The organism is Morganella sp. BCCO 40_0007 (assembly GCF_032989665.1).
Classification (GTDB): Bacteria; Pseudomonadota; Gammaproteobacteria; order Enterobacterales; family Enterobacteriaceae; genus Morganella; species Morganella sibonii.
Map to the genome: position 1 here is coordinate 1 of NZ_JAVBIN010000006.1, position 57,671 is coordinate 57,671.

General features: G+C 50.4%; 49 protein-coding genes (1 of these 49 running past the window's edge). 24 read left to right on the forward strand and 25 right to left on the reverse strand.

Features of this window, described 5'->3' with window-relative positions; genetic code table 11:
• On the reverse strand, positions 1 to 180 hold a 180-nt coding region (locus R5268_RS08285; RefSeq protein ID WP_317419160.1), incomplete at its 3' end, for a hypothetical protein.
• Positions 181 to 225: 45 nt separating this feature from the next.
• On the opposite strand from R5268_RS08285, the gene R5268_RS19435 reads away from it, so the two are divergent.
• Genes R5268_RS19435 through R5268_RS08300 form a run of 4 tightly spaced genes read left to right on the forward strand, consistent with a single transcriptional unit; the run spans position 226 to position 2,655 of the window.
• Positions 226 to 486 (forward strand): PAAR domain-containing protein, encoded by a 261-nt coding sequence (locus tag R5268_RS19435; RefSeq protein WP_107680657.1) that lies wholly within the window; start codon positions 226 to 228, stop codon positions 484 to 486.
• 2 nt (positions 487 to 488) lie between these two features.
• Positions 489 to 1,322: a TagK domain-containing protein gene (locus tag R5268_RS08290; protein ID WP_107680656.1), complete on the forward strand. Its 834-nt coding sequence runs from the start codon at positions 489 to 491 to the stop codon at positions 1,320 to 1,322.
• Between the two features lie 18 nt (positions 1,323 to 1,340).
• Positions 1,341 to 2,171 (forward strand): type VI secretion system accessory protein TagJ, encoded by an 831-nt coding sequence (locus R5268_RS08295; RefSeq protein WP_218454490.1) that lies wholly within the window; start codon positions 1,341 to 1,343, stop codon positions 2,169 to 2,171.
• Positions 2,161 to 2,655 (forward strand): type VI secretion system baseplate subunit TssE, encoded by a 495-nt coding sequence (locus R5268_RS08300; protein WP_107680654.1) that lies wholly within the window; start codon positions 2,161 to 2,163, stop codon positions 2,653 to 2,655. The genes R5268_RS08295 and R5268_RS08300 overlap by 11 nt, the downstream gene beginning before the upstream one ends.
• 220 nt (positions 2,656 to 2,875) lie before the next feature.
• Here R5268_RS08300 and R5268_RS08305 read toward each other — a convergent pair whose 3' ends face one another.
• On the reverse strand, positions 2,876 to 3,706 hold the full coding sequence (locus R5268_RS08305; protein ID WP_317419161.1) for an FkbM family methyltransferase: 831 nt from the start codon (positions 3,704 to 3,706) through the stop codon (positions 2,876 to 2,878).
• 529 nt (positions 3,707 to 4,235) lie between these two features.
• On the opposite strand from R5268_RS08305, the gene R5268_RS08310 reads away from it, so the two are divergent.
• Positions 4,236 to 5,603, forward strand: a complete 1,368-nt coding sequence (locus R5268_RS08310; protein WP_317419162.1) for a hypothetical protein — start codon at positions 4,236 to 4,238, stop codon at positions 5,601 to 5,603.
• A 65-nt stretch (positions 5,604 to 5,668) separates the two neighbouring features.
• Here R5268_RS08310 and R5268_RS08315 read toward each other — a convergent pair whose 3' ends face one another.
• A complete protein-coding gene (locus R5268_RS08315; RefSeq protein WP_317419163.1) occupies positions 5,669 to 6,169 on the reverse strand; it encodes a DUF2938 domain-containing protein in 501 nt (166 codons plus the stop codon).
• Between the two features lie 117 nt (positions 6,170 to 6,286).
• On the opposite strand from R5268_RS08315, the gene R5268_RS08320 reads away from it, so the two are divergent.
• The 10 genes from R5268_RS08320 (at position 6,287) to R5268_RS08365 (ending at position 18,158) form a co-directional block, all read left to right on the forward strand.
• Positions 6,287 to 6,949 carry a metalloregulator ArsR/SmtB family transcription factor gene (locus R5268_RS08320; protein WP_317419164.1) on the forward strand — a complete coding sequence of 221 codons (663 nt, stop codon included), beginning with the start codon at positions 6,287 to 6,289 and terminating at the stop codon, positions 6,947 to 6,949.
• A gap of 321 nt (positions 6,950 to 7,270) precedes the next feature.
• Complete coding sequence (locus R5268_RS08325; RefSeq protein WP_046894590.1) at positions 7,271 to 8,632, forward strand: nucleobase:cation symporter-2 family protein; 1,362 nt, start codon at positions 7,271 to 7,273, stop codon at positions 8,630 to 8,632.
• 139 nt (positions 8,633 to 8,771) lie between these two features.
• Positions 8,772 to 10,664, forward strand: a complete 1,893-nt coding sequence (gss, locus tag R5268_RS08330) for a bifunctional glutathionylspermidine amidase/synthase (protein WP_317419165.1) — start codon at positions 8,772 to 8,774, stop codon at positions 10,662 to 10,664.
• 201 nt (positions 10,665 to 10,865) lie between these two features.
• Positions 10,866 to 11,114: a type B 50S ribosomal protein L31 gene (locus R5268_RS08335; protein ID WP_024474782.1), complete on the forward strand. Its 249-nt coding sequence runs from the start codon at positions 10,866 to 10,868 to the stop codon at positions 11,112 to 11,114.
• A gap of 17 nt (positions 11,115 to 11,131) precedes the next feature.
• A complete protein-coding gene (gene ykgO / locus R5268_RS08340) occupies positions 11,132 to 11,257 on the forward strand; it encodes a type B 50S ribosomal protein L36 (RefSeq protein ID WP_004237696.1) in 126 nt (41 codons plus the stop codon).
• A 2-nt stretch (positions 11,258 to 11,259) separates the two neighbouring features.
• Complete coding sequence (zinT, locus tag R5268_RS08345; RefSeq protein ID WP_166708406.1) at positions 11,260 to 11,904, forward strand: metal-binding protein ZinT; 645 nt, start codon at positions 11,260 to 11,262, stop codon at positions 11,902 to 11,904.
• Positions 11,905 to 12,480: 576 nt separating this feature from the next.
• Positions 12,481 to 13,572 (forward strand): PfkB family carbohydrate kinase, encoded by a 1,092-nt coding sequence (locus tag R5268_RS08350; RefSeq protein ID WP_046894587.1) that lies wholly within the window; start codon positions 12,481 to 12,483, stop codon positions 13,570 to 13,572.
• Positions 13,569 to 14,501: a pseudouridine-5'-phosphate glycosidase gene (locus R5268_RS08355; protein ID WP_046894586.1), complete on the forward strand. Its 933-nt coding sequence runs from the start codon at positions 13,569 to 13,571 to the stop codon at positions 14,499 to 14,501. Before R5268_RS08350 ends, R5268_RS08355 begins: the two co-directional genes overlap by 4 nt.
• Positions 14,502 to 14,630: 129 nt before the next feature.
• Positions 14,631 to 15,893 (forward strand): NupC/NupG family nucleoside CNT transporter, encoded by a 1,263-nt coding sequence (locus R5268_RS08360; protein WP_317419166.1) that lies wholly within the window; start codon positions 14,631 to 14,633, stop codon positions 15,891 to 15,893.
• A 300-nt stretch (positions 15,894 to 16,193) separates the two neighbouring features.
• Entirely contained in the window at positions 16,194 to 18,158 is a 1,965-nt protein-coding gene (locus R5268_RS08365; RefSeq protein ID WP_317419167.1) for an FAD-dependent oxidoreductase, read from the forward strand.
• A gap of 79 nt (positions 18,159 to 18,237) precedes the next feature.
• Here the strand turns inward: R5268_RS08365 and R5268_RS08370 are convergent, their stop codons facing one another.
• The 11 genes from R5268_RS08370 to kbaZ all read right to left on the reverse strand — a co-directional run bounded on the left by R5268_RS08370 (position 18,238) and on the right by kbaZ (position 31,550).
• Positions 18,238 to 19,719, reverse strand: coding sequence for a nucleobase:cation symporter-2 family protein (locus tag R5268_RS08370; RefSeq protein WP_046894583.1), 1,482 nt, complete (start codon positions 19,717 to 19,719; stop codon positions 18,238 to 18,240).
• Between the two features lie 1,618 nt (positions 19,720 to 21,337).
• The gene (locus R5268_RS08375) at positions 21,338 to 22,510 is read right to left on the reverse strand and encodes a PatB family C-S lyase (protein WP_317419168.1); all 1,173 of its coding nucleotides are present in this window, start codon (positions 22,508 to 22,510) and stop codon (positions 21,338 to 21,340) included.
• 12 nt (positions 22,511 to 22,522) lie between these two features.
• Positions 22,523 to 24,094 carry a maltose/glucose-specific PTS transporter subunit IIBC gene (gene malX / locus R5268_RS08380; RefSeq protein WP_317419169.1) on the reverse strand — a complete coding sequence of 524 codons (1,572 nt, stop codon included), beginning with the start codon at positions 24,092 to 24,094 and terminating at the stop codon, positions 22,523 to 22,525.
• Positions 24,095 to 24,232: 138 nt separating this feature from the next.
• Positions 24,233 to 25,090, reverse strand: a complete 858-nt coding sequence (gene kbaY / locus R5268_RS08385) for a tagatose-bisphosphate aldolase subunit KbaY (protein ID WP_107679052.1) — start codon at positions 25,088 to 25,090, stop codon at positions 24,233 to 24,235.
• A gap of 2 nt (positions 25,091 to 25,092) precedes the next feature.
• Complete coding sequence (locus R5268_RS08390; RefSeq protein WP_317419170.1) at positions 25,093 to 26,262, reverse strand: SIS domain-containing protein; 1,170 nt, start codon at positions 26,260 to 26,262, stop codon at positions 25,093 to 25,095.
• A gap of 282 nt (positions 26,263 to 26,544) precedes the next feature.
• Positions 26,545 to 27,684, reverse strand: coding sequence for an N-acetylglucosamine-6-phosphate deacetylase (gene nagA, locus R5268_RS08395; RefSeq protein WP_317419171.1), 1,140 nt, complete (start codon positions 27,682 to 27,684; stop codon positions 26,545 to 26,547).
• Positions 27,681 to 28,115 (reverse strand): PTS galactosamine/N-acetylgalactosamine transporter subunit IIA, encoded by a 435-nt coding sequence (agaF, locus tag R5268_RS08400; protein WP_046894577.1) that lies wholly within the window; start codon positions 28,113 to 28,115, stop codon positions 27,681 to 27,683. The genes nagA and agaF overlap by 4 nt, the downstream gene beginning before the upstream one ends.
• 16 nt (positions 28,116 to 28,131) lie before the next feature.
• The gene (gene agaE, locus R5268_RS08405; protein WP_046894576.1) at positions 28,132 to 29,007 is read right to left on the reverse strand and encodes a PTS N-acetylgalactosamine transporter subunit IID; all 876 of its coding nucleotides are present in this window, start codon (positions 29,005 to 29,007) and stop codon (positions 28,132 to 28,134) included.
• On the reverse strand, positions 28,997 to 29,776 hold the full coding sequence (agaW, locus tag R5268_RS08410) for a PTS N-acetylgalactosamine transporter subunit IIC (RefSeq protein WP_004237713.1): 780 nt from the start codon (positions 29,774 to 29,776) through the stop codon (positions 28,997 to 28,999). The genes agaE and agaW overlap by 11 nt, the downstream gene beginning before the upstream one ends.
• Positions 29,777 to 29,786: 10 nt before the next feature.
• A complete protein-coding gene (gene agaV / locus R5268_RS08415) occupies positions 29,787 to 30,260 on the reverse strand; it encodes a PTS N-acetylgalactosamine transporter subunit IIB (protein WP_004237714.1) in 474 nt (157 codons plus the stop codon).
• A gap of 15 nt (positions 30,261 to 30,275) precedes the next feature.
• Complete coding sequence (gene kbaZ / locus R5268_RS08420) at positions 30,276 to 31,550, reverse strand: tagatose-bisphosphate aldolase subunit KbaZ (protein ID WP_317419172.1); 1,275 nt, start codon at positions 31,548 to 31,550, stop codon at positions 30,276 to 30,278.
• A 259-nt stretch (positions 31,551 to 31,809) separates the two neighbouring features.
• Here kbaZ and R5268_RS08425 point away from each other — a divergent pair, with 259 nt between their 5' ends.
• From R5268_RS08425 to R5268_RS08435, 3 genes are all read left to right on the forward strand, one after another.
• On the forward strand, positions 31,810 to 32,619 hold the full coding sequence (locus tag R5268_RS08425) for a DeoR family transcriptional regulator (RefSeq protein WP_046894574.1): 810 nt from the start codon (positions 31,810 to 31,812) through the stop codon (positions 32,617 to 32,619).
• 95 nt (positions 32,620 to 32,714) lie between these two features.
• Entirely contained in the window at positions 32,715 to 34,313 is a 1,599-nt protein-coding gene (locus R5268_RS08430; RefSeq protein ID WP_317419173.1) for a hypothetical protein, read from the forward strand.
• A gap of 21 nt (positions 34,314 to 34,334) precedes the next feature.
• Positions 34,335 to 34,835, forward strand: a complete 501-nt coding sequence (locus tag R5268_RS08435) for a hypothetical protein (protein ID WP_317419174.1) — start codon at positions 34,335 to 34,337, stop codon at positions 34,833 to 34,835.
• 41 nt (positions 34,836 to 34,876) lie between these two features.
• Here R5268_RS08435 and R5268_RS08440 read toward each other — a convergent pair whose 3' ends face one another.
• A complete protein-coding gene (locus tag R5268_RS08440) occupies positions 34,877 to 36,526 on the reverse strand; it encodes an alpha-keto acid decarboxylase family protein (protein WP_317419175.1) in 1,650 nt (549 codons plus the stop codon).
• Between the two features lie 138 nt (positions 36,527 to 36,664).
• On the opposite strand from R5268_RS08440, the gene R5268_RS08445 reads away from it, so the two are divergent.
• Complete coding sequence (locus R5268_RS08445) at positions 36,665 to 37,564, forward strand: LysR family transcriptional regulator (protein WP_317419176.1); 900 nt, start codon at positions 36,665 to 36,667, stop codon at positions 37,562 to 37,564.
• Here the strand turns inward: R5268_RS08445 and R5268_RS08450 are convergent.
• The 6 genes from R5268_RS08450 to R5268_RS08475 form a co-directional block, all read right to left on the reverse strand.
• Complete coding sequence (locus R5268_RS08450; RefSeq protein ID WP_317419177.1) at positions 37,559 to 38,200, reverse strand: DUF2786 domain-containing protein; 642 nt, start codon at positions 38,198 to 38,200, stop codon at positions 37,559 to 37,561. The two genes, R5268_RS08445 and R5268_RS08450, sit on opposite strands and share 6 nt — an antisense overlap.
• A 214-nt stretch (positions 38,201 to 38,414) precedes the next feature.
• Entirely contained in the window at positions 38,415 to 39,377 is a 963-nt protein-coding gene (locus R5268_RS08455; RefSeq protein WP_247719216.1) for a substrate-binding domain-containing protein, read from the reverse strand.
• A 284-nt stretch (positions 39,378 to 39,661) separates the two neighbouring features.
• A complete protein-coding gene (locus tag R5268_RS08460) occupies positions 39,662 to 40,702 on the reverse strand; it encodes an ABC transporter permease (protein WP_107679041.1) in 1,041 nt (346 codons plus the stop codon).
• A gap of 40 nt (positions 40,703 to 40,742) precedes the next feature.
• Entirely contained in the window at positions 40,743 to 42,242 is a 1,500-nt protein-coding gene (locus R5268_RS08465) for a sugar ABC transporter ATP-binding protein (RefSeq protein ID WP_107679040.1), read from the reverse strand.
• Complete coding sequence (gene xylB / locus R5268_RS08470; RefSeq protein WP_317419178.1) at positions 42,239 to 43,750, reverse strand: xylulokinase; 1,512 nt, start codon at positions 43,748 to 43,750, stop codon at positions 42,239 to 42,241. The genes R5268_RS08465 and xylB overlap by 4 nt, the downstream gene beginning before the upstream one ends.
• A 3-nt stretch (positions 43,751 to 43,753) precedes the next feature.
• Positions 43,754 to 44,791, reverse strand: coding sequence for an NAD(P)-dependent alcohol dehydrogenase (locus R5268_RS08475; RefSeq protein WP_317419179.1), 1,038 nt, complete (start codon positions 44,789 to 44,791; stop codon positions 43,754 to 43,756).
• A 211-nt stretch (positions 44,792 to 45,002) separates the two neighbouring features.
• Here R5268_RS08475 and R5268_RS08480 point away from each other — a divergent pair, with 211 nt between their 5' ends.
• Entirely contained in the window at positions 45,003 to 45,548 is a 546-nt protein-coding gene (locus R5268_RS08480) for a D-lyxose/D-mannose family sugar isomerase (protein ID WP_317419180.1), read from the forward strand.
• Between the two features lie 112 nt (positions 45,549 to 45,660).
• Positions 45,661 to 46,662, forward strand: a complete 1,002-nt coding sequence (locus tag R5268_RS08485) for a LacI family DNA-binding transcriptional regulator (RefSeq protein ID WP_317419181.1) — start codon at positions 45,661 to 45,663, stop codon at positions 46,660 to 46,662.
• A 483-nt stretch (positions 46,663 to 47,145) separates the two neighbouring features.
• Here the strand turns inward: R5268_RS08485 and R5268_RS08490 are convergent, their stop codons facing one another.
• From R5268_RS08490 to R5268_RS08505, 4 genes are all read right to left on the reverse strand, one after another.
• Complete coding sequence (locus R5268_RS08490) at positions 47,146 to 47,415, reverse strand: PTS sugar transporter subunit IIB (protein WP_317419182.1); 270 nt, start codon at positions 47,413 to 47,415, stop codon at positions 47,146 to 47,148.
• Between the two features lie 139 nt (positions 47,416 to 47,554).
• Positions 47,555 to 48,679 carry an ABC transporter permease gene (locus tag R5268_RS08495; protein WP_218426534.1) on the reverse strand — a complete coding sequence of 375 codons (1,125 nt, stop codon included), beginning with the start codon at positions 48,677 to 48,679 and terminating at the stop codon, positions 47,555 to 47,557.
• Position 48,680: 1 nt separating this feature from the next.
• Complete coding sequence (gene rbbA / locus R5268_RS08500) at positions 48,681 to 51,440, reverse strand: ribosome-associated ATPase/putative transporter RbbA (protein WP_317419183.1); 2,760 nt, start codon at positions 51,438 to 51,440, stop codon at positions 48,681 to 48,683.
• Positions 51,437 to 52,510 (reverse strand): HlyD family secretion protein, encoded by a 1,074-nt coding sequence (locus R5268_RS08505; RefSeq protein WP_054425940.1) that lies wholly within the window; start codon positions 52,508 to 52,510, stop codon positions 51,437 to 51,439. The genes rbbA and R5268_RS08505 overlap by 4 nt, the downstream gene beginning before the upstream one ends.
• An 837-nt stretch (positions 52,511 to 53,347) precedes the next feature.
• Here R5268_RS08505 and R5268_RS08510 point away from each other — a divergent pair.
• The 3 genes from R5268_RS08510 to rimO form a co-directional block, all read left to right on the forward strand.
• The gene (locus R5268_RS08510) at positions 53,348 to 54,343 is read left to right on the forward strand and encodes an HlyD family secretion protein (RefSeq protein ID WP_317419184.1); all 996 of its coding nucleotides are present in this window, start codon (positions 53,348 to 53,350) and stop codon (positions 54,341 to 54,343) included.
• A 67-nt stretch (positions 54,344 to 54,410) separates the two neighbouring features.
• Entirely contained in the window at positions 54,411 to 56,609 is a 2,199-nt protein-coding gene (locus R5268_RS08515) for an ABC transporter permease (RefSeq protein ID WP_317419185.1), read from the forward strand.
• A 279-nt stretch (positions 56,610 to 56,888) separates the two neighbouring features.
• On the forward strand, positions 56,889 to 57,671 hold the 5' portion of the coding sequence (gene rimO, locus R5268_RS08520) for a 30S ribosomal protein S12 methylthiotransferase RimO (RefSeq protein ID WP_317419186.1). Its footprint extends 537 nt past the window's final position; only the first 783 of its 1,320 coding nucleotides appear in the window; the start codon lies at positions 56,889 to 56,891; its stop codon lies beyond the right edge, outside the window.

The window sequence follows — 57,671 nt, forward strand, 5'->3', positions numbered from 1 at the left end:
GGAACCGACGACACCGACAGTGACGACACCGGAACCGACGACACCGACAGTGACGACACCGGAACCGACGACACCGACAGTGACGACACCGGAACCGACGACACCGATAGTGACGACACCGATAGTGACGACACCGATAGTGACGACACCGCGCATTACCGGGGAACCTTGATTTACCACAGCCCCTGCGGGGGCTGTTCCGGACAGCTGATATAAGGAGACACTATGTTACCAGCAGCAAGATTGGGCGATTTAGCCTGCCATTGCGGGGTTGTGGAAGCGGGTTCATGTAACGTGTTTACCAACTGTATCCCGCAAACCTTTCTGGGAGCGCCGGTATGTTGCACTATTCATGTTAAAAGTTGTATCTGCAGCGCATCCTGTACTGTTTTTGTCAATAATATCCCGGCCGCCCGGGCCGGGGATTGCGGCGGATGCGGCACAGTAGTATCAACAGGTTCATGTAATGTGTTTATCGGACACTGATAATGCTATTGCATTTTAACTGGCCGACCCGTAAAGGGTCGGTCAAACTGACAGAACAGAATACCATCGATAATCCGGTGGCGATCAATGCGTTTACTGCCGATGTTGCGCTGAATTCAGGCAAAGAGCAGGATACGGACGTTCTGTTTTATTACACGAATACCGGCCCTGTTTTACAGAATACCTGCCGGGATTTAGTCTGTTTCGTGAATAAACAGCAGGTTGCATTCGGGTCAAAAATCCGGCTGATATATGGCTCTGCTGTTCAGATTGGCCATTTTTCACTGTCGTTTGTTGCGGCTGAAAATAACCAGTCAGCATCAGTTATTGAGGCATTAACAGAATTAACACCGGTAAAAATTGATTTCATGAATATTGAAATCAATGAAATATTACCGCAGGGTGCGGGGTTTATTTCTATAGAATATGCCGCAGAAGCGTACAGAAAAAGCGGCGATGAATTAAAAAAGCTGGAAGTTGAATATAAAAAATTTCTGTTATGGGGGGAAATTGATTCTCCGCAGACGGAAACGTATACCGCTGCAGAAGAGGCAAAATTATCTGCCGCGGATGATGACGGCAGCTTTGATTCACTCTGTGAGCAGATAAAAGATCTGAATCTGACCGAGTGTATTTTTGAAACGTCAGCATTTATGGAACGTGTCTGGCGGGAGTTGTCAACGATGGAAGAAGTTGATTTAACACAGGATGAGCATGAAGATTATGACATTCTGAGAATGCTTGCTCCGGACGGTATTATTCCGTACGCAAAAGACTCTGTTTCCTCACTCGTTTCTAAGGAACTCTATAAATTAGGCTTAGACAGCCGTTTATAATCAATTAAGGATTTTGAAATGGCCACAACACAAAAACTCTCTGATATTCTTGCCAACTCATCGCTGGATGAATTTTTTGATGAAACTCTGAATAAGGTAAAACAAAAGCCGAATGACTTAGTTATTCGTGAGACTTTATTTAAATTGTGTTGCCTGAAAGGTTACTGGGAAAAAGCGATGATTCAGCTTGAGACCTGGTCATTAATTGATGGTCACAATGATGACAAGCAGCTTGAATTATATAAAAACCTGGTATTCAGTGAAATTCTGCGTGAAGAAGTCCTGAAAGGAAAGCGCGAACCGATGACGCTGCAGCAGGAATTACCGGAATGGATGAAATCAGTCTGGGAAGCCAATAAATTACTGATAGAGAATAAACCGGATAAATCAGAAGCACTGCGTTTACAGGCCTTTGAGAATGCACCGGCAGCCGGCGGCAACGGTGAAAAGATCGGTGATTTTGCCTGGATGGCAGATAATGACAGCCGTCTGGGGCCTATCTGTGAGTTTATTGTTGCCGGTGGCTACCGTTGGGTGCCGTTTGCCGATATTGAAACGATCAATATTGTTAAACCCCGCGATTTACTGGATCTGATTTGGATCCACGCTCAGATTAAAGTAAAAAATGATATTTTTTACGGTTATATTCCGGCCCGTTATCCTGTCCGTGATACTGACAGTGATAAAATTAAGCTGGGTTTTGAAACTCAGTGGGAGCAGGTTTCAGAGTATTTCCTGACAGGAAAAGGCGGAAAAATGGTCATTACAGACCTGGGGGAATATCCGTTATCTGAACTGAATAAGGTCTCCATGATAACAGCCGGCGCTGAAACTGAACATGCAGGATAATAAAAAGCAATATATGCCTGCATTGCTTGATCGGTTGATTGATGATCATCCGAAAGAGCGGCGTGAGCCTGTCGATAAATTCTATTTCGATTCACGTAAAATGCGTGAGGTTATATTGCGTGATCTCCTGGCTATTTTCAGTACTGAAAATACGGAAGGAGAGCTGCGGCGTTACAGTAAATCACCGGTTGTTGACTCAGTGATTAATTTTGGTATTGCGCCGTTAACCGGCGCCTATGCCAGACAACTGGGCTGGGAACAGGTCGAGGAAAAACTGCGCCGGGCTATTTTGCGTTTTGAAAGCAGGATTATTCCGGAATCACTGGTGATTACCCCGTTAGCGGGAAAAGATCAGTATGCGCAATATGGCATTATTGTGTTTGAAATAAGAACACTGATTTACTGGGACCCGTATCCGCTGGATCTGCGTATTAACGGCTCTTACGATATGGAAACCCAGCAGGTCAGTCTGAGTTACCGGTAATAGAAAAGGAAGCATTGGCTTCCTTTGAGATTGCTGACAAAGCAGGATAAAACGTGGTTTTTCCTGCTTTGTGTTATCAACTGAAAGTGTTATCAGCCGAAAATCAATAAATTGATTTTCCTGGTTTACTTTTACAACCTCTGCCGGTCGTCGCCAACCCCTGCGGGTTTGTCAACGGGCTGAAAGGAAGCATTGGCTTCCTTTTCTGTTCTTAATGATATCAGAAACTCAGAAAATCCATACCAAACTGTGACGTTTCGCGTTTTACAATATAGCCGTTTGGTGTCTGAACCAGCTTTCCGCTTTTATTGTTTTTATGCTGTGCAACATAAAAATCATCAATCTTAAGCAGTTCATACCCCATTTCATCCTGCAGCAGGGAAAATACCTGTTTATTTTTCTCTATGGTCGATGTCATATAGTCACCCCACACTGAAAAAATAATATAAGGGTAACCGGATGCCTGAATCCATTTTTTTCCGCCCCGCAGAACATCTGCTTCCATCCCCTGAGCATCTATTTTCAGCAGACTGGCATGCGGCATATTCAGTGTATCCAGTGTGCTGATTGTTCTTTTTTCTGTTGGTGGTGCTGAACCTGCACGTTGTTCACTGAATACGGTTTTATCAAGAGAAACTGCGCCCATGTTACTGTCAGTCAGCGGATCAAAGACCGGTACATCAATTTCACCATCGTAGTCACCGATTGCACTGTTAAAGGTATAACAATTTTTCAGTTTGTTCAGGAAGATATTACCGCAGAGCTGGTTATATACCTGACGCTGGGGTTCAAAAGCGTAGACAATGCCGTTACGGTGCTGAAAATAGTTACTGACCGGAATTGTCCAGGAGCCAAGATTAGCGCCGATATCGTAAATTACCGGAGCTTCTGTAAATTCCAGCAGGCGCTGACTGATATTGATTTCTTTTGTTCTCCAGAGGGCACCTCCGCGTAATATTTTACTGATGTAGTCAGGCCCGGAAGTGAGCAGGAACTGGTGGCCGCCGCTGGTTTGACAGATATCAAATTCAGGTAATGTTTTATTTTCCATAATGTTATCACCGGGATATTCAGAGAGTAATCGGATTCTTTTTCAGAGTTTTATTACTCAGAATGCTAACACTATATCCGGAATAATAAAAATGCCTTACGGAATGTAACAGGATTATAAGATAAGTCCGGATAGCATTTTTTAAAGTATGTACATACTTAATCAATATTGCTGTGTAACATAATTGTCTGTTGATGAACCGGTACTTTATTGCCGCCTGATCTTTCTCTTCCTCACTGAAAATGAAAATAATATTTTCATTTTTTTTAAATTCAGGTTTTCTGTTTAAGATTAATCGGAATGCTCAGGGCGTAAAATAATATTCAATTCATATCGTATTGTCTGTAGTATTAGCGGTGCTATTGCAGTGAGCCATCGTCATGCATCCGGTATTTATCTCATTTTATGTTCATTTTTATTTCCGGATAATGATTCAGGGTAATCTCCGGTCAGGGATTAAGCATAATTTATTATTCTGAAATATATCTGGTGGGCACCTGCTTCATTTTATATACAGGAGTTATGTAATATGCCTATCGTTATCGGCATTGTCGATAAAGCAACACGCGTGACAAAAAAAGCGGAAACCACTGTCAAAAACGGGGTTAATGTTCTGAAAGCCATGCCGGGAGTGGATTATGTGCTGGTTGATAAACAGACAGGATCTGCCCCCCGGGAGACGATTATCATCCGTGATGGTAATAACCTGAAATTATTTCTGGCGGGTGAAGAAGAGCCGTCTGTGGTGATCGAAGACTATTATCTGTTTCCCGGTCAGGTTATCGGTGAAGCTGAGAATAAAAAGGTGCATAACTATACACCAAAGTCTGCCATGGAATATGACAATATCAGTAATATGGCGGATAAGCAGGCCGCGGTTCAGCAGGCGGGTACAAAACTGCTCGCGCCGATTACCTGGGAGTCATTTATATCCGGCTGGGAAGTTCTGACCTTTTTAGGCGTGGCTGTTGCCGGCGGCGCTGCGGTGGCAATCGGCAAAAGCAGTCATTCAGGCAATGATCATCCGAATCGGGTGCCGCCTTTTGATAATAAAGATAACGACAATACCGGTACTGATGGCAAAGATAACGGCAATACTGGTACTGATGACAAAGATAACGGCAATACCGGTACTGATGACAAAGATAACGGCAATACCGGTACTGATGACAAAGATAACGGTGATACCGGTACTGATGACAAAGATAACGGCGATACCGGTACTGGTGACAAAGATAACGGTGATACCGGTACTGATGGCAAAGATAACGGCAATACTGCGGCGGATGATCAGGATAAGACAGACGTTCCGGCTGATGCCGTTGCGACAGCTGTCATTGATGATGTTACCGATTCCGCTGAGATTGATCCTGATAATCTTTCAGCAGTGACGCCTGTGTTAAGCGGACATCTTGACGGTGCGCCTGAGGAAGGTCAGGTAGTGGTTATTTCCCGTGATGGCGATGTGGCGGGATATGCCACTGTGGATAGCAGCGGGAAATGGACGTTTAATGATACCGGCGGCAATTTTGAACAGGGTCAGACTTACCATTACACCGCGCGTGTTGAAGGTAATGGTGTGATCGGCAAGGAATCTGAGGCTTTCAGTATTCACTATGACACCACCGGTCAGCATGAAGAAACGGAAACGCCGGTCTTACCGGACGCTGAAGACAGTGCTGTACAGGCTTTAGCCGGGCTTCTCTCCGAACATGAGGACTCTCTGAATCTGGATGAGTTACTGAGTCAGTTACCGGAGGAGAACACCCCGGCGGAGAATGATAATACAGCTGCCGGTACACCGGATTATCTGCAGTCGTCAGCGGAATTTATGGCGCATGATATGGTGAATCAGGATCCGGAGTTGTTAACGGAAGCACAGATTACGCTGTTCTGAGTCCCCGGACAGTAAACAGAGACGGCCACCGGTCATTATATGACCGGTGGCTTTTTTATTTCTGTTCAGAAACCGGTTATCAGCGGATGCAGGGCCAGGCCGGTCAGGTACAGACCTGCACCGTAAGCGCTGTGGGATAAAAAACTCATCAGACGGGCTTTGGCCGGATTCGGTGTCCGTGATGCGGCAATACCGGCACCCATCGCGGGCTGCATAATAAAATACGGTGCGGCGACAGTAATCACCCCCCAGGCATAAGCCGGCCAGAAGGATGGAAAAAGAAACCAGAATTCACCGGTCAGGAAAATAAAGATAAATGCAAAGATAATACCGATCGCATAATGTGCGAACCAGCCAAGCGCATTTTCGTTCCTGACCGGCGGGCTTTGAGCCACCGGCGGACGGTGAATGAATTGTCCGTGCAGCATATGGCCCGTCCAGCGGCCGATCATGGATAAATTCAGTGTCGGCTGCCCGGCTGATTTCAGCAGTAGTGCCCAGAGGTCCATCACTACAGTGGCACCAATCCCTAATAATGTTGTCAGTAAAACAGCAGTCAGTGTCATGATCCTGATTCCTTTTCAGCGTGCCGTGTTGTAATTCCGGCCTGTTTGATTACTATAAAAGACATGATAAATTCAACATTCAATTGATTAATTGAATGTTATGACCGGAGGTAAATAATGTCAATTAAGGCTCTCTTAGATGAGCAGCAATTAACAGAATGTGCTGAATTAGCCCGGGCACTGAGCCATCCTCACAGGATAAACATTATCCAATATCTTGCCCGGGACACATTTTCTGTGGAGAAACTGGCAAAGGTTGTTGGTCTGAGTGTGGCTAATACCTCACAACATTTACAGCAGCTTAAGAGAGCCGGATTAGCAGAGAGTGAACGGGAGGGTAAAAATATCTGTTACCGCCTGGCGAACGGCCCGGTACTGAATATGCTGTCAGCCCTGAAACTGCAGTCTGAATATACACGGAATGAACTGAGCAGCAGGCTGAACCGGAATATGCTGTCTGAAGAGTATTTATCACCGATTTCAGGAACGGAGCTGGTGGCGGGTATGAAATCCGGTCAGATTTTACTGGTTGATGTCCGCCCGGAACGTGAGTATCAGGACGGGCATCTGCCCGGAGCGGTGAATATACCGGTCGATCAACTGGAAAACTGCCTTGCGCAACTGCCGGATGATAAAGAAATTGTGGCGTATTGCAGAGGGGCATATTGCTTTTTATCAGCAAACGCGGTTATTTCCCTGCGTCTGAAAGGGTTTCGTGCGCGTCATTTCAGAGAAGGTATTACGGCGGATATTCCGGACGATAAGCCGCTATCATTGTGATAATGAGATTATTAAATTGAGAAGGCAATCGATTGTTATATAGCCCGGCCTGAAAAATGACATTTTGCAGGTATAACAAAAATGCGGCGGGTATCTCGTTTTTATCGGGAAAGTGCGTCAAAAAACCGGAATTCTGTCACGAAAAACAGCATTTATGCTGACAGAAAATCGCGTTGGTCTGAATTTTGCTCAATTGCTTAAATGATGAACAGATACCCGGGCCGGGTTCGTCATCATAGTGAGACACCCTGACGCCAGGGGTCATTTTCCGAGATCTTCGAATCGAAGCCGGGGAGTCCCGGTTGTAAGGGAGTCTGTTTCATGAGCAATCATAGTGTGGATCAAGCACAGGAACCGGTTAAGCCCGTTATTGACGAAGTTGAAGAGATATTACCTGCGGGAAAACTGATGATGCTGGGGTTACAGCATGTGCTGGTGATGTATGCCGGTGCCGTAGCTGTACCGCTGGTTATCGGCGACCGGCTGGGACTGAGCAAGGAAGTGGTGACACTGCTTATCAGTTCGGATCTGTTTTGCTGTGGTATCGTGACACTGTTGCAGTGTATCGGTATCGGAAAATTTGCCGGTATCCGTCTGCCGGTGATTATGTCTGTTACGTTCGCGGCGGTAACACCGATGCTGGCCATCGGCGCCAACCCGGATATCGGCCTGATGGGGATTTTCGGGGCGACCATTGCGGCGGGGGTACTGACAACACTGATCGTACCGCTGATGGGGAAACTGATGCCGCTTTTCCCCAATATGGTTACCGGTATTGTGATTACCTCCATCGGGCTGAGCATCATGCAGGTGGGGATCGACTGGGCTGCCGGCGGCAAAGGTAACCCTGAATATGGTCATCCGCTCTACCTTGGCATCTCATTTGCCGTTCTGTTATCCATCCTGTTTATCACAAAATTCTGTAAGGGTTTTCTCTGTAATATCTCGGTATTACTGGGGATTATCTTTGGTTTTGTGCTGTCACTGATGTGCAATGAGGTCAGCTTTGACGGCTATGCGGATGCCCCCTGGTTTAAACTGGTTACCCCGATGGCGCTGGGAACGCCGACATTTGAACCGATCTCCATTATCACCCTCAGTGTTGTTCTGCTGATTGTTTTTATTGAATCGATGGGAATGTTTCTGGCACTGGGGGAGATTGTCGGTCGTCCGGTCGAAAAAGACGATATTGTGCGCGGGCTGCGGGTGGACGGAATCGGCACAATTATCGGCGGTCTGTTTAACAGTTTTCCGCATACTTCATTTTCCCAGAACGTCGGGCTGGTGGGGGTGACAAAAGTTCACAGCCGCTGGGTGTGTGTGGTTTCCGGATTTATCCTGATTATCTTTGGTCTGCTGCCGAAAATGGCGGTGGTGATAGCCTCCATTCCGCAGTTTGTCCTCGGCGGGGCGGGACTGGTGATGTTCGGGATGGTACTGGCGACAGGAATCCGTATTTTGTCCCGTGTTGATTACAGCGGCAATAATTACAATCTCTATATTGTGGCGATCAGTCTGGGGGTGGGACTGACACCAACGCTCTCCGGTAATTTCTTTGCCAAACTGCCGATGTTCTTACAACCGCTGCTGCACAGCGGGATTCTGCTGGCCACTGTCAGCGCGGTCGTACTGAATCTGTTTTTTAACGGTTATCATCCGAAAAAAGAAAGTCCGGCAATGTGATATGTCTCACCAGACATAACCCGAAATGATGATTGACACCGATGCATAAAAGCATCGGTGTTTTTTTATGGACAGGCGTATACTGAATTATTAGCAAGGGTAACTATTGTAATCTAAATAATATCAGTAAGGCCGTACTATGAGCGGAATCATCACGGAGCATGAACCTTTCGGGACATTGCTGGGCTATGCGCCCGGCGGTGTGGCTATCTATTCCTCTGACTACGATACCATCACGGAAGCAGAAAAAGAGGATGATATTTCTTTCCGCAGTTATATCGGAAATGAATATATGGGATACAAATGGCAGTGTGTGGAATTTGCCCGCCGCTTCCTGTATCTCAATTATGGTGTGGTGTTTACCGATGTCGGCATGGCGTATGAGATTTTTTCCCTGCGTTTTCTGCGCCATGTGGTGGATGACAGTATCCTTCCGCTGCGGGCGTTTAAAAACGGCTGCCACCAGGCACCGGTGGCGGGGGCATTACTTATCTGGCAGGAAGGGGGCGAATTTAAGCGCACCGGTCATGTGGCGGTGATCACCCAGGTCTGCGCGGATAAAGTCCGGATTGTGGAGCAGAATGTCATCCACCATAAACTGCCGCGCGGTCAGCAATGGACCCGTGAGTTGCCGATGCACGTTAAAGACGGTTACTACACGCTGTCGGATACGTTTCCGGATACCCATATTCTCGGCTGGATGATCCAGACAATCGATGATGAATATGCGTGGACAGAGCCGGCAGTGAACCCGGCGCTGATGACACTCCACGCTGCCCGGCTGGATGAAAAAGCGGATTTCACCGGACAATGGCTGGATGAGTCCGATCCGATGGAAAAAGCCTATATTAAAGCCAATCACGGCCACAATCTGAATGCCGATCCGCACGACTATTTCACGATTTCGGAAACGGCCGAAAATGCTCTTATGCAGGCCACCAACGAAGTCCATCTGATGTATCTTCACGCTACTGAAAAAGTGCTGAAAGATGACAATCTGCTGAAATTATTCAATATCCCGGAAATACTCTGGCCGCGCCTGCGGCTCTCCTGGCAGAACCGGCGTCACGATATGGTGACCGGCAGACTGGATTTCTGTATGGATGAACGGGGTCTGAAAGTATATGAATACAATGCGGATTCCGCCTCCTGCCATGCGGAAACCGGGCTGATTATTCCAAAATGGGCGAAACAGGGCGGACTGACAGAGGGCCGGGACCCGGGGGAACGTCTGTCAGAGATGCTGACGGATATCTGGAAACACACGTCAGCCAAGCCGTTTATCCATATTATGCAGGATAAAGACAGCGAAGAGGATTACCATGCGCTCTATATGGCGCGGGCTATCACGGCAGCAGGGTACGGATACCGGATCATTCACGGTCTGGATGAACTGAGCTGGAATGAAAGCGGACAGGTGATCGACGGCGAAGGGCGCGTACTCAAGTGTGTCTGGAAAACCTGGGCGTGGGAAACGGCGCTGGAACAACTGCGGCAGGAGAGTGAAAATGACAGGACATACTCCGCGCTGCCTATCCGCACCGGTCATCCGCGCCATGAAAATAATGTGCGGCTGATTGATGTGCTGCTGCGCCCGGAAATCCGGGTATTTGAGCCGCTGTGGACGGTGATCCCGGGCAATAAAGCGATTCTGCCGATTCTGTGGTCGCTGTTCCCGCACCACCCTTATCTGCTGGATACAGAGTTTGAGCTCAGTGATGAACTGCGGCAGACCGGTTATGCGGTTAAACCGATAGCCGGACGTTGCGGCAGTAATATCGGGCTTGTGGATCACCGCGATACCGTACTGGATGAAACCTGCGGCCGTTTCGGGGAGCAGGAAAACGTCTATCAGCAGCTCTGGTGTCTGCCGAAAGTAGCAGGCCGCTATATTCAGATGTGTACTTTTACTGTCGGTGGCCACTATGGCGGTGTTTGTCTGCGTTCAGACCCGTCTCTGGTTATCAAGAAAGAGAGTGATATTGAGCCGCTGCGGGTACTGGAGGATAGCGATTTTCTGGCAGAGAGCTGATTTCTGACCGCTGTATTTCTCCCGGGCAGCCACCGGATTCACCGGTTGCTGCCCGTTTTTATATCCATTTGATCTGATTTATTTTTCCTTTCTTTCCGCAATGACGATCCTTTCCCGTATAAAAAACAGGGTTAAAAAATAGTGGTCAACAGTGATAAAAATCATTATTGTTATAATATAACATAACAAAATGAGGCAGCCATGAAACCCGATATTCATCCGGATTACCGGACCGTCATCTTCCACGACACCGCAGCCGATGTGTATTTCAAAGTCGGTTCCACCATCAGAACGGAAAGAACCATCGAATTTGAAGGGCAGACGTATCCTTATGTCACCCTGGATGTTTCGTCCCACTCCCACCCGTTCTATACCGGCAAGCAGAAAACACACTCGCAGGAAGGGAATGTGGCCCGTTTTACCAAGCGCTTCGGGCGTTTTGTACATTAAAAGAAGAGGAAAAACCGATGCAGGTATTAAGTTCACTGAAAAGTGCGAAACAGCGCCATCCGGACTGTAAAATTGTCCGCCGTCGCGGCCGTATTTATGTGATTTGTAAGTCCAATCCGCGTTTTAAAGCCGTGCAGGGGTGATTATGACAGCTAAATCAGTTCTCCCGTTACTGTTACTGGCGGGATTATTCAGCGGTACGGCAGCAGCACACGGTCATCACCATGATAAACCGCAGACAGAAGCACAGCGCAAGGCAGCAGAGGGTGTTTTTGCGGATAAGGATGTGAAAGACCGGCAACTGAGCGACTGGGATGGCGTCTGGCAGTCTGTGGCGCCTTACCTCGCCAGCGGTGAGCTGGATCCGGTGATGCAGGCGAAAGCCGCGAAGAACGGGGATAAAACCGCAGAAGAGTATCGCGCTTATTATACAAAGGGCTATAAAACCGATGTGGATATGATTGGTATTGAAAATAATATCATCGAATTCCATCACGGGGATAAGGTGGATCAGTGTGAGTATCAGTATGCCGGTTACCGGATACTGAATTATACCTCCGGCAAGAAAGGGGCGCGTTATCTGTTTGAGTGTAAAGATAAAAACAGCCATGCACCGAAATATATCCAGTTCAGCGACCATATCATTGCACCGGAAAAAGCGGGTCATTTCCACCTCTATATGGGTAATGAATCCCAGGAAGCACTGCTGACTCAGCTGGATAACTGGCCGACATATTATCCTTATACGATGAGCGGAAAAGATATCGTTCACGAAATGCTTCATCACTGACAGAAAAGCGAAAGCAGCACTGCAATATAAAACCAACAGCCCGGAAACTGATGTTGTTTCCGGGCTGTTTTGTTATTTCATTAATAAATTAATATAAAACTTGATTAATCGTGTCAGTTCAAAATAAAATAAGAATAAGCGATTCAGCAGAGAGGGTTAAGCGGAGTTGCGGCAATCAGAATCCGATCTTTTTTATTTCTGGTATAGCTTTTTTTGTTTGATATGTATCACGATATTTATGTAATGGCAAAATGCCCGTTTCAGTTATTTCCCGCTAAAGTCATGAAAACAAACACATGTTTGTTATTGTGACAACTGTGATATAACAGATTGATAGATATGCGTATTATTTTTTAAATTAATCACCTTTTTTTGAAGGTTATTACGTTGTGTTTTTTATTTTATTTTTGATGATATAAAAAACATGATCTCCCTCCTGTTTTTATGCTGAAAACCCACTCATCTCATTTTACGATCATTACTTAAATTCCGGCGAAATCTTTATTTCATCGCTTTACTTTGTTGCGGACAAAAAATAAAACAAGCACATGTTTAATAACCAACAAGTGTCCGCTTATGACCAGTCGAGAAAAACAAATCCTTCAGATCCTCCGGCGTGACCCGCTCATTCCGCAGCAGGAACTGGCCGGCGTATTAGGTATCAGCCGCTCTGCGGTGGCCGGACATATCATGAATCTGATGAATAAAGGCTACATCAAGGGTAAGGGATACATCCTCTCCGAGCACCGCTACGTGGTGACTGTCGGTTCAGCCAATATGGATGTTTGTGGTTATTCTGACCTGAATCTGGTGTATGAAGATTCTAATCCCGGTCATATCAAATGTTCACCCGGCGGGGTCGGGCGCAATATCGCCCAGAATATTGCCCTGCTGGGCTGTGAATCTCATTTTATCTCCGTTATCGGTGATGATTTCTACGGTAACACCCTGTATGAACAGGCAAAACTGGCCGGTGTAAATGTCAGTAATCTGCACCGCCTGCACGGGGAAACCACGTCAACCTACCTGTCACTGCTGGATCCGCAGGGTGAGATGATCACCGCCATTAATGATATGCGCATCCTGGAAAAACTGACACCTGCATTACTGGCGACCTCCCGCGACCTGATCCGGCACGCTGGTGTGCTGGTGGCGGACTGCAATCTCTCAGAAGGCGCGCTGGAGTGGCTGTTTACCAATGCCGGCAATGTACCGGTCTTTGTCGATACGGTTTCCGCGTTCAAGGCAAACAAAATCAAGCCGTGGCTCAGCCATATCCACACCCTGAAACCCAACCGCTTTGAGGCGGAAATTCTCACCGGTATCAAAGTGGAGAATAAACAGGATGTGGTGCGTGCCGCCAATGCATTGCATGAACAGGGCGTGCAGCGTATCGCCCTGAGTATGGGCGGCGAGGGCGTTTATTACAGCGAAGCGGACGGTGAAAACGGCTGGTCGAAGCCGTTCAGTGTCCACATTGTCAATGTGACCGGTGCCGGTGACGCCATGATGGCCGGTCTTGCCCGCTGCTGGCTCGAAGGTGAGCCGTTGTCACAGAGTATCCGTTTTTCCCAGGGCTGCTCCGCCCTGACGCTCGCCAGCGAGCTGACAAATAATCCCGGTCTGTCAAAAGACAGTGTTCACAAACTAATGGAATCACAAGCATGAAAACTCAACAACTGAACGCAGAATATCTGGATATTTCCCCTGAGGTTGCACAGGCGCTCGCGGAGAAAAAGCCGGTTGTGGCACTGGAATCCACCATTATTTCTCACGGTATGCCGTACCCGGACAACGTGAAAATGGCACTGGAAGTGGAACAGCGTATCCGCGACAACGGTGCGATCCCTGCGACGATTGCGGTGATTAACGGCCGTATGAAAGCGGGTCTGTCTCATGACGAGATTGAGATGCTCGGTAAAGAAGGCCACAAGGTCATGAAAGTGAGCCGCCGCGACCTGCCGTTTGTGATCGCTCAGGGCATTCACGGTGCAACAACCGTGGCCTCCACCATGATTATCGCGGAAATGGCCGGGATTGCTGTTTTTGCCACCGGCGGGATCGGCGGGGTGCATCGCGGTGCGGAACACACCTTTGATATCTCAGCAGATTTACAGGAACTGGCGCAAACCAACGTGGCGGTTGTCTGTGCGGGTGCCAAATCCATTCTGGATCTGGGGCTGACCTCGGAATATCTGGAAACTTACGGTGTGCCGGTTGTCGGCTATCAGACGGATAAATTACCGGCTTTCTTCTGCCGTGAAAGTGAATTCCCGGTCACTATCCGTATGGAAACGCCGGAAACCGTGGCAAAAGCACTGCACGCCAAATGGGCGACCGGCCTGAACGGCGGCATGGTGATTGCCAACCCGATCCCGCATGAATTTGCGATGCCGGAAGAAACCATCAACAGCGCGATCGCACAGGCGGTACGCGAAGCGGATGAGCAGGGTATCAACGGCAAAGCAAGCACGCCGTTCCTGCTGGCCCGCGTGGCGGAGCTGACCGGCGGTAACAGTGTGAACTCCAACATTGAGCTGGTCTTTAACAACGCGAAATTGGCAGCCCGTATCGCGTCCGCTTATCAGCAACTGTAAGCGGCTGACCGGTAACCGGTCATAACAACTGATGAAACATATGACCCGGTAAGGTGCTGATCTCACAATCAGCCTTTACCGGGCATTGCAGCATACAACTGATGAGTATAATAACCACGGGGCCGGATTATGGATATATTACGGAGTTTGGCGGGGATCGGCGTCTTATTACTGATAGCATTTCTCTTTTCGGTGAATAAGCGGAAAATCAGTCTGCGCACTGTCGGCGCGGCACTGCTGTTACAGGTGGCACTCGGTGCCATCATGCTGTATATCCCGGCGGGGAAATGGTTTATTCAGACCATCGCATCGGGTGTGAATAATGTTATCGCCTACAGTGATGCGGGCAGCGCCTTTATTTTCGGCAGTCTGGTCGGCCCGAAAATGGATGTGTTATTTGATGGCGCCGGGTTTATCTTCGCATTCCGCGTATTGCCGGCCATTATCTTTATCACCTCACTGATTGCGATTTTGTATTACCTCGGCATTATGCGCTGGGTGATTAATATTCTGGCATATGTCTTCCAGAAGACCATGAAAATCAGCAAGATCGAATCTTTTGCGGCAGTAACCACCATTTTCCTCGGTCAGAATGAGTTACCGGCGGTACTGAAGCCATTCGTCAGCAGGATGAATAATAATGAATTATTCACCGTTATTTGCAGCGGCATGGCTTCCATTGCCGGATCAATGCTGGTGGGCTACGCCGGACTGGGCGTGCCGATTGAATATCTGCTGGCAGCGTCTCTGATGGCGATTCCGGGCGGGATCTTATTTGCGCGGATGTTAAGCCCGGCGACACAGGAATCCACCGTGGAATTCACGGAAATTTCTTTCAGTGAAAAACGTCCGGCCAGCATTATTGAGGCTGCGGCGGGCGGTGCAATGCTCGGGCTGAAAATTGCGGTCGGTGTGGCGACAGTGGTACTGGCGTTTGTGGCACTGATTGCCCTGATTAACGGGCTGATTGGCGGCCTCGGCGGCGTTATGGGTTTTGAGGGGATCAGCCTGCAAAGCCTGTTCGGTTATATTTTCTCGCCACTGGCGTATCTGATGGGCGTGAGCAGTGAGCATATTGCGCTGGCGGGCAGTCTGATCGGTGAAAAACTGGCGATCAACGAGTTCGTGGCTTATTTGGATTTCTCTCCGCATTTACAGGACGGCACACTCGATGCCAAAACCATTGCCGTGATCTCCTTTGCGTTATGCGGTTTTGCCAACTTCGGTTCGATTGCCGTGGTGGTCGGGGCGTTCAGTGCGGTAGCACCGGAGCGGGCTTCTGATATCGCCCGTGTCGGGGTCCGTGCATTGCTGGCGGCAACATTATCCAACCTGATGAGCGCGACGATTGCCGGGTTATTTATCGGTCTGGCGATGGCGCCGGGTGTCTGACCTGTTCAGATAAATTCCCGGGATTCACAGGCGCTTCTGCAAAAGGAAGCGCCTGTTACCAGCTGATACGATTCAATTTTTTTTATTCCGCTTAAGACCGCGTCAGGTCAAAAAACCAAATCCCGCTCCCCGTTAAAGTAAAAAAATCCGGTAACCTTGTTGCGCGTGTGTTATTGCTTTCCTGCATCCGCAGAATTTGACCCGCCCCGCAAAATGACCATAAAACAGACTAAGAAAGGCCGGATGTGCCCGGTTATTGCATGGTTACCAACACTGAAAACTGGAAAGCGATAGGTGAACATGAACAAATGTATAGTTGCGGACAGCCAGAAATGCATCGGATGTCACGCCTGCGAAATTGCCTGCGTTGTCGCGCATAATGATCACCACTGGCCACATGACAGCCGTGATTACGCTCCCCGTATCCGCGTCATGTTCAAAGAGAATGACAGCCTTGCTGTCACCTGCCGTCAGTGTGAAGACGCCCCTTGTGCCGCCGCCTGTCCGGTGGATGCCCTGTATATGGCGGACAATATTGTCAAACTGGATCAGGAAAAATGCATCGGCTGTAAAAGCTGTGTGCTGGTCTGCCCGTTCGGGGCGATGGAAATGGTGATGACGTTTGATCACTCACTCGAACTGGCGCAAAAGTGCGATTTATGTGATACCACCGGCGGCTCGCCCGCGTGTGTGGCTAACTGCCCGACCAGCGCACTCAGCATCCTGGATGAACATAAACTGGTGATTCTGCGCAATGACCGTCTGATGCGGGCAGCCACCGGGGCATACAACCGTGCCCGTCAGTCTGAAATTCGTTTTGAGATCCTCAAACGTCCGCCGCGGGAAGGAACACAAAAACAGAGTGCGGCGCTGCGCAAAAATCATTTCGGTGAAATTTATATCGGGCTGAATGAACAATGTGCCGGTTATGAAAGTGAGCGCTGCCTGTACTGCTCACAAAAAGCGATGTGTAACCTGTCATGCCCGCTGCACAATTCTATTCCTGATTTTGTCCGTCTGGTGCGCGAAGGCAAAATTATTGAGGCGGCGGAGCTGAGCAACTCGACCAGTTCACTGCCGGAAATCTGCGGCCGGGTCTGCCCGCAGGACAGATTGTGCGAAAGCCGCTGTACGCTGCGTAACCACGGCGGTGCGGTAACCGTGGGAAATATCGAACGTTATATCACCGATACGGCCTTTGAGATGGGCTGGCGGCCGTCGGTGGCGGAGGATGTGGTTCCCCGCCCGGAACGTGTTGCGATTATCGGTGCCGGTCCTGCCGGACTGGGATGTGCGGATGTGCTGACCCGTGCCGGGGTGAAAGCGGAAGTGTTTGAGCGCCATCCTGAAATCGGCGGCCTGCTGACTTTCGGTATCCCGCCGTTCAAGCTGGACAAACAGCTGATGGCGCAGCGGCGGCAGATTTTCACGGATATGGGGATCACTTTCCATCTGAACTGTGAAATCGGTAAAGATATCCCGTTCAGCCGCCTGATGAATGACTATGATGCGGTGCTGCTGGGCGTCGGCACCTACGGCATGATGAAAGCCGGGCTGGAGCATGAGGATTCCCCGGGCGTGGTACAGGCGCTGCCGTTCCTGATCGCCAGTACCCGTGAGGTGATGGGGCTGCCGGTGGCGGATGAATATCCGTGGATTGATGTGGAAGGGAAAAAAGTAGTGGTGCTCGGCGGTGGTGATACCGCGATGGACTGCGTGCGTACGGCCGTCCGCCGTGGTGCTGAGAGTGTTATCTGCGCCTACCGCCGTGATGAGGCCAGTATGCCGGGTTCGAAGAAAGAAGTGGTTAATGCCCGCGAGGAAGGCGTGGAATTCCTCTATAACGTGCAGCCGCAGTTTATTGACCGCAACGGGGAGGGCGCTGTCACTGGTATCGGGCTGATCCGTACCCAGCTCGGTGATCCGGGGCCGGATGGCCGCCGCCGTCCGAAACCGGTGGAAGGCTCTGAATTTATCCTCGGTGCGGATGTGCTGATTATGGCATTCGGTTTTCAGTCGCATCCGATGCCATGGCTCAGTGGTTATAATGTTCAGCTGGATAAATGGGGACAAATTAAAACCGGCGGTAATGGCCGCATGAGCAACCAGACCTCCAATCTGAAAATCTTTGCTTCCGGTGATGCGGTGCACGGCGCAGATCTGGTGGTCACCGCCATGGCAGCAGGTCGTCAGGCTGCCCGCGAAATGCTGGATATGTTCGATGAACAGGCTCAGGCACCACAGGCCATGGTCAGTAACGCATAACAGACAGCAGTAAAAACAAAACCGCGATAATTATTAATGACAATTATCGCGGTTTTTTTACGGGTAAAAATCAGAACGATCAGATAACGCGTTTGTTCTCCGCGCTCATGGCCATATCCGGCAGGTCACGCTCTGCATCGGGGATATCCAGCATCGCTTCCAGCTCGTCTGCCAGCATATCCGGCTCTTCCTCATTGGCCGCACTGCGCTGTTGTCCGACAGGGATCAGCAGATTCAGGATAATGGCGGTCAGACCGCCGACACAAATCGGGTTCTCGGCCAGGATATATAAAGACGGCGGCAGGATACTGAAAATTTGCGGGTCATAGGAAACACCCAGTCCGAGACCCAGGGATGTTGCCACTATCAGCGTTTCGCGGCGGCGCAGGCCGTTGGAGATAATAATACGCAGCCCGGCGATGGCGATCATCGAGAACATCAGTGTCATCGCACCGCCCAGTACCGGCGCCGGAATGGTGGTAAAGAACCAGCCGATCCCCGGGAACAGGCCGAGGAACACCAGGATCACCGCAATAAAGCGCCCGATATAGCTGGAGGCCACGCCGGTCATCTGGATCACGCCGTTGTTCTGGGCAAAGGTGGTCAGCGGCAGAGAACCGAGGGCTGAGGCGATAACGGAAACCACACCATCTGCCATCACACCGCCTTTCAGCCTGTTCTGATACACCTCACCTTTAATCGGCTGGTTGGATACCATGGCGGTTGCCGTCAGGTTACCGACCGCCTCCAGCACACTGAGGATATAGATAATGGCAACCACCAGGAACTGGGTGAAATTAAATGAAAAGCCGAATTTAAACGGCACCGGTACGGTAATAAAGGCCATGTTCTGATAGGTGCTGAAATCCACCAGACCGAGAAACAGTGAGGCAATGTAGCCTGCCACGAGGGCAATCGCGATACCGCCCATCCGCAGCAGCGGGCTTTTGCAGCAGTTAAAGCCGATTACCACCAGCAGAACCAGCAATCCCACGCCGATATTTTCATAGTTGCCGTATGTGCCTGCCGATTTGGCGGAGAACCCGCCGCCGAAGTCGATAATCCCGACCTTAATAAGGCTCAGACCGATCATCAGCACCACCACGCCGCTGACCGTCGGGGTAATTATCCGGCGCAGATAAGGCAGAACAAAAGAGGAACCGACAACCAGGAAAGCACCGGCGAAAGAAACACCGAGCAGAGAAGATAAAATCAGCTCTTCATGGATTCCGTCACTGCGCATGGCTGTACCGATAGCAATCATGGCAGTGACAAATGAAAAATTGACCGACTGAATGGATAACAGGCCGGAGCCCATCGGTCCGTAACGGTGAACCTGTATCCAGGTACCGATTCCGGAGGCAATCATCACCATCGATACCAGATAAGCCGTGGTATCGGCAGATAAATCCAGTGCTTTGCCCACAATCAGGGCAGGCATGACCATCGGAACAAACAGAGCCAATAAATGGGTAACCGCACCAAGAAGGGCCTGGAAAAACGGGGGTTTGTCGTCCAGCTGATAGATTAGATCAGAGGTTGGATGATTGAGATCTGACATCCTTCTCTCCTTTTATAATAAATGGAATGAGAGGTCATACGTCGGCCTCAGCGGATCGTTGGTACAGGGAGTAAAGCAATAACTGAACCAGCGGCGCGACAAAGAAACAGAAATGTGAGAGAACTCTTAAATCACCGGTGATTTGTGAAATATATCACCCGGTATTTGCGAAAGGCTTTCCGCGGTGGTCAGCAGGGCGGATAAAAAGAGGGGCAAACAGGATTTATGCAGTATGAGAATGATATCCTCTCATTTTGATAATGAAACGGTAATGATAATAGCGGTTCCGGAACCGGAGGGCCGGTAAAGTGAGACTATTCCCGGGATAGCTCTGTTGATCGATTTTATTTAAATAAGATATTTCTATTTTCAGTTAATGGAATTATATTAGGAATTGGTTTATTAAATGAAGAAAGGTAATTAAAAATGTATTATCATCTTAAATAATATGGCCGGAGGTTAACAGAGCTTACGTGGTGTTACTGTGAATAATGATTTAAATTAATGTGTTGTTGTTGCCATTTTGTTGCATTGTAACTATGTCATTATATGTTGCAAAAAAAAGAATGCGGTAACCCTGATTATATTTTTATTATAATCAATAAATTATGTGTATTTTGATAAGAACGCTGTTTACGCATAAAATGAGTTTTATCCTAAAAACATAAAAATGTCTCAGGAAATAATTTGGCCTTAAATTTTATCAGAATAATCATATGATCCGTATTTCTGGTTTTTTTATCTTCATTTGGTCTTTTTTTTTGGCTTTTTGTATTGCAATGGTGGTTGTGGTTGTTTTTTTATTTCACGAGAGAAAAAAGAAGAAATATTAATAAAAGAAATAACGACGGGAAAATGACGACTTGCGTATAAAGCTAATCCATTTCTTATTGACGATATATTTTATGATGATAGTCTTTAGCGGTAATAAGAGATGTTATTTACATATATCTTATATAAGAGATGTGAAGAACCAGATTTAAATTGAGTGTTTTCCTATTGGTCTTTGGGTTTTTTAAATGTAAATTGATATTGTGTTCACGTTATTACCCTCAGATTTAATGACGTGCCTGAGTATTTTTTATAATGTCACGCCGGATGTGAATTATAAATTAGTATTAATGCATTTCACTGAAACATTAAAAATTGCAGTTATTACAGATGTTTCTTATAACAGGAACGTTATAAGCAAATATGTCCGCAAGGATGCGAATATAACCTGACCGACACGTTATTATCTTAAAAAATAAAGGAATTATTTTTTAATGATTTAGCAGGATATAAGGATATATCTCTCAGGGACATAAACGGAAGTTACCGGACAAGGTCGTCCGGTGTAAACGGACTTACCACACGGATGTATTATCAGGGAGCCTGTGTTTTATCACCACAGGTAATAAACGGATTTGCCCCGGGAAGGGGACGGTAAAAGGAATTTACCGTTACAGGGAAGTAAGAGCTGACAGGTGTCATGCCCTGATGCTCTGATGAAAATGGATTTTCACTGAAGTGCGCATGACAAATCAGAGTAGTTAAGTGTTGTTAGTATAAGGTAAAACATCGGTAATTATGGCGACCCTGTTGACGGAATACAGCAAGGTCGCCAATTTTTTTTCTGTCAGCCGGCGTTTTTCAGACGTTTTACCGCCTCCTCCAGCAGTGAACGCGGCGTGCCGAAGTTAATCCGCAGATATTGTTCACCATCCGCCACATAGTGACTGCCGTCCTCAACCACCACGCCGGTTTTACGGGCGTATTCGAGTGTCAGATCCGTTGCTGTGCGTCCGGTGGCACTGATATTAATCCAGGCGAGATAAGAGGATTCCGGCTGCATCATCTGCCAGTCCGGAAAATAATCCGCCACGGCCTGTGCCAGATAATCCGCGTTGCCTCTCAGATAATTATTCAGTTCATCCAGCCAGTCCGTGCTGTTGTTATAAGCCTCAATAATGCCCCATATCCCGAACAGATTAGGTGAGGTAATCGAGTTTTTCTCCAGCTGACGCCGGAACTGTGCCCGCAGTGCCGGGTCCGGAATGATGCTGTAAGAGGTTTTCAGTCCGCCGAGATTAAAGGCTTTATTCGGGGACGTCAGGAGGATCAGGTTCTCCGGCGCGGCACATCCCGGGCGCAGACAGCCGGTGAAGCTGCCGTACAGCACATGTTCCGCATGCACTTCATCAATCACCAGCAGCACACCGTATTGCAGACACAAATCTGATACCTGTTTGATCTCTGCCGCCGTCCAGATACGGCCGGACGGGTTGTGCGGCGAGCAGAACAGCCAGACTTTCGGCTTGTGCTCGCGCATTTGCGCCTCAATATGCTCAAAATCAAGATGATAGCGGTTATTTCGTGCCACCAGCGGGTTGGTCAGCACCGTGACATTCTGCCGGATCACCGCGTGGGCGAACGGATCATAGACCGGTGTGTTCATCATCACACAGTCGCCGGGCTGACAAAATGCCTGCACCAGGTAGTGCAGGGTGGACACGGTGCCGTAACTGAGTGTAACCCATTCCGGCTTAACCGTGACCTGATGGCGCTGTGCCTGAAAGCGGACCACCGCATCGTAAAATTCATCAAAGCACCAGGTGTAGCCGAAGGTACCGTGCTGTGCCACCTGTGTGAACCTCTCAATCACCGCGGGCGGGGATTTGAAATCCATATCGGCTATCCACAGCGGAATGAAATCCTGCGGGACATCCCCGAAGCGGGAGCAGACATACTGATGATCCCATTTCCGGCAGCGGTCACTTTTGCGCTCAATTATTTCATCAAAATTGTACATGCTCAGTTCCTGTTAAATTAAGGCTTCAATACCGGATTTCACACTCTGCACCTGCGGGCCGATAATCACCTGCACACTGTGGGCATCCAGTACCACAACGGAGAGTGCACCGGCATCTTTCAGTGTTTTCTGATCCACCTTATCCATATCTTTCACTACCAGACGCAGGCGGGTGATACAGTTATCCAGAGAATCAATATTCTCTTTGCCGCCGAGTGCGGTGAGGATCAGATTGTGATCGTATTTGGCTTTGCCGCGCGCTTTTGTATTGGCTTTCACTGCCTGTTCCGCCCCGTCAGCGGCATCTTCACGGCCCGGCGTTTTGACATCATGTTTCAGAATGTACCAGCGGAAGACAAAGAAGTAGATAGCGAACCAGATAATCCCGACCGGGAACACCAGATACCATTTGGTCGCCGTTCCCTGCATGATGCCGAAGATCAGCAGATCCAGTATCCCGCCGTCAGTGTTACCGATCGTCACGCCAAGCAGCGCCATCACCAGCAGGGCAAGACCGGACATAATAATGTGGAAGATATAGAGTACCGGCGCGATAAACAGGAACAGGAACTCAATCGGCTCGGAAATTCCTGTGACGACAGAAACCAGAACCCCGGACAGTAATAATCCTTTGATCACCGGACGGTTCTCCGGTTTTGCGGTGCGGTAAATAGCGTACGCCACCGCCGGCAGACCAAAGATAAAGGTCGGCATAAAGCCCTGAGACAGGAAAGCGGTAACATGCGGGCTGAACGGCAGTCCGGCTTTCAGTTCGGCGTAGAAAATATTCAGCGCTCCGGCAATCTCATAGCCGTCAACAAATTCCGTGCCGCCGGCCGGGGTAAAACGCACCATTGCCAGCAGAATATGATGCAGTCCGAACGGTTTGAGCAGCAGCACACCGACACCGTACAGGAACGGGCCGAAAACATCTGTGCTCTGAATGATATGGCCGATCCCGGCAATTCCCATTGCCACATATTTCCACAGGAACGGGATCGCCAGGCCGACAAGAGACATCGTCAGTGCGGTGATAATCGGCACAAAACGGATGCCGCCGAAAAACGCAAAAGCATCATGCAGAACGGTATCCTGGAAACGCTCATGCAGAAAATAGGTGATAACACCGACCACAATCCCGCCCAGCACACCCATTTCGAGTGTCTGAATACCGAGAACCACGGATTGCCCGACCTGCTTCATCATCGCCGGGTCGGAAAGCTGGTGGGTGACGGTCAGGTAATAATTGATGCTCATATTCATCAGCATATAGCCGACAAACCCGGCAAAGGCGCCGACCGCCTTGTTACGGTTTGCCAGGCCGAACGGAATGGCCATCGCAAACATCACCGGCAGATAGGTAAAGGCAAAACCGCCTACCATCGCCATAAATCCGAAGGTCAGCTGGACAAACTCATTGCCGAGAAACGGAAAACTGCTGATAGCGGAAGGACTGGTAACTGAACTGCCTATCCCGAGTAATAACCCCATGAAAGCCAGTAATGAGACGGGAAACATAAAGGTTTTCCCGAGACTTTGAAAAAATTCCCAGAGTTTGGATTTAAACGACTTTTCCTGCGACATCGTAGGGTACTCCTCAGCTTCTTTATAATTTATTGGTTAAGGGGTGTTACGGAACAGTCTTTTTTATTGTTGTTTTTTATTATTTTTTCGCAGATGAAAAAGGCGGCACTGCGGGGGAACACAGTGCCGCCTGACGGGTTACAGAAGCTGACCTTCCGCACCACAGACTCTGATTTTATCGCGGACAACCGCTTTCATCGCATCCATGCCGACCCGCATGTAATAGCGCGGATCATTGCCGTCCGGATTTTCCGCAAACCACGCGCGGACCGCCCCGGCAAAGGCAATTTTCAGCTCAGTGGCGACATTAACTTTGCACACCCCCAGCTCAATGGTGCGGCGGACATCCGCATCCGGCACATCACTTGCGCCGTGCAGCACGAGAGGGATATCCGTGATACTGCGGATTTTTTCCAGCCGGGCGAAATCGATTTTCGGACGGCTGGTATACAGACCGTGAGCGGTGCCGATAGCGACTGCCAGGCTGTCGATGCCGGTCAGTTGTGCGAAACGGCGTGCTTCTTCCGGGGAGGTCAGAAAGGCGCTTTCCGCATCCACATCCATATCGTCCTCGACGCCGCCGAGACGGCCGAGTTCCGCTTCCACGCTGCAGTCCTGACTGTGGCAGAAATCCACCACGGATTTGACCAGCGCGACATTCTCCTCAAACGGGAAATGGCTTCCGTCGATCATGGCACTGCGCACGCCCTGGCCGACTTTGGTGCGGATATCGTCAAGGGTTTCGTGATGGTCAAGATGCAGCGCGACCGGCATGGAAAACGAGCGGGAATAGGCATCACACAGAGCATAGATCTCCGGGAAACTGATGTGCTTAAAGGTGCCCGGCGTGCCCGCCAGAATCACCGGTGCGCGCAGTTCCGCACAGGCTTCCAGAATGGCCTGAATCGTTTCGGCGTTATGAATATTAAACGCCGGAACCGCATAGCCGTTGGTTTGTGCGTGTGTGAGCAGATATTTGGTTGAGATGATCCCCATGATTACGCTCCTGTGTTCTGGTTATTGAAGGGGTGAATAATCACGCCCTGAACAACGCGGTTAACGGTTCCGCTGGCAGACGGGGTATCCGGTGTGATACCGGTTCTGACGGACTGACCGAGGGCAAATAATTGAGCATACGGCAGGAAACAGAACAGCAGTTCCGCGTCACTGAGGGCGTCACCGGCAGGCAGATAGCAGTGTGTTCCGGCACTGATGGCGTCATCCGGCAGATCGGCGATTGCCACGACCTGTCTGGCTATCCGGTCGCGGCGCAGTTCGGCCAGCAGATCCAAATCATACTGACGGGTGTAAGGCTGGTTTGAGATGTACACCACCACGAGGGTGTCGCCATCGACCAGTGATTTAGGGCCGTGACGGAAGCCGGTCGGGGTGTCATAAAAGGCGGCGATTTGCCCGGCAGTCAGTTCCAGCAGTTTGAGGGCGGATTCCCGCGCCAGCCCCTGAAAGCTGCCGCTGCCGAGGTAAACCACGCGCTTAAAAGTATCATTGCCCGGCAGAATCTGTTCACTGCTGCCATGCGCGACAAGAATATCCCGGGCCCGCTGTGCGACAACGGCAAAACGTTCGGTGCTGAACGTCTGCGGGGCAAGGGCGGCGAGGCAGCTGCACATCATGGAGGTGATGCTGCTGGTCATGGCAAAGGCTTTGTCATTAGTCTGCGGCGGCATCAGCAGGGCAAAACCGTTATCACTGCCCTGTACGCGCTGATACAGATGACCGTCTTTGTTACAGGTGATCACCAGGTGAGAACAGCGGGCAATACACTGATTAGCAAGATCAAATGCAGCAACACTTTCCGGACTGTTACCGGAGCGGGCAAAGGAAACCAGCAGTACCGGCTGCTGTTCAGGCAGATAATCCGCCGGATTGGTCACGATATCGGTTGTCGGGATAGCGCTGACATTTTTACCGGTCAGGCGGCGCAGTACGGGAGAAATCATCTCGCCGATAAAAGCGGAGGTCCCGGCACCGGTCAGAATGATGCGCAGGTTGTCCTGCGCCAGCAGCGGTGCCAGAAAGGCATCCAGTTGTGCGCGTTGTGTGTCGATTGAGTGTAATGCACTCATCCAGCAATCCGGTTGCTGGCGGATCTCCGTTTCCGTCCAGGTGGAATAGCGGGGTGTGGCGGCAGAAAGAGGGTCGTGCATAGCTTCATCCTTTACATGACGTTCAGCCGAAAGTGAAATGAATCAAAAGATCGTACGATCGGTCATTGCCTTTCGGTTGGTTTCGTTTTGAGGTTTCACTTCAATTTACAGTAAGGAAAACAAAGGATCAATGCAGTAATAAAAAGAAAACGAAAAGTGTGATTTGCACCACAGGTGAAATGATTAAGCTGTTGTTTATTAGATGGTTATATAAAAACTTCCGGCGGAAAACACAAGGAAAAGAAAGGCGCAGGGAGAACTGCGCCTCATAATGAAAGGAAATCAGCGTACCGGCTGTCCGTGGATCCAGGTTTGTATTACCTGCCAGTCACTGTTCAGATCATTGAAATGCGCCCGTTTCCCGGGGGAGATACTGCCGTGCGTCGCGGTGATTCCCAGCAGTTGCGCCGGTTGCAGGGAGGCCATGCGGATGGCGGTTTCCGGTAGTGTACCGGTAGCGCTAATCATCCTGCTGACGGCGTCATCCAGTGCCAGAGTACTGCCGGCGAGGCCGCCGGAGGCGGTCCGGACAATGCCCGCTTTCATGGTGACATCATGGCCGCAGATATCATAAATGCCGTCCGGTTGCCCGGCCGCCCGCATGGCATCGGTGATCAGCACCGTGCGGTGCGCGGCACACTGACAAACAATCCGCATCACTGCCGGGTGGACATGATGCCCGTCAGCGATCAGCTCCAGCCAGGCGCGCGGGTCGGATAATCCTGCTCCCGCCATGCCCGGTTCGCGGTGATGCAGGCCGGTCATGCCGTTGAAACAGTGAACCAGCCCGTCAGCCCCGGCATCGAGAGCCGCCAGAGTCTGCTCATACGTGGCGGCACTGTGGCCGAGCATCACATTCAGCCCGCGCCGTTTCAGGTGACGGATAGCATTCAGCGCCTCCGTTTTTTCCGGTGCCAGCGCGACCACTTTCAGTGTGCCTTCCGCATCGGCAATCAGGGTATCCAGCTCACTGATGTGTAATTCACGGAACAGCTCCGGTGAGTGTGCGCCTTTGTTCTGTGGTGTGAAATACGGGCCTTCCAGATAACTGCCGAGCACTTCCGCCACCGGTTCTGTTATCGTCTGCTGCTGACAGTAGCGGGCGATCCGCGCGAGAGTGCTGCGCAGATCCGGCAACGGAGCGGTCACGGTGGTAGCAAGCCAGGCGGCGACGCCCTGTTGTGCCTTAAATACCGCAATAGTTTTCAGTGCCTGCGGATTATCATCCATCACATCCATACCCTGTCCGCCGTGGACATGGGTATCAATATAGGCGGGGCAGAGCTGCTCAGCGTCAAACTGTGTCTCTTTTGCCGCCAGCGGTGTGATAGCGGTAATAATGCCGTCTGACACCACCACCGCCTGATTTTCCCGCCAGCCGTATTCTGTCAGTACACGACGGGCGCGGATTTGCTGAATCATATGCCTTCGTCCTCCGTTTCACAGCAGCGTTCCCGCTGTAATTCATCCGTCAGACTGGTTAATCCCCGGTGCCCGCAGGCCAGAGCTTCACGGCGGAAATCGGCCGGAGAGAGAGAATCCCGCTCCAGCGCCATTTCCAGCAGCAGCTGAAGGTTGGTGCCGGTGATTACTTCGCGGTCTTCCCGGCCCTGTGATAGTGTGGCCGCCACCCGGAACGGGGTGCCGCCGAGGATATCGGTCAGGAAAATTACGCTGTCGCAGTGTGACATCAGCGCCAGTGCGGCTTCCAGTTCCTGTGTCAGACGGGCGGTGGTGGATTCTGCCGGAAAATCAATTGCTGCAAAATCGTCCTGTTCCCCGATAATCTGTAACATGGCTTTTTCCAGTCCGGAGGCAAAGCCCCCGTGACCACATAAAATAATTCCCGGCATCAGTTGCTCCTCTTTATTACAGGAAATGGGCGAATTTGCCGATGATACCCAGCGCCACCGTCAGCACGATCAGACGCAGCGGGCTCCAGCCGCGGCGTACCAGCCAGAACATTGACAGGGTGTAGACCAGCGGCAGAAAAGCAGGCATCAGCTTATCAATCACATCACTCTGTAATTTGACCACTGCATCACCGGCGGTAATTTCCAGCGTGGTTGAAAGCCGGACATAAGTCGCCACCAGGGCACCGATCACGGTCATCCCGACAATCGAGGCCGCATGACCGACTTTTTTGGTGTTAGCCTTGATAAGCGGAATGGCGGCAACCCCCATCCGGTAAGCATAGTGCGCCAGGCCGAAACGCAGGCCGAAATGCACGACGTTAAACATTACCAGGAAGACCACTGCACCGAGAATAGAGCCCTGCAATGCGAGACTGGCACCAATCCCGCCGCAGATAGGCAGCAGTGTCAGCCAGAACATGGCATCGCCGATCCCGCCCAGCGGTGCGCCAACAGCAATTTTGGTACTCTGAATACTGTTCACGTCCTGTTTGGAACGTTCCATCGCCAGGATGATGCCGATAACAAAAGTCACCAGGAAAGGGTGGGTATTGAAGAATCCCATATGGCCTTTCATGGCGCGTGCCAGGTCACGTTTATTGGTGTGGATTTTTTTCAGTGCGGGCAGCAGTCCGTACAGCCAGCCCGCTGCCTGCATCCGTTCGTAGTTAAAGGAAGCCTGTAACAGCAGGGAGCGCCACGCGACTCTGTTGATATCCTTGCGGGTCAGTTCCGCGCCGGTGCTCTGGTCTTCATACACATCCTGATTACAGTCCGCAGGCAGTAAGGTTTCCGCTTCTGCGGCAGATGAATGATTTTTTTCAGATGCCATCTTCAAATTCCTCGTGTGACGGTTGTGCCGGTTCGCTTTCTGCCGGTTTGCGGACAAAATCGATCATTGCCATCGCCAGTGCGGCAGCGGCGATAGCCAGAACCGGTAACTGAAGCCAGGCGGCGCCGACGAATCCCAGAATGAAATAAGGAATGTAGGCATTTTTCATCATGATTTTCAGCAGGACGGCAAACCCGATGGCCGGCATAATGCCGCCCGCGACACCCAGCCCGTCAATTAACCGGGCAGGCAGCACATCAATCAGGGTTTTGGCGTGATCCGCCCCGAAATAGATCGGCAGGAAGGCACAGAGAAAATAGAATGTACCGAGCGCCAGCAGTGCGAGGTAGTTGATGCGCTCAATCCCCCGGGTATCCGCATTGGCCGCCATTTTGTCACAGCGGGACATCACACCGGACATCACCGAGAACAGGAAGGTGATCCCCATCTGCACCGCCACGGCAAACGGTACCGCAACACCGACCGCCACTTCCGGTTTGACGCCGGTGGAGATAGCAAAGGCCGTCCCGACAATGGTTCCGATAATGACGTTCGGCGGCTGGGCACCGGCCAGCGGTGCGAGTCCCATCCAGACCAGTTCCAGCGTCCCGCCGGTCAGTATCCCGGTATTGAGATCGCCGAGGATCAGGCCGACCACCGGCCCCAGCACCACCGGACGGTGAATGTGCGTGAGCCCGTTAAACAGATCCAATCCGGCAATAAAGGCTACCAGCCCGAGAGCGATAGCTTGTAACAGACTGATTTCCATACATGTATCCTCAGAGCAGTTTGAACAGATCCTGCGCCGGTTCTGTCGGTACACCCTGGATGTAGCAGGCAACACCGGCCTCGTTAAGCCCGCGGAATGCGGCGATATCCGCCTCATCCACAGACACTGTTTTGGCAATCTGACGCTTACCTTCGGTATAGTGAATATTGCCGACGTTAATACGTTCCACCGGAACACCGCCTTTCACCAGGGTCAGAAAATCTGCCGGGGTTTTGCAGACCAGCAGAATTTTCTGCCGATCCGCAGCTTTATGAATATTGTCGATCACTTTCTGCAGCGGCCAGAAGCGCACGGCAATCCCTTCCGTCAGCACCATTTCCATGAGGTTCTGCTGTAACGGATCTTCCGCGACCTCATCATTGGCGACCAGCACCAGATTGGCACCGGCAAATCCCACCCACTGGACACCAACCTGTCCGTGGATTAACCGTTCATCAATACGACTTAACACAATATTTGGCATGGCTGTTTCTCGCTCTTATCGGCAGGCATCGTGATAGTGACGCAGCACAGTCTGAATGTGCGCGATGATTAAGTCTTCCGGTGCGGCGGAAATCGTTCCGGCGCGTACCAGCGGATACTGTAACGGCAGATACTGGCTGATCAGCGGCAGCGGGATCGCGGTTTCCGTCAGGTTTTCCAGCAGACGGGCGACAGCCGCACTGATGGTGTCATCCGGCCAGTAATAGCGGATGCGATCAGAATAACTGTAGCTGCGGGCAAGGCGGCGGGTCAGCTCATCACCGGTGTAATAACTCTGCCAGTAGCCCGGTTTTTGCAGCATGACATCTTCCAGTACCTGACGCAGCCCGGAGCGTGCCGCCGGGGTAATAAGTTCATCTTCAATACCGGCAAGGGCATACAGGGCTTCACGCAGGGCAAAGGTCAGTCCGGGGCCGACTTTCAGAATCGCAAAGTGGTCATCCACCAGCTGACTGAGTGCCTGCGGGGTCTGGTAATCGGTGGAATGCGCCTCATACACCAAATGTTCATGAAGTGTGACCATCTCACTTAGTGCGCGGGCTTTCTCAGGCCGGTAATCAATGACATTATTGTGATCAAATTCCACGCCCGGCTGTACAACCAGCCCGGTAATGCGCGGCCAGATATCTGTGAGCTGATGGCGCGCAAAGGCGTCCTGATGCGCGGCGATAGTAGCGGATGCAGCCTGTGGTGTAGTGACTGCCAGCTCATTCAGTTCCTCGTGAGCGCCGCCCGGTACCGGGACTTCTGTACCAATCACATACACCAGATCGCGGACGCCGAAATGTTTTTCACAGGTTTCTTCCGCAATGACCGCCAGGCGGGCGGCACGTTGTGCGACAATCTCATCGGTCAGCGGAACCGGATCACCGGCGCAGGACATACTGCAATCGAGGTGAATTTTTTTGAATCCGGCGGCAACATAGGTGCGGATAAGCTCATCGGCTTTCGCCATGGCCTCTTCAGCGGGTTCGTTCTGCCAGCGGTTCGGGCCGAGGTGGTCGCCGCCGAGGATCAGCTGTTCGCGGGGAAAGTGATGTTCATCCGCCAGTTTCCACATAAAATCGCGGAAGTCTGCCGGTGTCATGCCGGTATAGCCGCCGAACTGATCGACCTGGTTGGAGGTCGCTTCAACCAGTAACGGCGTTTGTTGTTCACGGGCAAAACATACCGCTGCTTTCAGAACATACGGATGGGCGGAACAAACAGCATAAATTCCTGTTTTCTCCCCTTGTTTGTGGCGGGCAACGATATCAGTTAAAAGTTTCACTTTCCTCTCCTTACAGCCGGATTTGGTTTGTTTTTGTTTCGATGTCTGAATAACATACTGCTATAGAGAAAAAAGAAAACAAAATGAAAGCTTCCGGAATCCGGATCTGCATCACAAAAGAAATATAATGAAAGGGTCTGTTCCTGAGTCACCAGATGTTAACCCTTTTTATGGGCTTGCATTCTGTACAAAGAAAAGCGTTAATATACCAAACGAAATGAAACGAAAGATTTTTTAAATGAATGTTAAGGATAAAACCATGAACAGTCCGGATACCGGAACGGATAACCGGGTAATGGGAACGAGCGGGCGGCGTGAGCATATCATCCAGCTTCTGCGTGCCCATGGCAGTGTTCAGGTCAATGAGTTGTCGCAGCAGTTCCGTGTTTCCACGGTGACTATCCGCAATGATCTGGCTTTCCTTGAAAAGCAGGGGATTGCGGTACGTGCATACGGCGGCGCACTGATTTGTGAAGGCGTTGCGCCGGTCAGTGAACCGTCACTGGAAGATAAAAGCACCCGTCACACCACTATCAAGCGTAATATTGCATCGGTGGCAGCCGGGCTGATCCGGCCGGGGCAGCGTGTTATTCTGGATTCCGGTACCACAACCTACGAAATAGCCCGTCAGCTGCGCCATCATCAGGACACGATTGTGATGACCAACGGTATGAATGTGGCGAATGCACTGCTGGAAGCGCCCGGGGTGGAACTGCTGATGACCGGCGGACAGCTGCGGCGTCAGTCTCTCTCTTTTTACGGGGATCAGGCGGAGCAGTCATTACAGAATTATCACTTTGATATGTTGTTTCTCGGGGTGGATGCGATTGATCTTGAGCGCGGAATCAGCACACATAATGAAGATGAGGCACGGCTCAACCGGCGGATGTGTGAAGTGGCCGGGCATATTGTGGTGGTAACAGACTCCAGTAAATTTAACAGCTCCAGCCTGCATAAAATAATTGATACCCAGCGTATTGATACCATTATTACCGATGACGGTATTCCGGAAGCGAGCCTGACCGGGCTGCGCCGGATAGGAACAGAAGTGATTCTGGTGAAAGGGTAATAAAAAAAAGAGTATAAAATAGTGAGGATACCGAAGAAAGAAAAGGGATAATACGCTATAAGTTTATTATGTTTATTTTTCCGGTATCCGAGTGAATGATAAAAATACTGTTATCCGGCCTGTTATTATTTTATCCGCTAATTTCACCGGCAGTGACAGATGAATGTCAGGAAATATCTTTACGTACTAATACTGATGAATATGACACTGAACGTCATATTTACCGGGTGTCCTCTCCCGGACGTGCTTATTTCTATTCTGCGCCGGACCGCCGCTGTAAAAGTAAAAATAGTTTTCTGGTTAAAGGTGATTCAGTTATCGGTTATCAGACCACCGGTGATTATCTGCTGGGGGGATATATCAACAGCGAAGGTGAGCTGATTGACGGCTGGCTGGAATTATCTCAGCTGACAAAAACGAATCTCAGAATATCCCCGCTTGCGGAAGAAAAAGATGACGTAAACCGTAAACCGGAAAGAAAAACGGATAACCCGCTGTCAGATGAAGATTATCAGCTGACGGTTAATCAGATAGTACTTCGTCCCGGTGAACCTCTGAGTGAACTCAGCCGGAATATCGCAGAATATTACACGAAGGAACCTGAACTGGTATTTTCGGGTTATAGTAAAACCGGGAAAACAATGGGTGTGGTGATTCCTGAGCCGGGTATTTATGTATATGTTACAGAGGGGGTTAATAATAGCCGAGCTGAAGCGGTTGTCAGCCAGATTGTTATTCTTTCTGATAAGTATAAAACACATCGCGGAATTAAAACCGGTGATTCTGATTTTCTGATGTTTGAACGCTATGGTCTTCATAGCAGCTTTGATGCGGATGAGAACAGCGAATCATTTATTTATCACCACAGCAATATGAGTCTTATTTTTCAAACAGACAAAGAGAAAAAAATAACCCGTATCACCTATCTTCTGACCGCCCCGGGAAAGGAAAACTGCACAGTAAATCCGGTCACCTGGTCTGCCCCGACGCTGACACAACCTGCACAGAAAGTGGTTATTTCCGTTGGCCGGGCCTGGTTTTATTCCCAGCCGGATGAACAATGTAAAACAGAACACTTTATTATCCGCGGGGATCGTGTGCTGCAATATCGCAGACAGGGCGATTTTGCCTATGTGAATTACATTAACAGCAAAAATAAAGTGGCTGAGGGGTGGATAAAATTATCACTGCTGGAAAAGACGGATGAGCAAAGTAATGCCCTTAATTATGAGGATTTCATCTGGTCATCCGATAACGGAACGGCGGATTTTCTGGGGAAACCGCTGAGTGATAATACGGTTTCCGGCTGGCTGGATAAGCAAAGGGAAAAAGTATCCGTACCGCCGGTACATGATTTTTTCCGGGAGTTTGAATTATGGCGTTTTGATGCCGGTGATACGATAATTACGGTAGCCGGGATCAATATGATTATTGAAAAACGTACCGGGGGACAGGATAAATACATTTCGGAGATAACCTTCAAAAATGACCGCTATAAAACCCGGCGGGGTATTGCGGCAGGTGATACCTATCAGGATATGGTTAACGCTTACGGAAATCGCTATCAGGTATCTCCGGACGATAATTGCTACTATTATGACTGGTTCGATCGCCGGCTCGGTTTTTGTTTTGACAGCGACCGGGTCATTAAAGTCATTATGTATAAAAACTATCCGGAATCCGATATCCGCTGATTTATCCTGTAAGGTTTGAGTATGAAAAAACGTCTTCTGCTGTTATCCGCACTGATTCTGAGCGGTTGTGTCATGAGTGATCAGGAACTTCGTGAGCGCTACGCGGAGCATTATTTTCAGTCTCCGGCGTATGTCGCTGCTTTTAAACAGCGCATAGATACGATGAGTGTCAGTGAGGCTGCGGCACTGGCTGCGGAAAATGACCGGGCACGGATGCGGGGACAGCCGCGCATGAAAATAGATGACACGGTGTATATTGAAAAGGTTGAGGCAAAAGGAAGTGATGTGATTTACCATTATTCCCTGTCAGCAGACTGGCTGAAAAAACCGGCGGAAGCGCGGGAAAATGATCAGAAAACGATGCAAAAAGACCTGATTTACCGGACATGTTCGTTACAGACCGTGCGGCTGGCTCAGGCCAAAGGGCTGGCGGAAATACATCATTATTACGATGATTATCCCGGCCATGTTTTATTTACCCTGAATGCCAATAAAGCCTTATGTGAAAAGAACGGTTTTTAACATCCTGATACCGCCGGGGCAGTATCAGGATTGCGGGTGATTTAAAACGAATAAAGCGTCGCGACAGACTCACCGAGTTTTTTTGCCAGATCAGATGCGGCATAACGTTCTGTCACCACTTCGATATACGCAGCGCAGTCACCGGTTTCCGCTTCCCGGATCGCCTCATCCAGTTCCGTGCAGGTGGTGACACGGCGGCAATACCAGTTGTCACATCCCAGCGCCTGCGGCAGCTGTGCATAGCGCCATTGCGGCAGGTCGTTATAAACGGCTTCCGGGTCTTTGCACAGCAGGCGCTCAATCAGATAGCCGTCATTGTTCAGCACAAAAATCAGCGGTTTCAGACCAAAACGGCCAAACTGGCTGATTTCCTGAGCGGTCAGCTGATGTGAGCCTTCGCCGGTGATCAGAATCAGTCTGCGATCAGGTGCGGCAACCGCTGCACCAAAGGCTGCCGGGGTTGCCCAGCCGATAGAACCCCATAACGTTTGGTTATGGAACTGCGCCCCTTCCGGGAGCAGTGCAAAGCCCAGCCCCATAGAAACCGTGCCGGTTTCAGCGATGATAATATCGTCTTTTCTGAACAATTGTTCAAAACGGGGATACAGATACTGCGGGGTAATGTTACCGGATGCTTCCGTCACCGGCTTACCCAGCCCGGCAGCAGGCGGTATACGGCACTCTCTGTGCGGCAGAACGGCAGTCAGGGCAGGCAGCAGATCCCGCATATACACATTCTGATACACCGCCGCGCCGATGCGGACATGATCCGCCATTATACTGATTAGCTTTTCCGGTGCGATATCAGCGGTAAAACTGCCGGTATTAAAATCGGTCATCACCGCCCCGATACCCAGCACACAGTCACTGTTCTCAACAAATTCCCTGACCTGCGGGTTCATCAGCTGACCGTTGTACATTCCGGTATAATGCGGATCAGATTCACTGATAATCGCTTTATCCATAAACATGGTCGCGTACGGCAGGCCGGTCTGACGGATCAGGGCCTGTACGTCATCAATCAGTCCGGAACGTGCGGCCAGCATGCCCGGCAGGATACAGACCGACGGGCTTTCGGCCAGTTTTGCGCTGATCGCCGCCACGGCTTCTGCCAGCGCGGTGCTGTCACTGACCGGTTCTGCCGGTACGGTAAGGTGCTCCGGTATCTGAACCGGTTGTGTGGCGTAATCAAACGGAAAACCGATATAGACCGGACGGCGCTCACGCAGTGCGGCTGCGATCAGACGTTCTGTCTCTGCCACACAGTTTTCCGGGGTCATTACGGCGTGCGCACAGGAAAGGCGCTGTCCCAGTTCATAAAACAGGCTGAAATCCCCGTTGCCTAAGGTGTGATGCACCAGGCGGCCGCTGTTTTGCACGCCGCTGGCCGGCATACCGACCAGATGAAAGACCGGCAGATGTTCAGCGTAAGACCCGGCAATACCGTTGATGGCACTCAGCTCCCCGACACCGAATGTGGTGGAAAGCGCCGCCATGCCGTTAACCCGCGCATAGCCGTCAGCCGCATACGCGGCATTCAGTTCATTACAGTTACCCATCCATTGCATAGTCCGGCTTTCGCAGACGGCGTCCTCAATCGGGAAAGCAAAATCTCCCGCCACACCAAAGACATGGCGGATACCTAAATCCTGCAGGCGGCTCAGCACATGTTCAGCGACTGTTTTTGTCATGATGATCTCCGGTAATACAGTGGCTGATTTATCAGCCTTAAATGATTAGTAATATGAATGAGTTTTAGCGGTAATTACCGGGAATAGGAAATGGTTTATACTCATCGGGGCTATAACAAAAGGTAATAGGTGACGGTCATGGATATACGGACATTGCGCTATTTTACGGAAGTGGTGCAGCTTAACGGGTTCAGCCGGGCGGCGGATGCCCTGTTTGTGACACAACCGGCTATCAGCCGCAGTATTCTCCGGCTGGAAGAGGAGCTGGGATTTACCCTGCTGACACGGGAACCGGATGGTGTCCGGCTGACAGACGAGGGCGCGGTTCTGTTTGATCACGCAACCCGTATTCTGGCGCAGTTTAACAGTATGAACAAAGCGTTACAGGATAAATCGGGGCCGCTGACCGGCACTCTGAATGTCGGATTACCGCCGGTTATCGCATCGACCTATTTTGCCGGCATCATTATGGCGTTCAGTACCCGCCATCCGCAGGCGGAACTGAAAATTCTTGAACTCGGTACAGAACAGATGGCGGAGGCGATGGCAGAAGGCAGTGTGGAAACCGCCGCCGTTATGCTGCCGTTTGATAATACCCGTTTTGATTTACAGCGCTTTGCAACCGATCGCCTGATGCTGCTGGTCAATACCCGGCATCCGCTGGCCACCCGGGAGCAGGTGAGTTTCCGCGAATTAGCGGATGATAAGTTTGTCCTGTTTTCCGAAGATTTCCGTATCAATGAGCTTATCCGTAACGCCTGTGGTATTTACCATTACAAGCCGGTGGTGGCAGGGCGGAGCAATCATCTGGATCTGATTATGGCGATGGTCAGCGCCGGGGTCGGCGTCACGCTGCTGCCGGAGAGTATGTGGCGTATACACCGGACGGACGGGCTGGCGGCGGTCAGTGTGGCGGACCCGGTGCTCTCTTATGATCTTGCGCTGGCAAATATGAAAGGATATCAGAGCCGCAGTTGTCTGGCCTGGAATGCGCTGGCGCGGGAAATGCTGGGGATCACGCCCGGCGTTCCGTCATGACTGAAAAAAGAAAATATACAGAATAAAAACAATGATAATCACCGCGATGATATACGACGGTATGTGTTGTTTTCGTGTCAGAGCGGCGAGAAACCCGGCAATCAGCGGGCGGGAAACCGGCTCCGCAGGTTCGCGGGGTTGTTCTGAGATGTGATTTTCCGGTTGCGGAGGGGGCTGTTTGTCAGGCTGCGGAACGGGCTCCTGCGGCGGTGTTACCGGTGGTGGTGTCTGTGCTGCCTGCTGCTGAGCCCGGAGTTCTGCCTGCTGCCGTTCAAATGCCCGCAGCGCCTGTTGTTCCCGCTCTCTCTGCTGTTTCCGCTGCTGCTGTTGTTCCGCTACTTTCTGAAATGCCCGCAGCCGCTCTTCTTCCTGTTGTTTCAGGCGCATCATTTCCCGGTGTTGTTCTTCCGGTGTCAGCGGGCGTGGTGGTGTTTTTCTGCGTGGCGGAGATGGTGCCGCAGATGGTGGCGGGGAGGGTTCTGCGGAATAGATATCGGACAGCTCCAGGCGGTATTTTTTCATAAATACCCGTGCTTTTGAAAAGGCATTCGCCGCCTCATTCTCATTACCGGCATTTTCGGCAAGAGACATCAGCTTTCTGACTTTTTCGATGGCCTTTTCTCTGTCATTCATCATTTCACATCGCGTATTTATCCGGCAGATAACCTTATCATACGGCGAATTATAGTGAGGGAAAGGATGAAAACGGTGTTGCGGGATATTCAGTAAATAATACCGCGTTACGGACATGGTTTTTTTAAATTGTTTATAAAACAATACGCACAGAAGATAAAACGGATAAAAAAAGCCGTCTTCTGCTGAAGACGGCGTGAATGCATTATTCAGTTATTTATTTACGGGCATCCAGTAACTGCTGCGCGTTTTCTTTGGTAACCTGAGTCCACGGAATTGCGTAACGTTTGTCTTTACCGTCATTCCATTTCAACTGGTCAGCATACTGAATCCAGATTTGGGATTGTGGTTCGTATTTGTCGCCTTTGACCGCTTTCATTGCCAGGTCGATTGAACCCTGCATCTGTGCGTTGGCATCCTGGAGAATAGAGACCATTTCACCGTCCTGAACAGAGCGGATAGCGTCAGATACACCGTCAACACCGGCGATAGAGAAATCACTTACATTCAGACCGGCCGATTTAATCGCTTCAATTGCACCCAGCGCCATTTCGTCGTTCTGTGCGATCACGCCACCGATTTTGCCGCGGTGTTTCTGTAACCAGTTTTCCATCAGCGGCATGGCTTCCGCGCGTGACCAGTTCGCCGTTTTGCGCTCCAGCACTTTTATCTTACCCGGGCCGCATTCAGCGATTGCTTTGTCATTACCTTCGCCGCGCTGAATTTCACCGCTGCCGCCTTTCGGCCCTTCGATAATAACCACGTTACCTTCACAGTTCATTTTTGCCAGAACCGCTTTGGCTTCCATATAACCGCCGAGGACGTCATCAGATACTACTTCTGCGGTCATTTTGTCAGTATTCAGGCGGGCGTTGGTGACAATAACCGGGATTTTAGCGTCATTCGCCATGGTGACCACGTCGATATTTGCTTCGTAATCCATCGGGTTGATGATGATAGCATCGGTTTTGGTCTGGATTGCGGTTTCTGCCTGGTTGTTCTGAACCATCGGGTCATAACGGCCATCATAAACTGTGATGATCGCTTCACCGTTTTTCACAGCCGGATGTTCTTTTGCGGATTTTTCCATTAACTGGACAAATTCGGCTTTCATGCCGTACATCAGAACAGCAATTTTCACCGGATTGTCCTGTGCCGCAAATGCCTGTCCGCCCATCATCAGGGCTGTCAGTGCAGCGATTTTGGTCAGTTTTTTCATGGTCATTCCTTCATTGTGTAGGGTAGTTTTGCTTTTGTTTTTTGCTGTTTTCGTCTTTTTTACGCGTCATCCTTCAGCCTGTGGCTGTGTTGGCTGCGTTCAGCCTTCCGGGTCACATACTGATGTATGCTCCCCGGAATTCTTCACTTGCCGCCTTACCACAGACTGAATGATATTGCGTAAACGCGTCATGCAGAATGTGGCGGTGTTGCCCTTAAACTGAAAGAATCTGCGTGGTACTGCCATCAGTCACGGCGTTGCTTACGTGACGGATCCAAAAGTACGGCGATAACAATTAATGCGCCTTTGATAATCTGCTGGTAATACGACTGCACGCCCAGCAGGTCGAGACCGTTATTCATCACACCGATAATTAACACACCGAACAGGGTGCCGACTAACGTACCCACGCCACCGGCCATACTGGTGCCGCCGATAACCACTGCGGCAATCGCATCCAGTTCGTAGGCGCTGCCGGCACTGGTCTGTGCCGAGCCGGTACGGGCGGTCAGAATCAGCCCTGCAATACCGGCTAACGCACCACACAGGGTGTAAACCAGCACTTTAATTTTAATCACACTGATCCCGGAGGTTCTGGCACTCTTCGGGTTGCCGCCGACGGCATACACATAGCGGCCGAAGGTGGTTTTGTTCAGTAAGATCCAGGCGAGAATAAAGATAGCCGCCAGGATCACCACCGGTACCGGGATATCAAGGATATAACCGTTACCCAGCCAGCGGAAATCACTGTTGAGCTGGGAAACCGGGTTACCGTCAGTGGTCAGCAGGGTCAGACCGCGTGCCGCAGACAGCATCCCCATGGTGACGATAAACGGCTGAAGATTGAATTTCGCCAGAATCGTCCCGTTGAGCAGGCCACAAATGATACCGATACCGAGCGCGATAATCATCGGGATCATCACGGCATTGGCGGTATCACCGATAGCCAGGCCGGTATTGCTGGTGGCGAAACGCGCCGCCACAATGCCGCTCAGTGCCAGCACCGAACCGACGGAGAGGTCAACACCGGCGGTGATGATGACAAATGTCATCCCGATGGCGAGAATACCGTTGATGGATATCTGACGCAGGATAATCAGCATGTTATCCTGACTCAGAAAGTAGTTATTCGTCCATTCGCCGCGGGCTACCTGAACCTCACCGACAACGGCCACAATCAGACACAGCACAAAGAACGCCAGAATGATGCCGTATTTGTGCATGTTTTTCTTGTTACGGGCGATAAATGAGACCCCTGGTGCGGGTGCAGTATTTGTTGTAGTCATGGTCACTTCTCTTTATTCATGCATACGTTGGCGGGTGAGATCACACCGCAAGTTTCATTAAATCGGTCTGGGTGGCAGTGGCGGCGGTCAGCTCTCCGGCGATCCGTCCGTCACGGAAAACAATAATCCTGTCACTCATACCGATAATTTCCGACAGCTCAGAAGAGACCATCACAATGCCCTTGCCCTGCAAGGCGAACTCAGACATAAACTTATAAATTTCTTTCTTGGCACCGACATCCACGCCGCGTGTCGGCTCATCGAGCAGCATCACGTCCGGCTCGATCAGCGCCCAGCGTCCCAGAACCACTTTCTGCTGGTTACCGCCGCTGAGGTTACCGGCCAGTTGATCCGCATCCGGGGTTTTGACATTGAACAGCGCTATCATGTCATCCGCACGGGCCTGCTCTTTGCGGTTATTAATAAAGCCGCCGGTGCTGATGGCACCAAACGAGGCAATATTGATATTTTCATTGATGGAGCGGCCCAGCATCAGCCCGGTATCTTTGCGGTCTTCGGTGACATACGCTATCCCGGCATTAATGGAATCTTTCGGGGTGTGCTTGTCGAGGAAACGATCACCAATCTGAATCGTGCCTTTATCGGCGTGTTCGATACCGAAAATCAGATCGAGAAATTCGGAACGGCCGGAACCGACCAGCCCGTAAATTCCCAGAATTTCGCCTTTCTTCAGTGTCAGACTGATATCGTGTACCTGGTTATCGCGGGATAATTCCCGGACTTCCATAATGGTTTCATCTGTCGGCTCATTGAATTTGGCAAATTCATCTTTGATTTCACGGCCGATAATCAGCTCAATCAGTTTTTCACGGGTGATACCTGTCAGCGGGCCGTCGGTAATAAAGGTGCCGTCACGGAAAATGGTGAAGGTATCGGCTATCTGAAAAATCTCGGACAGGCGGTGTGAGACATAGATAATGCCTTTACCTTTTTCCGTCAGGCGGGTGATCACATCGAAAATCTTCTGCGCATCTTCCTCGCCGATAGCGGACGTCGGTTCATCCATAATGATGATATCGGCATCCGCGTGGGAGAGAGCTTTGGCGATTTCGACCAGTTGCTGCTCCGCCACACTCAGATTGCGCATTTTTTCTGACGGGGAGATCTCAAAATGCAGATCGGTCAGCAGTTCAGCGGTCTGCCGGTTGAGCTGTTTAAAATCGACAAATCCGAAACGGCGCGGCTCACGACCCAGCCAGATATTTTCAGCCACTGTCAGATCAGGAATGGAACTCAGTTCCTGCTGAACAATCGCGATACCGGCATGCAGGGCTTCGAGCGGCTGATGAAATTCACAGCGTTTGCCTTTGACATAGATTTCACCGGCATCCGGACGGATAAAGCCCATCAGGATGCTCAGGAACGTGGATTTACCGGCACCATTCCCGCCGCACAGGGCGTGAATGGAACCTCTCTTCAGTGAAAACTGCGCGTTCTTCAGTGCAACAACCTGACCAAAGGCTTTGCGCACCCCTTCAACCCGCAGTAATTCCTCATTGTCAGCGACAACTGCTGTCATAATGTGACCTCCGGGTATTCTGATGTCAGTAAGGCAAGGTAGTTCTGATACAGCGATTCGTAGACTGCCGTATTTGCCGGGTCCGGCTGTGTCCGGCTGCTGTCATCCAGCTGCACAAAACGGTCACAAAGAGCGGCGAGCTGTGCCTGCGGTGCGCTGTCTGCGGTGAGGGTATCACTCCAGATAGCCTGGATAGCTGCCCCCAGTGCCGCCGCTTCCTGGTTGGTAACGCAGACAACCGGTGCCGCCATGATATCGGCGACAATCTGACGCCATTTCACACTGCGGGCACCGCCCCCGGTCAGGCGGATCTCATCCGTGGAAATGCCCTGCTGGCGGAACAGATCGATACCGAAGCGCAGTCCGTATGTGGCACTTTCCACCACGGCCAGGCTCAGGTTCTGCGGAGTCAGGTTGCTGCCGTCCATATTGTGCAGGCTGGCGCGGGCGTCGGGTAACTGAGGTACGCGTTCACCGTTAAAGAACGGCAGCATGATAAGGCCGTCAGCACCCGGTTTACTGCTGTTCAGCGCGTCATTAAAGGTCTGAATATCCATACCTAATAATGATTGAACCGTGGTGGTGGCGGAGGTGACGTTCATGGTGCAGATCAGCGGCAGCCAGCCGTTGCTGGAGGAGCAGAATCCGGCGATCATCGCGGAATCCGCCACAACCGGGTTTTCGGCAAAGGTAAACAGCGTACCGGAGGTGCCAAGACTCATGGTGGTGATGCCCGGACGGATATTACCGGTGCCGATGGCGGCCATCATATTATCACCGCCGCCGGATGCCACGCGGGTATCCGGGGAAATGCCGAGTTTCTCCGCGATCCCCGGACGAACGGTTCCGATGATTTGCTCTGCACGCACCAGCGGCGGCAGTGCCTGCCATAAGCGGCCTTCCGGATCGATAAGATCAGCCGCAGACTGATCCCATTCACGGGTACGGATATTGAGCAGCCCGGTGCCGGAAGCATCACCGTATTCGGCGCAGGCTTGTCCGGTGAGCCAGAAATTCAGGTAATCGTGTGGCAGCAGCACATAACGCAGCTGTTGCCACAGTTCCGGGTGCTGCTGTTTAAAGCGGATAATTTTTGACACGGTATAGCCGGTCTGCGGCAACACACCCAGGCGCTCAAGCGCGGCCTGTTCGCCGCCCAGTGCATCAATAAACCATTGATTTTCCGCACTGGTCGAGGTATCACACCACAGTTTGGCAGGCGCAAGCACCGTACCGTCATGACTGACCGGCACAAAACCGTGCTGCTGACCGGAAACGGCGAGGGCGCGGATTTCCCGCCCGTCAATTCCGGCGTTCTTAATCGCCTGAGCAAACGCGGTTTCCAGCGCGTCAGTCCACCAGACAGCTTCCTGTTCACGGCTTCCGTCTGATTCACTGATCATCGGGTGAGGGGCTGAGCCCTCACCGAGAATACGCGCGGTCCGGTTATCGGCAATAATGACCTTGGTGCTTTGGGTTCCGCAGTCAATACCGGCATAGAGCGTCATGGTTTACTCCATTTCCAGCACAATTTTCACGTCAGTCGCACGGCCTTCGGCAGCGCGTTCATAGGCTTCGACACTGTCTTTGAACTTGTAGGTTGCGGACAGCAGCGGAGCCACATCCAGTTTGCCGGAACTCAGCAGACGAATGGTGCGCGGATACATATTGGCGTAGCGGAAAATGGTTTTGAAGGTGACTTCTTTCGCCTGTGCCGCCACGATATCCAGCGGTGCCGGATCGATTGGCATACCGACGAGAACCGCAGTACCGCCCGGGGCGATATGATCAGAGATGGAGGCGATAACCGGTTTCGCGCCGCTGCACTCAAACAGGACGTTCACGCCTTCGCCGCCGGTCAGTTCACGGACTTTATCCGCCAGTGCCTGCTGGTCTTTGCTGTTGATCGCATGCAGACCCTGATATTTCTCAGCCACTTTCAGTTTTTCATCAAACACATCACAGATGATGACATCGGAACAGCCGCCGGCCAGTGCGCACAGCGCGGTAATGATACCGATAGTCCCGGCACCGATAACCAGACCGATATCACCCGGTTTGATCCCGGCTTTGGTGGCGGACTGCATACCGATTGCCAGCGGCTCAACCATCGCGCCCTGGGCAAAGGAAACGTTATCAGGCAGTTTGAACGTGAAGGCGGCAGGGTGGATCACGCTTTCACGCAGGCAGCCGTCGATTGGCGGGGTTGCCCAGAAACGAACAGCAGGATCAAGGTTATAGATACCGGCACGGGATTGCGGGGATTGCAGATCCGGAATACCCGGCTCCATACACACGCGATCGCCGACTTTCAGGTGTTTCACATTTTTACCGGCTGCGGTGATCACACCGGACGCTTCGTGACCCAGCACCATCGGTGCCTCAACCACGAACGGCCCGATACGGCCATGCTGGTAATAATGAACATCGCTGCCGCAGATACCGACGGTGTGGATTTTAATCTCAACATCGTTGTCGCCCGGGACTTCATTACTCTGCCAATCCTGAATGGCGATTTTCCCTGCTTTCTCTAATACTAATGCCTTCATGATCATTTCCTTTCATTAAAATGATATCGATATCATTGCTATGATGCGGATAATAGAGCAATGTTTATTATAATTATGTGATGATGGTTAAACTTTTATTAAATAAAGTCCGAATTACTCATGCAGTATTCAGTAAAGGGTCTTACCGGTCACATTTTTGTAACCCGGGGCAGGGCTATAATGATAACGATATCATTCAGGAGAGAGGCCGATGAATAAACAGCCGTACATTGCGGAATCACTGACGATTCTGGAACAGGCGCATATCGTTCTGACAGAAACGGAACAGCGGAATATTGAGATTGCTCACTTTAATCTGCCGGATTATCCGCGCTCGGGTCTGCAACTGCTCACTTACTGCAACAGCCCGCTGTACTGCGCCAAAGAGCTGGTTCTGTTTGCTGACCAGACCTGTCCGGAGCACCGCCATCCGCCATATAAAGACCGGCCGGGTAAGCAGGAAACCTTCCGCTGCCGCTGGGGCGAGGTTTATCTGTTTGTTGATGATCCGGCGCTGACACTGAATCAGGATGCGCAGGGTAACCCAATCTGCCGCCCGCCGCAGGGTGATGAGGAATGGTACACCTGTGATCGCTTTATTCTGCTGCGTCCGGGAGAGCAGTACACCATCGCACCGGATACCCGCCACTGGTTTAAAGCGGGGCCGCAGGGCGCGGTTGTCTCGGAGTTCTCCACAGAGAATACCGATGAGTATGATATTTTTACCGACCCGCGGATAAAAAGACTGGATTGTTAAAAAGTTGTTGATAGTGATTTAAGTGACAAAAAGCGTGTTTTTCACGTGACTGAATCGATTTAGATGATATTATAATGGTATAAAATGATACGTTGCTGCTAAGGAGAGAAAATTGGCGGAACCCCGGACACAGAAAGTCACGCTGGAAAATGTGGCTGCTATTGCGAATGTCAGTAAGATCACCGCATCCCGCGCATTTTCGCAGCCGGATAAGGTTCACCCGGAAACTCTCAGACGTATTCTCGATGCGGCTGATAAAATCGGCTATGTGGTGAATGCGGCGGCACGCAGCCTGCGCGCCAAATCATCCCGCACTATCGGTATTGTCAGCCCGGATATGAGCAACCCGTTTTTCGGCGGGCTGGCAAAACGTATCACGCTGGAAGCGTATAACGCCGGTTATGACACGCTGATGTTTGATTCTTATGAATCCCGTGAAAATGAAGCGCGTATCATTGATAAGCTGATTGGTTACAATGTGGATGCCATCATTTTATCTGTTGTCTCCGCCGAGCGGGTTTACCGCCCGGCTTACATGAAACAGCTGGAACTGCTCAATATCCCGGTCATTCTGGTCGACCGCGAGCTGGATGCCAAAGCATGCAGCGGCGTCTATATCGACAACCTCGACTGCGGATTGCAGACAGGGCGTTATCTGCTGTCACAAAAAGCAGATAACGTGGTGATTGTCTCCGGCCCGGAAGATTCCAATGTGGCTCAGGATCGCGTTACCGGTATGGTAGCCGGTCTGCACGGCCAGGTCAGCAGTGTTAATGTGTTGCATGCGGACTTCCTGATGGATGAAGCGTTTAAAGTCACCGACCATTACCTGAAATACCATTCTGCACCGGACTATTTTGTCGGCTGTAATAACCAGATCTCACTGGGAATTATCAAAGCCTGTATCCGTCACAATCTTATCCCGCAAAAAGATGTCTCGCTGTTCAGCATCGATGAAGTCTCTCATGCTGATATCTACGGATTCAATTTTCCGTGTATTTCCCATGATTTACAGGAAATTTCCTGGCAGGCGATCAATATGGCAGTGCGGCGGGCGACCGATCGCAGCGCCCCGGCGAGCAAGGTGGTTGTGCGCGGTCTCCTCAAATCCTGAATCCGCGTCATCCTCCACTCTGTGGCTGTGTTGGCCGCACTCAGAATTCCGGGTCACATACTGGTGTATGCTCCCCGGAATTCTTCCCTTGCCGCCTTGCCACAGAGCAGATGATTTAGCGGATTCTTTGTTTTGTCATCCTTCCGCCTGTGGCGGCGTTGGCTGCGCTCAGAAAATCTGTTTTTATTTACGCCAGACTTTATGTACACGGCAGATGCCGTACAGAAGAGCGAAAAGCGTAGAGCGCCAGGGATGGCGTGACCCGAGCGAACAGGGATGTGACAGCGCCTTTTCGTTCTGTACGGTATCAGTCGAAGCACTGTGGCAAAATAGGTTTCCCGGAATCCTTCCCTTGCCGCCTTGCCACAAACCGGATGATTCAGCAGATTCCGCGGACAGGGACGTGTCAGCGGCTTTCCGGTTTTGCCGGTTATCCCGCCGCCCTGGTCAGAAAGAGGATGGTTTTATTCTTTCCGGCAGTAATTAAGCCGGATTTTTCAGTAACGACAAAGCCAAATCCAATACCGCAGTACTTTGCAGATCCCAAAACATATCCGGATCGATGCAGACCAGCGGTTTTCCTGCGGCGGCCGCGCTTTGCTGGCACTCGCGCAGATGGTGGCGGGATTGCGGGGCGAGCAGAGCGGCATCATACTCAGCCGCGCATTCGCGATAATCAAAAACAGACCGGCATTCAATGCTGACATCAATACCCCGGGCCTGTGCCTCATCACGCATTTTTTGCGCCAGCATCTACGGGGAAATTCCCGTATCACTCATCAGCAGAATTTTTCTCATATCCGTATCCCTGCATTGTCCGTTATTTACTGAATCTTCACTGAACTGACAGCCTATAATGCCCCCGCCGCCGGAGGCATCGGAATTAGCCGGGTTATGCCATGGCACTGATTGTTTTGCGGAAACGCAGCAGCGCGGCACCGAAAAATGCCCCTCCGATAATGATCAGATACATAAACTGCGGCCAGACGATCAGAAAATCCGCTCCCCGGTAGAGAATGGCCTGTGCCAGGCTGACAAAGTGTGTCGTCGGCATCGTCTGCATCACATCCTGCACGAACTGCGGCATACTTTCCCGCGACGTCATCCCGCCGGACAGCATATTCAGCGGCAGCAGCACCATAATCATCAGCAGCCCGAACTGCGGCATCGAGCGGGCGAGAGTCCCCATAAAGATACCAATAGAGGTGGTGGCAAACAGACTCAGCGCCACTCCGCACATAAACAGCGCAATTGAACCCTCTATCGGCACCTGTAACAGAAAGCGGACAATCAGCAGCAGTGAGCCGAGCGAAGCAAGCAACACCACCAGTCCCATTGACCAGACTTTGGACATCATGATCTCAAACGGTGTCACCGGCATCACCAGCAGATGCTCGATAGTGCCGTGTTCCCGCTCGCGGATCAGTGCTGCACCCGTCAGCACAATCGATAACATTGTGATGTTATTGATAATTGCCATTACCGACCCGAACCACATCTGATTCAGGTTCGGGTTAAAACGGGCGCGGATATCCAAATCTACCGGCAGCACACTGTTTTGCCGGTTTTTAGCCAGAAAAGTATTTACCTCCCCGGTGACAATATTCTGAATATAACTGTTGCCGAGAAACGCCTGGCTCATACGGGTAGCATCAACGTTCAGCTGGATGGCAGGGCGGCGTCCGGCCAGCACATCACGCTGAAAGTTCGGCGGAATATCCATGGTAAAAGTGTAAGTACCGCTGTCCATCAGTCCGTCCATCTGACTGATATCAATATCGGCCGGAGGCAGAAAATAGGGTTCATAAAAGCTGTTGATAATACGTTCACTGAGCTGTGAGCGATCCTGATCCGCAATGGCAATCGGCGCCAGATGCAGTGAGCCGGACGTTACCGTTGCGGAGGAATAGATGGATACCGTGAAGGCAAACACAATCAGCGCAAGCATTGCTTTATCCCGCATCAGGCTGCGCAGCTCTTTCATCCCGAGATAGATAATATTCTTCAGTGTCCGCATATTACCCCTCCTGCTTTTTCAGGAAAAAGATGCTGCACCCGAGAACAACCGGAATCGTGATCAGCAGCGGAATAAAGGCCTGATACAGATCGATAAGCCCCAGCCCTTTGGAGAACGTTCCCCGGGTGATGGTCAGAAAATGGGCGGTCGGGTAGATATGTCCTATCCAGTAACCCATACCTTCCAGTGATGAAACCGGGTCAATCATGCCGGAAAATTGCGTGGCCGGGATCAGCGTGATAATTGCGGTCCCGAAAATCGCAGCAATCTGACTCTTCATAAAGCAGGAAATCAGCAGCCCCATACTGGTGGCAATCGTGATATAGCAGAATGCCGCGAGTGTCACCGTCAGCAAACTGCCCTTAAACGGCACACCGAATACCCAGACCGAGAGGGCGCAGAGCAGGAAAAAGTTAAACATCCCCAGCAGGATATAAGGCACCTGTTTGCCGATTAAAAACTCTGTTTTGGTCACCGGGGTGACATAGAGATTGATAATCGACCCCAGCTCTTTCTCCCGCACCACGCTCAGGGCGCTGAGCATCGCCGGTATCATCATCAGCAGCAGCGGGATCACCGCCGGAACAATGGCGGGCAGGCTTTTCACATCCGGGTTGTAGCGGTAACGGGTTTCGATATCAATCGCAGAACTCAGCGGGCTGGCCACCGGCTGTTTTGAGGCCATGCGGGTCAGCCAGTTAAGATGCATCGCCTGCACATAACCGCGCACCGTTTCCGCCCGGTTCGGCATGGCACCATCCACCCAGACGCCCAGTTTCGCATCATGGCCTTTAGCGATATCACGGGCAAAATCCGGCGGAATTTCAATCGCCACCGCGATTTCCCCGGCACGCATCCGCCGCTCCATATCGTTATAATTTTGCAGCGGTGGTTGTTCGATAAAGTAACGGGAACCTGAGAGATCCTGCACATAGTTCTGGCTGGTGGTGGTCTGGTCGCGGTCGAGCACGGCGAAACGCAGGTTTTCCACATCCATACTGATACCGTAACCCATAATAAACATCAGGATCACGGTGCCGAGCAGGGCCAGTGTCAGCCGCACCGGGTCGCGGCGCAGTTCCAGCCCTTCACGCAGGCTGTAACTGAACAGTCGGCGCAGGCTGAAACGGCGTTTCAGTGCGGTGGCGGCCGCTTCGCTGCTGTCGGCAGGCAGTTCCGGTGCTTCCGGCGGCGGGGCATCATCCTCAATCCCCGAGGCTTTTTTCAGATAATCAATAAAGACGGCTTCGAGGGTATCAAATTTGCTGTTGGCGACCAGATGTTCCGGCGTGTCCGTCACCAGTACTTTCCCGGCGTGCATCAGCGACATGCGGTCACAGCGGGCGGCCTCATTCATAAAGTGGGTGGATATAAAAATCGTCACGCCGTCTTTGCGTGATAAATCCACCATCAGATCCCAGAACATATCGCGGGCGATCGGGTCAACGCCGGATGTCGGTTCATCGAGGATCAGCATTTCCGGACGGTGAATCACCGCCACGGCCAGCGATAAGCGCTGGCGTATCCCGAGCGGTAACCCCTCCGGCATGGCATCGGCGACATCCGTCAGCTTAAAGCGTGTCATCATTTCATCAACGCGCTCATCGATTTCATTTTCGGGCACATGGAACAGTTTGGCGTGCAGCACCAGGTTCTGCAAAACCGTCAGTTCGCTGTAGAGAGAGAACGCCTGCGACATATAACCGACCCGCATCCGGGTATTCAAATCTTTCGGATCGACCTCCTGACCAAACAGCCACGCTTTACCCTCTGTGGCCTGTAGCAGCCCGGTGAGCATTTTCATGGTAGTGGATTTCCCGCAGCCGTTGGAGCCGAGGAACCCGAAGATTTCCCCTTTCGGGATACGGAAACTGACATGATCAACAGCGGTAAAACTGCCGAAACGCATGGTCAGATCCTGCGCCTCAATGGCAATCTCTTCATTATCCTGTGCTTCGCGCGGCGGGATCACCACCGCTTTGTGGTCTTTGCGTTTTTCTTCCGGCAGCAGGGCGATAAAAGCGGCTTCCAGTTCATCGGTCTGTGTCTGTGCTTTCAGTTCACGGGCGTGTCCGGTGGCCAGTACCTTGCCGTCATCCATCGCAACCAGGTAATCGAAACGTTCTGCCTCTTCCATATAGGCGGTCGCCACCAGCACACTCATATTTTGCTGGCGTTCGCGGATACGGTCGATAAGCTCCCAGAACTGGGCGCGGGAGAGGGGATCAACCCCGGTGGTCGGTTCGTCGAGGATCAGCAGCTCCGGATCGTGGATCAGTGCGCAGCACAGACCGAGCTTCTGTTTCATCCCGCCGGAAAGTTTCCCCGCCGGGCGGTCACGGAACGGAGCAAGCCCGGTACTGGTAAGGAGATCATCAATCCGCAGACGGCGCTCTTCCTCAGACTGACCGAACAGCCGCCCGAAAAAATCCACGTTTTCAAATACTGACAGGGTGTGATAAAGGTTCTTCCCCAGCCCCTGCGGCATATAGGCAATACGCGGGCAGACGGCGCGGCGGTGTTCTTCTTCGCGGATATCGCCGTCCAGTACAATGACATTACCCTGCTGCACTTTGCGGGCACCGGCGATCAGGGAGATCAGGGTGGATTTCCCGACACCGTCCGGCCCGATCAGCCCCACCATCTGACGGGCGGGGATGTTCAGCGTGATATCATCAAGGGCGCACACATCACCGTAATGATGCGTAACCTGTTCCAGGGTGACGATTGCGGTGTCAGAATGCTGTTTTGATGATGTCATTGAGGTAATTTCACCTCCAGGTCAGACGGCCATTCCTGTTTCGGATCAAGCCGGATATAGGCGCGTCCCGGCAGGCCGGTTTTCACATATTCCAGGTGTTTTTCCAGCAGTTCCGGGTCAATACGTGCACGAACGCGGAACATCAGCTTCTGACGTTCATTATCGGTTTCCACCGTTTTCGGGGTGAACTGCGCGACGCTGGCGACGTACGAAGTTTTTGCCGGGATCACCAGACCGGGAGCGGCATCAAGGATAATATGCACATCACTGCCGATACCGGCCTGTCCGGCCTGTTCCGTCGGCAGGAAAAAGGTCATATAGACATCACTGAGATCGACCATATTCACCACACGGCCACCGGCACCGAGCACTTCACCCGGTTCGGCAACACGATACTGAACACGGCCGTTGCGCGGCGCTTTCAGCTGACTGTCATCCAGATCGGCCTCAATCCGCCGTTGTGTCGCGAGTGCGGCATCCACTTTTGTCTGTGCCTGGATAATACCGGACTGCGCGGCATCAATAGCGGCAGATGCGGCCGCCACCTGTGCTTTGGCGGCTTCCACCGCTGCGCGGGCGCCCTGGACAACCGCCAGGTCATCATCCACCTGCTGAACAGACACCGCATTGGTTCTCACCAGTGCCTGAGAGCGGGCCAGACGCTTCTGGGCGGCAGTCAGTTCAGAGGTGCGCTGACGCACCATCGCCTCTGCGGCGGCTTTCTCACTTTTGCGCTGCGCCAGTGCCGAGCGTGAGGAGATCACATTGCTGTCCGCCTGGCGGTGCTGCGCCTGTGCCTCACTCAGCTGTGCCTCCAGTGTCCGGGTATCCATCTGCGCCAGTACATCCCCGGCGCGGACAAAGTCCCCCTCTCTGACATTGATGGTACTGATGCGTCCGGCTGTTTTGGTTGAGATATCAATTTCCGTTGCCTCGATCCGTCCGTTGCTCTGCGCGAATCCCTCAGGGAGCCCGGGGCTTTGCAGCATGCGGTACAGATAGCCGCCGGCGGCAAGGACAATGATCAGGATGAGATAAAAAATCCACGTTTTACGTTTTGATTTTTGCATAGATACCGTGATTACCCTTCTTATGGAAAATAATGAGATAAGCACAACAGGAGCACTCCAATATCCTGCCGTAAAAAATAATACTTTTAATTTTTATAACGGTGATATTTAGTGCTGATAAAGAAAGCATAACCGGATCAGCAGGATAAAGCTGCCGCATGTATCACATTCATTGTAAACGGCAGGATACAGCGCCCGGGGGATTGCACGAATTGCACCGGTTTTTTCTCTGTCACCGGGATCTTTTCTGCGGGAGGTTATCCGTCAGAGGATTGTTTGCTGAAATTTGCCATTTTTCCTCCCTGTAATGACTAATACAGGTGTGATGCAGCCGTGAATACATGCAGGCGGGCTCAGAAAGTTAAGGACAGAAAGTTAAGTACAGAGAGTTAAATCAGTAAATTATTGCTGAATCAGGACGACGTCATTATGTAATAAAATGTAACCCCAAAATTCAAATAATATAATCTGTGACAGATTGGTCTGAGCCGGGATTTCTTATCAGGTAATACCATCATATCTTATAATCTGATTTGAACAGGAAGCAATCATATAGTCGGGAGGTAAAATTACCGGCTTCAGTTCATATTAATTATCTGCCGGTTTTCTGTTTTTTGCATTTATTAACAAATGGTTGCGAATGGAATCAATATGCCGGGTTAGTATTTGATGAGTGTGTTAAAAATATTAAGGTGTTCAATGTGCTGAAGAAACGTATAATGCAGAGGTGATATTGCAGTCATAATTGTTCGTTCATTGAAAGAAGAAGATGAAAGAACAGAACATGTTGTTCAGATAATGGAAAGCTAAAGAAAATAGCCTGAGGATGGAAGTAGTATGACGATAAAGAATAAAAAAATAAAGATAACCATACTTATCGTTATAATAATGGTGTTATCTGCCGGGTTTATTTTATCTCATTCCTCTGAACATGAGATATTAGAAGGCATTGTTGATACAGATGAAATTAATATCACCAGTAAAGTGACGGCAAGAGTTGATAGTCTGCATGTCAGGGAAGGAGACAGCATCCGTAACGGGCAGGCCTTAGTCAGTTTGTATGACAGGCAAACCACCGAGAATGCCCTGCAGGCAAAGGAAGCATTAGCTGCGGCTGTTGCCAGTCAGGAAAAGGCCTATAACGGAGAGCGTTCAGAATATATTGAGTCATTAAAAGCTAACTGGATAAGTGCTCAGGCAGATGAAAAAAACGTAAAGATAACCACGGACCGGGTAGTAAAACTCTATGAGAAGAGTAAAGCCGTCTCTGCCCAGGAACGTGATGATGCCATTGCCAGATATAAAATTGCCGGGCAGAAAACAAATTCTGCCTATGAGCAATATATGCAAGCCAAACGGGGTAACAGAGCGGAGGACATTCGCATTGCTGATGCTAATGTAAATGCAGCCAGGGCCGCGTTTGAGTCTGCTGACTCCCTGGTCAGAGAGCTGAGTGTTCATTCAAAAAATGACGGAGAAATTGCCAAACGCTTCGCTAATCAGGGAGAGCTTGTTTCTGCCGGTACACCTATATTCAGTATGATTGATTTAAATAATCTTTGGGTAACCGTCAATTTACGGGAAGATCGTTTTAACGCATTAAAAATAGGTGATGTGATTGAAGGAAAGATCCCTGCACTGAAAGATGAAACTGTTAAATTTCAGGTGTTTTTTATTAATCCCAAAGGCAATTTTGCCACATGGAGAGCAACCCGTCAGTCAAGCGGTTATGACGTCAGAACATTTGAAGTACGGTTACATCCGGTGAATAAGACAGAAGGAATGCGCCCGGGCATGTCTGTTATTTTTGATTGGCCAGCCGGTAATGACTAATAAAACCTTACCGGACTTTTCAGCCTCATTGACAGATGAAATTAATTTCATCTGTCATGATCGCTACATGAAAATTTTACTGTTTATTGTGCCGGTATTTTTATTAACTTTTGTCTGCGCGATGTTCAGTTCCGGTGTACCTGAGAAAATACCGGTAGCACTGGTGGATTACGACCATTCATCATTGAGCCGGGAAATAATCAGGAATATTGATGCATCGAAAAGTATTGAGTTAACAGAAATACCGGAAAATGTTGCCCGGGCTCAACGCCTGATGAAAAGCATGAAAATTTATGCTTTTATAGAGATCCCCCGTGGTGCATCCGGATCAACTATCCGTCAGGATGATAATAAGGTCATAATTCGTTATAACGGACAGTTCAGATCGACAGGTAATGCTGCGTTTATCGGGTTGCAGGCTGCGGTGAATGATGCCTATAGCTCACTCAATAACAGGAAATCATTGGGTGCTGAGCATAAAGGTACGGGCAGCTCAGTGCCAAACATACAAGTAGTCAGTATCAGCAATCCGCAAAATAGTTATGAAAGATTCCTGACGCCAATCGCAATACCGGTGTTACTGAGTATAGTCCTGAGCAGTGCTGTAATTTGCGCTATCGGACGTTTTTTTGAAGACGGTAAGCTTTGCGCCGGCCGGATTAAGAAAGGCAGAATCTATCTGTCAATTCAGGTTATTTCCCGTTGTCTTCCCTATATAACTATTATTTTTTTGTGGAATTTAATATTTAATGTCTGGCAAACCGTGGGACGGGGCTGGCCGATTTCAGGTAATTCATGGTTATTAATACTGGCGATATTTATGCTGTGTCTTCTCACTGCATCTATCGCCATTATGTTTATTTCAATAACACGAAATGTACTTACAGCATTAAGTATCTCAACGGTATATACCAGTGCTGCATTAACCTACTCTGATGGTACGTTGTCCATTTTGAATGCCAATGGCTGGGCTAAATTCTGGAGTAACTTTCAGCCATTTACTCACTATTACCGCATACAGTTAGAGCAGGTCAATCTTGGCAGTGATATCACAACAAGCTTGTACCAGTTTGGTATCCTGTCACTCTATATCATCATACCTTTAACGGTCTCTTTTATATTGGCGGGGAAACGTAAATATAAGCAGCAGCCGGCAATGTTTCAGGAGAATGTAAAGTTTGATGGTATTACACAGAGCTTTATCAGTACTCTCACATCAATAAAAAAATCTCAGCCTATATTTTCAACGGCAATTATGTCATTGATTCTTTATAGTATTTTCTATCCAAGTGCCTACAAGGCACAGATTAACCTCAAACTTCCCGTTGCGGTGGTCGATTTTGATCAATCATCATTGTCACGTAATCTGATCGACAATCTGCAAACTACCCGTGAGATTGATGTTACCCGGGTTGATAGTTCTCTGTCTGATGCATTAAATTTATTGCGCAACAGAAAAATTTCCGCAGTGATAACTATTGATAACGATTTTAAAAATAATCTTATCAGAGGAGGAGACGCCGGGATCGATGTACACCTGTCAGGCGGTTATATGGCTGTCGCTGCCGATTTGAGAGCGGCAGTGACTAATGCAATAAGCTTTACGACAGATGTGAACAGATTAACACCTGAAGCCGCCAATAATATTATTTCCCTTCCGCTTTATAATCCCACGTTGGGATATGAATCTTTTATTATGCCGCTGGTATTTATTATCATACTTCAGCAAACACTTATTTTTGCCGGTTCTATGCTCATCGCATTACGTAATAGCGTCGGTTTAACCAATATTAATTTATCACAATTTACCGGAACGTTTCTGGGCTTGTTTATAGTTGGTTTTTTCGGGGCAATTTTTGTGTTTGGCTGGGTTTATTACTTACAGGGGTATCCTAATGAAGGCAATATGTTTTTACAGCTTTGGCTGATTGTTTTGTTTTCTGCGGCAGTAAGTTCAATGGCGATGCTGATTGGTAGTTTTCTGGATAATATTAACCGTCCGATGCAGATCCTGTCGGCTACTTCGATGGTTATTTTTTATGCATCAGGAGCCTCGTTCCCTGCATTTAATATGCCCGGCTGGGTTGTAAAAACGATGGAAATCTTTCCATCAAGTACAATGATAAGCGGGTTTACTATGCTGAACTCTCAGGGGGCTGGTATTTATGAGTTGATGCCCGTCATTATAAAAATATCGTTGTTAGCCATTATCTTATTTTTACTGGCTATGTATCGTCTGGTTTGGCGGAAGCCAAAAGCTGCCTGATATTACATAGTACTGATAATTCAGATAGCTGTTTTTTAAAATTACTGTAATTCATCCGGATTATGATAACAATGCCGGGCCGGGATATAATCATTAAAGCTGCGGCTTTATTCTGCTGTATATTGACAGGTAAGCAACTCTGATTCCGGGGGAGTTCAGCTCACCGGCTGTTGTTCCTGGGCTGTGCTTTTATCTTGCTGACAGGGGGCATCTTACATATGAATAAAGTTTTGGCATCCTGTATACTTCATGCTTTCTCAATTAAAGATTATATAATAAATGGCAAAGATTGGTTTTTTATCATTAGGCTGCCCGAAAAACCTGGTAGATTCCGAGCGTATTCTGACTGAATTGCGTACGGATGGTTATCAGATCGTGCCGAGCTATGATGATGCTGATGTAGTGATCGTTAATACCTGCGGTTTTATTGACAGTGCTGTGCAGGAGTCCCTGGAAGCTATCGGCGAGGCACTGGCGGAAAATGGTAAAGTGATCGTGACCGGATGTCTGGGTGCAAAAGAAGACCAGATCCGTGAAGTTCACCCGAAAGTACTGGAAATCACCGGCCCGCACAGTTATGAACAGGTGCTGGCGAGTGTCCGTAAATATGTGCCGAAACCGGCGCACGATCCGTTCACCAGCCTGGTGCCGGAGCAGGGCGTGAAACTGACACCGCGCCATTACGCGTATCTGAAAATTTCAGAAGGCTGTAACCACCGCTGCACATTCTGCATTATCCCGTCCATGCGCGGTGATCTGGACAGCCGCCCTATCGGCGAAGTACTGGGTGAAGCACAGCGTCTGGTTGAGGCCGGTGTCAAAGAACTGCTGGTGATCTCCCAGGATACCTCTGCCTATGGCGCGGATATCAAACACCGTACCGGGTTCCGCGACGGCCTGCCGGTGAAAACCAGCATGATCGGTCTGTGTGAGCAGTTATCCCAGCTCGGCGTGTGGGTGCGTCTGCACTATGTGTATCCGTATCCGCATGTGGATGATGTGATCCCGCTGATGGCGGAAGGCAAAATTCTGCCGTATCTGGATATCCCGTTACAGCACGCC

What these genes read in the sequence shown, in the direction of transcription:
- R5268_RS19435 (WP_107680657.1), top strand. Translation starts at nt 226, where the DNA reads ATGTTACCAGCAGCAAGATTGGGCGATTTAGCCTGCCATTGCGGGGTT.
- R5268_RS08290 (WP_107680656.1), top strand. Translation starts at nt 489, where the DNA reads ATGCTATTGCATTTTAACTGGCCGACCCGTAAAGGGTCGGTCAAACTG.
- R5268_RS08295 (WP_218454490.1), top strand. Translation starts at nt 1,341, where the DNA reads ATGGCCACAACACAAAAACTCTCTGATATTCTTGCCAACTCATCGCTG.
- R5268_RS08300 (WP_107680654.1), top strand. Translation starts at nt 2,161, where the DNA reads ATGCAGGATAATAAAAAGCAATATATGCCTGCATTGCTTGATCGGTTG.
- R5268_RS08305 (WP_317419161.1), bottom strand. Translation starts at nt 3,706, where the DNA reads ATGGAAAATAAAACATTACCTGAATTTGATATCTGTCAAACCAGCGGC.
- R5268_RS08310 (WP_317419162.1), top strand. Translation starts at nt 4,236, where the DNA reads ATGCCTATCGTTATCGGCATTGTCGATAAAGCAACACGCGTGACAAAA.
- R5268_RS08315 (WP_317419163.1), bottom strand. Translation starts at nt 6,169, where the DNA reads ATGACACTGACTGCTGTTTTACTGACAACATTATTAGGGATTGGTGCC.
- R5268_RS08320 (WP_317419164.1), top strand. Translation starts at nt 6,287, where the DNA reads ATGTCAATTAAGGCTCTCTTAGATGAGCAGCAATTAACAGAATGTGCT.
- R5268_RS08325 (WP_046894590.1), top strand. Translation starts at nt 7,271, where the DNA reads ATGAGCAATCATAGTGTGGATCAAGCACAGGAACCGGTTAAGCCCGTT.
- gss (WP_317419165.1), top strand. Translation starts at nt 8,772, where the DNA reads ATGAGCGGAATCATCACGGAGCATGAACCTTTCGGGACATTGCTGGGC.
- R5268_RS08335 (WP_024474782.1), top strand. Translation starts at nt 10,866, where the DNA reads ATGAAACCCGATATTCATCCGGATTACCGGACCGTCATCTTCCACGAC.
- ykgO (WP_004237696.1), top strand. Translation starts at nt 11,132, where the DNA reads ATGCAGGTATTAAGTTCACTGAAAAGTGCGAAACAGCGCCATCCGGAC.
- zinT (WP_166708406.1), top strand. Translation starts at nt 11,260, where the DNA reads ATGACAGCTAAATCAGTTCTCCCGTTACTGTTACTGGCGGGATTATTC.
- R5268_RS08350 (WP_046894587.1), top strand. Translation starts at nt 12,481, where the DNA reads ATGACCAGTCGAGAAAAACAAATCCTTCAGATCCTCCGGCGTGACCCG.
- R5268_RS08355 (WP_046894586.1), top strand. Translation starts at nt 13,569, where the DNA reads ATGAAAACTCAACAACTGAACGCAGAATATCTGGATATTTCCCCTGAG.
- R5268_RS08360 (WP_317419166.1), top strand. Translation starts at nt 14,631, where the DNA reads ATGGATATATTACGGAGTTTGGCGGGGATCGGCGTCTTATTACTGATA.
- R5268_RS08365 (WP_317419167.1), top strand. Translation starts at nt 16,194, where the DNA reads ATGAACAAATGTATAGTTGCGGACAGCCAGAAATGCATCGGATGTCAC.
- R5268_RS08370 (WP_046894583.1), bottom strand. Translation starts at nt 19,719, where the DNA reads ATGTCAGATCTCAATCATCCAACCTCTGATCTAATCTATCAGCTGGAC.
- R5268_RS08375 (WP_317419168.1), bottom strand. Translation starts at nt 22,510, where the DNA reads ATGTACAATTTTGATGAAATAATTGAGCGCAAAAGTGACCGCTGCCGG.
- malX (WP_317419169.1), bottom strand. Translation starts at nt 24,094, where the DNA reads ATGTCGCAGGAAAAGTCGTTTAAATCCAAACTCTGGGAATTTTTTCAA.
- kbaY (WP_107679052.1), bottom strand. Translation starts at nt 25,090, where the DNA reads ATGGGGATCATCTCAACCAAATATCTGCTCACACACGCACAAACCAAC.
- R5268_RS08390 (WP_317419170.1), bottom strand. Translation starts at nt 26,262, where the DNA reads ATGCACGACCCTCTTTCTGCCGCCACACCCCGCTATTCCACCTGGACG.
- nagA (WP_317419171.1), bottom strand. Translation starts at nt 27,684, where the DNA reads ATGATTCAGCAAATCCGCGCCCGTCGTGTACTGACAGAATACGGCTGG.
- agaF (WP_046894577.1), bottom strand. Translation starts at nt 28,115, where the DNA reads ATGCCGGGAATTATTTTATGTGGTCACGGGGGCTTTGCCTCCGGACTG.
- agaE (WP_046894576.1), bottom strand. Translation starts at nt 29,007, where the DNA reads ATGGCATCTGAAAAAAATCATTCATCTGCCGCAGAAGCGGAAACCTTA.
- agaW (WP_004237713.1), bottom strand. Translation starts at nt 29,776, where the DNA reads ATGGAAATCAGTCTGTTACAAGCTATCGCTCTCGGGCTGGTAGCCTTT.
- agaV (WP_004237714.1), bottom strand. Translation starts at nt 30,260, where the DNA reads ATGCCAAATATTGTGTTAAGTCGTATTGATGAACGGTTAATCCACGGA.
- R5268_RS08425 (WP_046894574.1), top strand. Translation starts at nt 31,810, where the DNA reads ATGAACAGTCCGGATACCGGAACGGATAACCGGGTAATGGGAACGAGC.
- R5268_RS08430 (WP_317419173.1), top strand. Translation starts at nt 32,715, where the DNA reads ATGATAAAAATACTGTTATCCGGCCTGTTATTATTTTATCCGCTAATT.
- R5268_RS08435 (WP_317419174.1), top strand. Translation starts at nt 34,335, where the DNA reads ATGAAAAAACGTCTTCTGCTGTTATCCGCACTGATTCTGAGCGGTTGT.
- R5268_RS08440 (WP_317419175.1), bottom strand. Translation starts at nt 36,526, where the DNA reads ATGACAAAAACAGTCGCTGAACATGTGCTGAGCCGCCTGCAGGATTTA.
- R5268_RS08445 (WP_317419176.1), top strand. Translation starts at nt 36,665, where the DNA reads ATGGATATACGGACATTGCGCTATTTTACGGAAGTGGTGCAGCTTAAC.
- R5268_RS08450 (WP_317419177.1), bottom strand. Translation starts at nt 38,200, where the DNA reads ATGATGAATGACAGAGAAAAGGCCATCGAAAAAGTCAGAAAGCTGATG.
- R5268_RS08455 (WP_247719216.1), bottom strand. Translation starts at nt 39,377, where the DNA reads ATGATGGGCGGACAGGCATTTGCGGCACAGGACAATCCGGTGAAAATT.
- R5268_RS08460 (WP_107679041.1), bottom strand. Translation starts at nt 40,702, where the DNA reads ATGACTACAACAAATACTGCACCCGCACCAGGGGTCTCATTTATCGCC.
- R5268_RS08465 (WP_107679040.1), bottom strand. Translation starts at nt 42,242, where the DNA reads ATGACAGCAGTTGTCGCTGACAATGAGGAATTACTGCGGGTTGAAGGG.
- xylB (WP_317419178.1), bottom strand. Translation starts at nt 43,750, where the DNA reads ATGACGCTCTATGCCGGTATTGACTGCGGAACCCAAAGCACCAAGGTC.
- R5268_RS08475 (WP_317419179.1), bottom strand. Translation starts at nt 44,791, where the DNA reads ATGAAGGCATTAGTATTAGAGAAAGCAGGGAAAATCGCCATTCAGGAT.
- R5268_RS08480 (WP_317419180.1), top strand. Translation starts at nt 45,003, where the DNA reads ATGAATAAACAGCCGTACATTGCGGAATCACTGACGATTCTGGAACAG.
- R5268_RS08490 (WP_317419182.1), bottom strand. Translation starts at nt 47,415, where the DNA reads ATGCTGGCGCAAAAAATGCGTGATGAGGCACAGGCCCGGGGTATTGAT.
- R5268_RS08495 (WP_218426534.1), bottom strand. Translation starts at nt 48,679, where the DNA reads ATGCGGACACTGAAGAATATTATCTATCTCGGGATGAAAGAGCTGCGC.
- rbbA (WP_317419183.1), bottom strand. Translation starts at nt 51,440, where the DNA reads ATGACATCATCAAAACAGCATTCTGACACCGCAATCGTCACCCTGGAA.
- R5268_RS08505 (WP_054425940.1), bottom strand. Translation starts at nt 52,510, where the DNA reads ATGCAAAAATCAAAACGTAAAACGTGGATTTTTTATCTCATCCTGATC.
- R5268_RS08510 (WP_317419184.1), top strand. Translation starts at nt 53,348, where the DNA reads ATGACGATAAAGAATAAAAAAATAAAGATAACCATACTTATCGTTATA.
- R5268_RS08515 (WP_317419185.1), top strand. Translation starts at nt 54,411, where the DNA reads ATGAAAATTTTACTGTTTATTGTGCCGGTATTTTTATTAACTTTTGTC.